Genomic DNA, 57,468 nt, shown 5'->3' with positions numbered 1-57,468 from the left:
TCGCCCATGTGGTGAAGGCAGCGGAAGAGGCGGGTGCCGGCAGCCAGGCGCTGGTGATCGGCCATGGCGCCGACGAGATGCGCAAGGCCGCGGCAAAGTTCGCGCCCAAGGCCGAGACTTTCGTGCAGGAAAAGCGCCTTGGCACCGCGCACGCCGTGCTTGCCGCGCGCGATGCAATATCAAAGGGTTATGACGATATCCTGGTCATGTTCGGGGACACGCCGCTGATCGACGCCGATGCGCTGACCGTGGCGCGGCTGAAACTGGCTGAAGGCGCTGCCGTCGTCGTGATCGGCTTCCGTCCGCCCAGTCCGACTGGTTATGGCCGGTTGATCGAAAAGGACGGCAAGCTGATTGCCATCCGCGAGGAGAAGGACTGCTCCGAGGAGGAGAGGAAAATAACCTTCTGCAATGCCGGCATGATGGCGGTGGCCGGCGCCCATGCGCTGGCGCTGCTCGATCAGGTCGGCAACAAGAATGCCAAGGGCGAGTATTATCTCACCGACATTGTCGAGATCGCCAGTGCGCGAGGCCTCGATGTCGTGGCCACCGAAGCCAGTTTCGAAAGCGCGCTCGGCATCAACAACCGCGCCGAACTGGCGCAAGCCGAAGCCATCTGGCAGGCGCGCCGGCGGCATGAGGCGATGCTGTCGGGCGTGACGCTGATCGCGCCGGAGACCGTGTATTTCTCGCATGACACCGAGATTGGCACTGATACCATCGTCGAGCCCAATGTCTGGTTCGGTCCGGGTGTGAAGATTGCCACGGGCGCCAAGATCCATGCGTTCAGCCATATCGAGGGCGCCACCATTGCGTCCAATTGCGATGTCGGGCCGTACGCGCGGCTGCGGCCGGGTGCCGATCTCAGGAACAAGGCCAAGGTCGGCAATTTCTGCGAGGTCAAGCAGGCGGTTATCGAAGAGGGCGCCAAGGTCAACCATTTGACCTATATCGGCGACGCCCGTGTTGGTGCTGGGGCCAATATCGGCGCCGGCACCATTACCTGCAATTATGACGGCTATTCGAAATTCTTCACCGACATCGGCGAGGGCGCTTTTGTCGGCTCCAATTCGTCGCTGGTGGCGCCTGTCACCATCGGCAAGGGCGGCTACATCGCCTCAGGCAGCGTGATCACCGAAAGCGTGCCCGACGACGCGCTGGCCTTCGGCCGCGCCCGCCAGAAGACCATTCCAGGCAAGGGCAAGGAGTTGCGCGAGCGCTTTGCTTCGGCGGCGGCGGCGAAGAAAAAGTAAGACCAGCCCGCAACCGAACGATTGCAGTAACCGGATTGCAAGAGCGGCCTGTCATGGTGCATCGACAGAATGAGCGTTCCGTTATACGGGACGAAATGCAATGTGACTTTCCACGGCAGGCCGGCCATCCCTAAATAGCGCTGGTTTTCCGGGGAATCGGGGGCTTTCTGCATGTGCGGTATCGTTGGAATCGTCGGCCACTCGCAGGTTGCGCCGCTCATCGTCGATGCGCTGAAGCGGTTGGAGTACCGTGGCTATGATTCGGCCGGCGTCGCGACCATCGAGCGTGGCGAACTCGCCCGCCGCCGCGCCGAAGGCAAGCTGATCAACCTGGAGCGCCGGCTCAAGGACGAGCCGCTCGATGGCACGATCGGCATCGGCCACACGCGCTGGGCGACGCATGGCGTGCCCAACGAGACCAATGCGCATCCGCATTTTTCCGACGGCGTCGCCATCGTCCACAACGGCATCATCGAGAATTTCGCCGAACTGCGCGACGAACTGGTCCGCGACGGCTATTCTTTTTCGTCGCAGACCGACACCGAGGTCGTGGCGCATCTGGTGGCCCGCGAACTCGCCAAGGGGCTGAAGCCGGTCGAAGCCGCGCACCAGGCGCTGAAGCGGCTGGAAGGCGCCTTTGCGCTGGCGATCATGTTCAAAGGCGACGAGGATTTGATCGTCGGCGCCCGCAACGGTCCGCCTTTGGCCGTCGGCCATGGCGATGGCGAGATGTTCCTGGGCTCCGACGCCATCGCGCTCGCCCCGTTCACCAATTCGATCACCTATCTGGAAGATGGCGACTGGGCGGTGGTGCGCCGCAATAGTGTTGAGATCTTCGATATCGGCGGCACAAAGGTAGAGCGCAAACGCCAGCAGTCGCTGTCGACCAGCTTCATGGTCGACAAGGGCAACCGACGCCATTTCATGGAAAAGGAAATCCATGAGCAGCCCGAGGTGATCTCGCACACCTTGGCGCATTACGTGGATTTCGTCTCCGGAGTGTCGAAGCCGCTCGACCTGCCGTTCGACTTCGCCAAAATTGGTCGGCTGGCGATCTCGGCCTGCGGCACGGCGTATCTGGCCGGCCTGATCGGCAAGTACTGGTTCGAACGCTACGCGCGCCTGCCCGTCGACATCGATGTCGCCTCCGAATTCCGTTACCGCGAAATGCCGCTGTCGAAGAACGATGCGGCGTTTTTCATCTCGCAATCGGGCGAGACCGCCGACACGCTGGCCTCGCTGCGTTATTGCCGCAAAGCCGGCATGAAGATCGGCGCGATCGTCAATGTGCGCGAATCGACCATGGCGCGCGAATCCGACGTCGTGCTGCCGACGCTTGCCGGACCCGAGATCGGCGTCGCCTCGACCAAGGCCTTCACCTGCCAGCTTTCCGTGCTGGCCGCGCTTGCGGTGCGCGCCGGCGTGGCGCGCGGTATGATTTCGAAGGAACAGGAGAAAACCCTGGTGCGCGCGCTTTCGGAAGCGCCGCGCTACGCCAACCAGGTGCTCAAGCTTGAAGAGCAGATCGAGCGGATCGCGCGCGAACTCTCGCGCTACAAGGACGTGCTCTATCTCGGCCGCGACACCAATTTCCCGCTGGCCATGGAAGGCGCGTTGAAACTCAAGGAAATCTCCTACATCCACGCCGAAGGCTATGCAGCCGGCGAACTGAAGCATGGGCCGATCGCGCTGATCGACGAGAACATGCCGGTCATCGTCATCGCGCCGCATGACCGGATCTTCGAGAAAACCGTTTCCAACATGCAGGAGGTGGCGGCGCGCGGCGGCAAGATCATCCTGATCACCGACAGCAAGGGCGCGGCGCAGGTGAGCGTGAAGACGATGGAAACAATCGTGCTGCCGGACGTGCCGGAAATCATCTCGCCGATCATCTACGCGCTGCCGATCCAGATGCTGGCCTATTTCACCGCCGTGTTTATGGGCACCGACGTCGACCAGCCACGCAATCTGGCGAAATCGGTGACGGTGGAATAGGTTTTGCCTTCCAGACCGGACGTTGGGCCGAATGGCATCGAAGTTCGCACGTCCAGTTCATCCTGGAGAATTCCTGCGTGAAGAATATCTCGTCCCGCTCGGCATGAGTGCAGGCGCGCTGGCGAAAAAGCTCAACCTTCCGCGCACCTGTATCGAACGCATTGCCAAGGAAGAGATCGGCCTGACTCCCGATACCGCTCTTCGCCTCGCCAGATTTTTCAACACCACGCCCGAATTCTGGATGAATTTTCAACAGGCCTATGAGCTTGAAACCGAAGCCAGAAAGCTGGCGCCGGAGCTCGAGAAGATTGAGCCGTTGGAAGTAGCGGCATAATCGGCTCTTTAAAAACTTCGCAGTTCCAAAGCTTCGTCCGGTTCACTAATGTTGCGCTGCAACCCGCGATCCGGTGAACCATGTCCGATGCTCCCAAGACCTCCGGCATGACCCGGCTGAGGAACTATTTCCTCACGGGCTTCATCGTCTGCGCGCCCTTGGCGATCACCGCCTACATTGCCTGGTCGTTCATCGGCTGGGTCGATTCCTGGGTGAAGCCTTATATTCCGGCCCGCTACAGCCCTGACACCTACCTGTCGTTTCCGGTGCCGGGGTTCGGACTGATCGTGGCGCTTATCCTGATCACGCTGATCGGTTTCCTGACGGCAAACATCGTCGGCCGCGCCATCGTCAATTTCGGCGAGCGCCTGCTTGGCCGCATGCCGCTGGTGCGCGGCATCTACGGCTCGCTGAAACAGATTTTCGAGACCGTGCTGTCGAACAAGGGTGACATGTTCCGCCAGGTCGGGCTGGTCGAATATCCGCGCAAGGGCGTGTGGTCGCTGGTGTTCGTCGCCAGTGAAAAGGAAACCGAGATCAACCAGAAGCTCGACCAGGAAGGCGATCCGCTGATTGCCGTATTCATGCCGTGCACGCCAAACCCGACCACGGGCTTCCTGATGTATGTGCCGAAGTCGGACATCGTGCTGCTCGACATGACGATCGAGGATGGCGCCAAGCTGATCGTCTCCGCCGGTCTGGTGGCGCCCGAAGTAAAGCAAATGGTTGTCGTGAATGGCGAGCCGATCGAAGGGATGCTCGCCAACCCTTCGGTTGCCGCCCTGGCTCAGCCGGCGCGCAGAAGCCGCACGGCTTCGTCGCGACCGAACAAGTAAAGCAGCAGGCGCAACGCCTCACCACGCTGCGATTGCAGCTCCGGATCGCGTGACAGGATCAGCCTGGCATCGTCGCGGGCGGCCTCCAGAAGGTCGGCATGCGCCTCGATGCGAGCCACCTGGAAGCCCGGCGTGCCCGACTGGCGGGTGCCAAGCAATTCGCCTTCGCCGCGCAGCTTCAGGTCCTCCTCGGCGATCAGGAACCCATCCTCGGTCTCGCGCATCACCGACAGCCGGCGTTTTGCGGTCTCGCCGAGCGGGTCCTTGTAGAGCAGCACGCATGAGGAAGGCTTGTCACCGCGTCCGACCCGGCCGCGAAGCTGGTGCAACTGGGCAAGGCCGAAGCGCTCTGCATGCTCGATGACCATGACGGTGGCGTCCGGCACGTCGACGCCGACCTCGATGACGGTGGTGGCGATCAGGATGCGTGTCTCGCCCTGCTTGAAGGCGCGCATCGCCTCGTCCTTCTCTGCACCCTTCATACGGCCGTGAACGAGACCGATGCGATCGCCGAACAATGGTTTCAGCGAGGCGAAGCGGTCTTCGGCCGACATCAGTTTGATCTCTTCGGATTCCTCGACCAGCGGACAGATCCAGTAGATCTTCTGGCCGCCGGCGACGGCGTCCACCATGCGGGCGACCAGTTCGTCGAGCCGCTCGAGCGGCAGCGTAACGGTACGGATCGGCTGGCGGCCGGCCGGTTTTTCCGTCAGTTTCGACACGTCCATGTCACCGAAAGCGGTCAGCACCAGGGTGCGCGGGATAGGAGTGGCCGTCATCACCAGCATGTCTGGCGCGTCGCCCTTGGCGGTGATGGCAAGCCGCTGATGGACGCCGAAACGATGCTGCTCGTCGATGACGGCGAAGACGAGGTCTTTGAAGGTGACGGTCTCCTGGAACAGCGCGTGGGTGCCGACGACGATGTCGATCTCGCCGGTTGCCAGGCCGGCCAGCGTATCCGCGCGTTCGCGGCCCTTCTCGCGACCGGTGAGGATGGCGATGCGAAGCCCTACCTTGGCGGCAAGCGGCGTGATGGTCGCAAGATGCTGGCGCGCCAGGATTTCGGTCGGTGCCATCAAGGCTGCCTGGCCGCCGGCCTCGACGGCACGGGCCATGGCCAGCAGCGCGACGACGGTCTTGCCGGAACCGACATCGCCCTGCAGAAGCCGCAGCATGCGCTCTGGGTCGGCGAGGTCGGCATTGATTTCGGCCAGCGCAAACTCCTGGCTTGATGTCAGCGAATAGGGCAGTGCGGCCCGCAGTTTTTCGACGATGCGGCCGTCTCCGACCAGGGGTCGCCCGGACAGCCTGCGGACTTTCGCTCGCACCAGCGCCAGCGAGACCTGGCCCGCCAGCAACTCGTCATAGGCGAGCCGCCGCCAGGCGGCACCATCGATGGAGACGTCAATCGGGTCAGCCGGATTGTGGATGCGGGCAAGCGCATCGCCAAAGGCCGCAAAGGTGTGCCGCCGCATGAAGGCGCCGTCCTGCCATTCGGGAAATTCAGGCACGCGCGTCAGCGCCTGGCCGATCGCCCGGCGCAGCACCTTGCCCGAGAGCCCGGCTGTCAGGGGATAGACCGGTTCGACCAGCGGCAGGTTTTCCGCCTCGCTGGCCAGCGCAATATGGTCGGGGTGGACCATGCTCGGGCGGCCGTTGAACCATTCCATGCGGCCCGAGACCACGACATGCTCGCCCTCGGGCATCGCCTTTTCGAGATAGGAGGCGTGAGCATGGAAGAAGGTCAGCGCGATCTCTCCGGTATCGTCATGGGCGAAGACCCGGTAGGGCACCGACCTGTTGCCACGCGGTGGCGGCTGGTGGCGATCGATGCGCACATCGAGCGTGACGATCTGGCCTTCCGCGGATCCCGCGATACCAGGCCGACTGCGCCGGTCGATGACGGTGTGCGGCAGCACGAACAGAAGATCGCCGGCACGCGCCGCGCGGTCGCCGAGATCGGCCGGAACAACCTTCTCGATCAGCGCGCCGACTTTCGGTCCGACGCCCGCAAGCGACGTGATCGGGACAAACAAGGGATCGAGGATGGTCGGGCGCATGATGTCAGCTTATGTTGCGACGGCGGCAGCGCAAGGCTGACAGCCCCTTCTATCCACGCTATATGCGCCGCAGCAAGCAAGGATGCGGTACGATGACCGGAACGACGAGATCAAGCGAGGGGCTGGACGTGCGCCGCCGCAAGCTTTTGTTTCGCTCCTGGCATCGCGGCATGCGCGAGATGGACCTGATCCTCGGCACTTTCGCCGACGCTGAGATCGGCGTCTTGACCAACGAGGAAATCGACCAATATGAGAGGCTCCTCGACATTCCCGATACCGAATTCCTGCCCATGGTCACCGGCGAACGCCCGGTTCCGGCCGATATCGATTGTGCCGTCCTGCGAAAGATCCTGGCTTTCCGCCGCTCTCTGACATTCTGAACACAAGCAATTCCAGGAAAAGTAACGAAGCGGTTTTCCGTTCGGAATTGCGATGAAACAAGACCGTGATTTCATGAGCCTCATTCCCACCATCGGTCTGCCGAAAGGCCGCGCCGGTCAGTTCATCGTCGATGGCGTCGCCGACGGCTACGAAGCCTTTGCGCTGGTGCAGGCGGCGCTCGAGATCGCGCCCGACAAGCCGGTTCTGTTCGTCGCGCGCGACGGTCAGCGCCTGCCGGCGATCATCGAGGCATTGTCCTTCGCGGCCCCCGGCCTGCCGGTGCTGGAACTGCCGGCCTGGGATTGCTTGCCCTACGACCGCGTCTCGCCCGGCTCCGATGCGGCCGCCAAGCGCCTCGATGCGCTGACCGCCATGATCGCTCTGGCGAAGAAGCCGCACCGCGCCGTCATCCTCACCACCGCCAATGCGCTGCTGCAGCGCATTCCGCCGTCCGAGTTGGTCGAGGCGCAGACTTTTCATGCCAGGCCCGGCAACCAGATCGACATGAACGCACTGGTCTCGCGGCTGGAAACGTCCGGTTTCGAGCGTGTGCCGACAGTGCGCGGCATCGGCGAGTTCGCGGTGCGCGGCGGCATTCTCGACCTGTTCGCCCCCGGCTGGACCGAGGCGCTCAGGCTCGATTTCTTCGGCGACACGCTGGAATCGATCCGTGTGTTCGACGCCGCCACGCAGCGCACCACCGGTCAACGCAAGTCGATGGCGCTGCAAGCGATGAGCGAAGTGGCGCTGACGCCGGAAACCATCAGCCGCTTCCGCCGCTCCTATATCGAAGGCTTCGGCGCACCGCAGCGCGACGACGGGCTCTATGCGGCGGTCAGCGAAGGGCGTCGCTTCGCTGGCATGGAGCACTGGCTGCCGTTCTTTTACGAACGGCTGGAGACGGTGTTCGACTATCTGCCTGACACGCCCGTCATCTTCGACCATCTGGCGCATGAGGCGCTGGCCGAGCGCCACACGCTGATCCTCGATCACTACGAGGCGCGCAGGAAGCAGGCCGACGGCGCGCTGAAGGATGCGGTGCCCTATAAGCCAGTCGCGCCGGACCTGCTCTATCTCTCCCCGGAAAACCTGATCACCTCGCTCGGGCCGCGCGAAGCGATCGACTTTACGCCATTCGACGCGCCCGACATTGGCGCCAAGAAGGTCTATCACGCCGGTTCGCGCCACGGCCGCAGCTTCGTCGAGGAGCGCGCCGATCCGAACGCCAACGTGTTCGATGTCGTCGTCAAACACATCGCCAATGAGCGCGCGGCGCGCCGCCGCGTCGTCATCGCCGGCTGGACCGAAGGCTCGCTCGACCGGCTTGGACAGATCCTCGCCGAACACCATCTCGGCAACCTCAAGCAGGTCGTGACGCTGGCGGAAGCCGAAAAGCTCGAGCCGGGGCAGGCGGCCCTGGCCGTGCTGCCGCTCGAATCCGGCTTCGAGACCGAAAAACTGGTCGTCGTCGCCGAACAGGACATTTTGGGCGACCGGCTGATCCGGCGCTCGAAACGCAAGAAGCGTCCCTCGGATTTCATTGCCGAGGCCTCGGCGCTGTCGGCCGGCGACATTGTCGTCCATGCCGACCACGGCATTGGCCGTTTCATTGGCCTGCGCACCATCGAAGCGGTCGGCGCACCGCATGACTGCCTGGAAATCCACTATGCCGGCGACGACCGGCTGTTCCTGCCGGTGGAAAACATCGAACTCCTGTCGCGCTACGGTTCTGACACGGCCGAGGCGACGCTGGACAAGCTTGGCGGCGGCGCCTGGCAGTCGCGCAAAGCGCGGCTGAGGAAGCGCCTGCTCGACATGGCCGGTCAATTGATCCGCATCGCCGCCGAGCGGCAGATGCGCTCGGCGCCGCCACTGGTGCCGGCAGAAGGCCTCTATGGCGAGTTCGCCGCCCGCTTTCCCTATGAAGAGACCGACGACCAACAGACGGCCATCGATTCGGTGCGCGACGATCTTGCTGCCGGCAAGCCGATGGACCGGCTGATTTGCGGCGATGTCGGTTTCGGCAAGACCGAAGTGGCGCTGCGTGCCGCCTTCATCGCGGCAATGGAAGGTTTTCAGGTGGCGGTGGTGGTGCCGACGACATTGCTGTCACGCCAGCATTTCAAGACGTTTTCGCAGCGGTTTTCCGGCCTGCCGATCCGCGTCGCCCAGGCGTCGCGGCTGGTCGGCGCCAAGGAACTGGCCGAGACCAAGAAAGGCATCGCCGAAGGCCAGGTCGACATCGTCATCGGCACGCACGCGCTGCTCGGTTCCGCGATCTCGTTCAAGAACCTTGGTCTGCTGATCATCGACGAAGAGCAGCATTTTGGCGTCAAGCACAAGGAACGGCTGAAGGACCTGAAGACCGACGTGCACGTGCTGACGCTGTCGGCGACGCCGATCCCGCGAACGCTGCAACTGGCGTTGACCGGGGTGCGCGAGCTGTCGCTGATCGCCACGCCGCCGGTCGATCGCATGGCGGTGCGCACCTTCATATCGCCCTTCGATCCGCTGGTGATCCGCGAGACGCTGCTGCGCGAACGCTATCGCGGTGGCCATTCCTTCTATGTGGTGCCGCGCATCAGCGATCTCTCGGAAATACATGATTTCCTGAAGGAATCCGTGCCGGAGTTGAAGGTGGCGGTGGCTCATGGCCAGATGCCGCCGGGCGAACTCGACGACATCATGAATGCCTTTTATGACGGCCAGTACGACGTGCTGTTGTCGACCACCATCGTCGAATCCGGCCTCGACATCCCGACTGCCAACACGCTGATTATCCATCGCGCCGACATGTTCGGCCTGTCGCAGCTCTACCAATTGCGCGGCCGCGTCGGCCGTTCGAAGGTGCGGGCCTACGCGCTGTTCACGCTGCCGGCCAACCGCAAGCTGACCGACACCGCCGAGCGGAGGCTCAAGGTGCTGCAATCGCTCGACACTCTGGGCGCCGGCTTCCAACTGGCCAGCCACGACCTCGATATCAGAGGCGCCGGCAATCTTCTCGGCGAGGAGCAGTCCGGACACATCAAAGAGGTCGGCTTCGAACTCTACCAGCAGATGCTGGAAGAAGCCGTCGCCGAGGTGAAGGATTCGGGCGAGGTGCAGGATGGCGGCTGGTCGCCGCAGATTGCCGTCGGCACGGCGGTGATGATCCCGGAAAGCTATGTTCCGGACCTGCAGCTCCGGCTGGCGCTTTATCGCCGTCTCGGCGATCTCGAAAACACCGAGGAAATCGACGCTTTCGGCGCCGAGCTGATCGACCGCTTCGGCCCGCTGCCGGAGGAGGTGAAGCATCTGTTGAAGATCGTCTTCATCAAGGCGCTCTGCCGCAAGGCCAATGTCGAAAAACTCGACGCCGGGCCGAAGGGCGTCGTCATCCATTTCCGCAAGCGCGAATTCTCCAACCCGGTCGGGCTGGTCAAGTTCATTGGCGAACAGGGATCGTTGGCCAAGATCCGGCCGGACCACAGTGTCGTCTTCGTGCGCGACTGGCCGACAGCCGAGAAGAGGCTGGCGGGCTCGGCGGTCGTCATGACGCAGTTGGCACGGCTGGTGGAGAAGGCGGCGTAGCTAGCCTCGGACCATTCGCCAGCGCTGAAATTCCGGTCTAGAATAGGAAATCGGCTTCGTGTATGGAGCCGCGATCCCCAATTGGGGCGGGAATGGCGGAGTATAGGCCGCTGGAAAGAGCGTTGGGTGCAGCGATGACGAAATGGTCGCCGAATTCGTGGAGAGCAAAGCCGATCAAGCAGGTTCCTGCTTATCCGGACCTCGCCGCGCTGAAGAACACGGAAGCCCAGCTCGCAACCTTTCCGCCGCTGGTTTTTGCCGGTGAGGCGCGCAAGCTCAAGAAGCAGCTCGCTTCGGTCGCTGCTGGTGACGCATTCCTCCTTCAGGGTGGCGATTGCGCCGAGAGCTTCGCCGAGCATGGCGCGGACAACATCCGCGACTTTTTCCGCGTCTTCCTGCAGATGTCGGTGGTGCTGACCTTCGCCGGCGCGCAGCCGGTGGTCAAGGTCGGCCGCGTTGCCGGCCAGTTCGCCAAGCCGCGCTCGTCCGACAATGAGACCAAGGGCGAGGTGACGCTGCCCAGCTATCGCGGCGACATCATCAACGGCATCGAATTCGACCCGAAGTCGCGCATTCCGGATCCCGCTCGCCAGGAGATGGCGTACCGCCAGTCGGCGGCGACGCTCAACCTTCTGCGCGCCTTCGCGCAAGGCGGCTATGCCAGCCTGGAGAATGTGCACCGCTGGATGCTCGGCTTCGTGTCCGACAGCCCGCAGGGCGAGAAATACGAGTCGCTCGCCAACCGCATCACCGAGACGATGGACTTCATGAAGGCCGTCGGCATCACTTCGGAAACCAACTACGCGCTGCGCGAGACCGATTTCTATACCAGCCATGAGGCGCTGCTGCTCGGCTACGAGGAGGCGCTAACGCGTGTCGATTCGACCTCCGGCGACTGGTACGCTACCTCGGGCCATATGATCTGGATCGGCGACCGCACCCGCCAGCCCGACCATGCGCATGTCGAATATTGCCGCGGCATCAAGAACCCGCTCGGCCTGAAATGCGGTCCGTCGCTGACGCCGGACGGCTTGCTGGAGCTGATCGACTTGCTCAACCCCGAAAATGAACCCGGCCGGCTGACGCTGATTGCACGTTTCGGCTCCGACAAGGTCGCCGACCATCTGCCGAAGCTGGTTCGCGCGGTGCAGAAGGAAGGCCGCTCCGTGGTGTGGTCGTCGGACCCGATGCACGGCAACACGATCGAGGCCGCCGGCTACAAGACGCGGCCGTTCGACCGCATCCTGAAGGAGGTTCAGACCTTCTTCGAAGTGCACCGCGCCGAAGGCACGCATCCGGGCGGCATCCATGTCGAGATGACCGGCAAGAACGTCACCGAATGCACCGGTGGCGCGCGCGCCATCACCGCCGAGGAGTTGCAGGACCGCTACCACACCCATTGCGACCCGCGCCTCAACGCCGACCAGGCGATCGAACTGGCGTTCCTGGTGTCAGACCTGCTCAAGAAGAGCCACCCGGTGCAGCACAAGCAGGTTGCGAACGGTTAAGCTCGATTTCGGCCTGAACGGCTGACGGAAAAAGCGCTGGAGAAATCCGGCGCTTTTCTTTTGGTTGGTTCAGTGCCCGCGTTCCCAGCGCAGGCCGGCGAGTCTGGGGTCAGCAAACGCCGTCCTTGAAAACTCGATGCGCTTTTCCGGAAACTCGCAGATCGCCTGCACGCCGAACGCCCCAAGCCGGATGCGCCAGGTCCGCGGCTCCAGCGGCTTTGCCTTGGCAAAGCCGCGGCAGGTCAGCAGCGCAATGTTGGCGCCCTTGGGATCGCGCGCCGAGCGGTAGCGGATCGCCTCCAGCCCGGCCTCGCGGGCAGTATCGGCAATGGCTTGGCAAGCGGCATAGTCGGTCGGATGCGTCCATGCCGTTGCGTCACGATCGAGCGGCGGCCGGGTGAGATCGATCACCTTGGCGCATTTGATCGCGGCCGCAAAGGCCGTGTATTCGGCGGCGTCGCTTGGCCAGGGTGTTTTGGGCGACTCGGCAAAGAACAGCAGCCGGTAGAAGGCCATTTCGGCCACCGCGGTCATCATGGTCTCGGCCGCATAGTAGACGCCCTTGGTCCTGCCGGCACGGCGGAAGCGCGAACCGTGCGGATAGACCGAGCCGTAGCGGAAGGGCGTCGCCAGGAGATAGTGGAGATGGCGGCATTCAATTGGGATCTGCGGCTTGGTTTCCTCGATCAGGTCTTCCAGCATCGCCTGTTCGTCGAGCGTGTCGACGATTTTCAGCGTCGAGACATGGTGCTGCGCTTCGACCATGCGCCAGTACTTGCTGTCGATGCCGACGGTCTCAGACGAGAGCGCGTCGGGAGTCCAGATAGGCAATGACATCGACGAGCCCGGTGATGGTGAGGATCTTTTCAAGCGGAGCAGCGTCGAACGCCGTGTTGGCGTTCTTCAGCCATGCCCGGGCGACGACCGCGTCGCCGCCGACAATGGCGTCGAGCGAGCGGAACAGCCTGACGAACAACACGGCAAGCTCGAATGGCTTGGTGCCGCGCTCGAGCACGAATTCGTTCCTGCGCATGCGCGAAACCGTGGCCTCCGAAACTCCGATCACCGAGGCCAGCATTCTGGCGGTGATGTCCAGCAGATCGGCCGCGCGCACCGTTGCCTTGGTCAGGACTGCATTCTCGGCTGTCTTGGCAGCGGTTTGAGATTGCATTGCGACGCCTTCCTGTTTCTGTGGAAAATATAGGCCACGAAAATTCATATGGAAAGGGGCCGGACGCAAAACGATCTGCAAACGGGAGACTCAGTCCTTCTTGTAGAGCAGCCAGCTCTTGCCGGCTCGGCCAGCCATCGTCGAGTGCCTGGTGACGCGGTTGCGGCCGCTGACCTTCGAGCGATAGAGCGCCCGGTCGGCCTTGGTGTAGAGATCTTCGGGTCCTTCGGCTTCGGACGCCATGCAGATACCCATCGAGACGGTGACGGTGCCGTAATTCGTGCCCGTCTGGCTGCTGGTGAACGGCGTCTGCTCGATCAGGGCACGAATACGCTCTGCAACGTCATAGGTGGCGTCCTTGCTGGCGCCCTCGACGATCAGCGCGAACTCCTCGCCGCCGGTGCGAGCAACGAACATGTCGCCGCGAATGCTGGTCTGGAAGATATCGGCGATGCTCTGGATGATCTTGTCGCCGACCGGGTGGCCGAAGCGGTCGTTGATGTCCTTGAAGCGGTCGATGTCGGCAAGGACCAGGGCGTTGAACAGGATACCCCTGTTGCTGTTGTAGATCCTGGTGATTTCCTTGTCGAAGGCGCGGCGATTCCAGATGTGGGTCAAGGGATCGGTGTCGGCCAACCGTTTGTATTCCTCGAGCTTCGATTTGACGGTCTCGAGTTCGGCCGTCTTGTCGCTGAGCGTCGAGGCCACCTGCCGGCCGTGATCGATCGTCGAATTGGTGGCAACCGCCATGGCGTTGGCGATCTTGTGCAAAAGATCCTGGGAAAGAAGGCTGCGGCCGTTGAGGCCGCTCGATGTCTCATCGAGGATCCTGCCGTATTTCTCGATATGGCTGCGCTCGCTCCGCAGCAGTGAAGCAACCGCCTCGAGCTCCCTGGCAATGACGTCTCGGGCATGCTCGACGATGCCAGGACCATGGTTGTGGGCAAAGAAAGTGCGCCCGATCTGATCCAGTTCATCCTGTGTCGGCCGGCTGCTCAGCGAAACGACGGCCAGGCTGAGTTCGCGATTGGTGCCGCTCAGGGCCTCATAGAAGATCTCGTAATTGCGCGGCAGGCCGAGCACGCCCAACTGGCGCATTGTCGCGACAACAGTGGCTGCGATGTCGGTGCGTTCGGTCGGGACAGCTGCCGGCTGCATTCTGGTTCTTCCCCCGGATGATCCGCGGAATTCGCGGATCCCCTTTTGTCGCCGAACCCTGGGGAATGCGACCGACGCTTCGGAACAACTTGCGAAGGGATGCGTCCCCACCCACGGCCTTCACTTGCAGGGTGACCATAAATGCGCTGTCGCTAAAGTTCTCTTAACTGGCGAAGGTTCCGCGGGTTTTCTCTGTCTGCGGGCTGTAAAAGCTCTGGTTCGCGCGTCCAACAGTTGGAAACAACGCCGGTGCAGCGGCCTGAATTCGCGATTCGCGCATCGCACGCTTCAAAATGAAACCGAATTTTCGGATTCTCCACGCCAGTACATGTCGCATTTGCTTGCGTGCGTGCGCCGCAAAGCTGGAATCCTGAAGGCGATGCCAGGCACTTTTCTTTCAAGGAGGATCGACGTGAGTGGTGGTCACCAGGGATCGTGTCTGTGTGGAGCCGTCCGCTTCAGAACGAACGGAGCGTTGCGTGGCGTCGTCTATTGCCATTGCTCGCAATGCCGCAAGCAGAGCGGACATTTCTATGCCGCGACCAATGTTGCCAACGCCGACATCGTGATCGAGGGCACGGAAAGTATCACCTGGTACGAAGCCTCTACCTTCGCCAGGCGTGGGTTCTGCAAGGCATGCGGATCGGTGCTGTTCTGGAAGCCACGAGACCAGGACTACGTTTCGGTCATGGCGGGATCGTTCGACAAGCCGACAGGTCTTGAGGGCGAATGCCATATCTTCGTCGGTGACAAGGGCGACTATTATTCGATCGACGACGGGCTGCCACAGTTTGAAAAGTCGACACCGTCCATACCGGTTGCTGAATGAATCTTGGACAAGTCACCTTATTCCATTGATCTGGCCAGCCATTGCATTATCCCGTGCCGGTGATTCGCAAAGGGGTTTGGCATGCAGCGGCTGATCGATGCTTATTTCAATTCGGTGCGGGCGTTTCGCAAGCTGGCCACCAGCGAGAAGGCTTTCCAGCAGGAGCTGATGCTGCTGGCGCTTGCCTTGCCGCTCGGCTGGTTCGTTTCGATCTCGTGGCGCGGTTATGCCTTGCTGATCGGCGCGGTGTTGCTCCTGATCATGGTCGAAGTGCTTAACACCGGCATCGAGGCGGCATGCGACGCTTTCAGCCGCGAGTTCAATGTCGACATCCAGTTGGCCAAGGATTGCGGTTCGCTGGCGGTGCTGATTTCGGTGCTCATCGTCGCCGGCGTCTGGGGCATTGCCATTATCGAGCGGATCACCGGGCTACCGATCTAGCCTTTCGATGCCTATATGCCAGTCACCAAAGGAGACTGTCATGGCCGGGGCCGCCAATTTTCTGCTTCTCGAACGCGTGGGCCTGCCGGATGATCTGCGCTGGCTGGCCGAGAAATATCCGCGTGAAAACTGGCAGGACCATGCCAACATCCACGGCATCGCCAATATGTGGCTGCAGCGGCACGACATGTTCCGCGAACTTGGCGGCATGCTGGCCAACGGCATCGGCGACTACCGTGAGGGACGGCTGACGGCGCCTGATTTCGCGCGCTGGTTCGCGCCCCGCCTCAATCATTTTCTAGGCAACCTCGACGGTCACCACAACGTCGAGGATTATCAATATTTCCCGGTCTTCGCCAAGGCCGAGCCCCGTTTGAAGCACGGCTTCGAGATACTCGATGCCGACCATCACACCATCCATGAAGGGCTGGAGCGTAATGCCGAGGCGGCCAATGCGTTCATCAAGACGCTTCAGGAGAGCGAAGACAGACAGCGCTTCGCCGCCGACGCCTATGCCGACGAAAACAGCCGGCTGATCGCCATGCTGACAAGGCACCTTGCCGACGAGGAAGACCTGATCATCCCGCTTATCCTCGATCGGGGGGACCGGGCGCTCGGCGTGGATTGACGATCAGCCCTCCCTGGCGCGTTCCTTCCTGGCGATGTGACGTGCGACGAGCCATGCCAGAACGGCCACGGTCAGGCCGATACCAAGCCCGATCAGCAACCGTTCGTGATGCATCAACGCCTGGCCGATGACGTGCTCGGCTCCCAGTCCAAAGACATAACCGATCGTGCCGAACAGTACCGCCCAGACCGCCGATGAAAGCGCGTTGAGGATGACGAAGCGCGGCGCGGCGATGTTGGAAAGCCCGGCTGCAATGCCGCCGACGAGGCGCATGCCGTAGATATAGCGGTTGGACAGCACGAAAATGTCGGGATGGGTGTTGAGCAGCCGAAAGGCGCGGCGGAAGCCGGGCCGTTTGCGCAATCTGACGACATAGGGATGGTCGGCGAAGCTTCGTCCGAGGATGAAGAAGAAAGTATCGCCGACGAAGGCGCCGAGCGCGGCCGCAAGAACCGCGTGCCACAGGACGAAGACCTGCTGGTGGGCGAAGAAACCGCCAAGAATGGCGGCACTTTCGCCCTCCGCGACGCAACCGATAAAGACCGCGAGCAGCCCGTATTGTTCGATGAAATGATGGATCGCGTCGGTCATGAAGCCGACTGCTGCGAAGACAGCCTTTCGTCGATCCGCTTGATCATTTCGGTCAGTTGCACGATCTCGTCGCGCATACCGAGAATCTGGCCGTGGCGCAGTTCATCCAGCTTTTCATGCAGCGCCATGATCTCGATCTCGGCTTTCAGGTTGACCTCGTAATCGTGGGCGGCGTCGATGCGGTCGCGTTCGGTCTGGCGGTTCTGCGCCATCATGATCACCGGCGCCTGCAAGGCGGCGACCATCGACAAAACGAGATTGAGGAAGATGAACGGGTAGGGATCGAAGGCGTCACGCGAAAGCAGCCAGACATTGGCTGATGTCCACAGGATCAGAAAGGCGATGAAGGTCACGATGAAGGACCATGACCCACCGATGCGGGCGATCGTGTCGGCGAGCTGGTCGCCGAAGGTCTGGTGGAAGGCGACGGCCTTGTTGGTGTCGCGCGAGATGGTGGTGCGTTCGAGCGTCGATTGCAGCACCCGGCTTTCGAGCTGGCTGAGGCCGTCCGGCCGCCGCTTGAGCCAGCGGTTCGCCAGGTCGTCGATCGTCTTGTTCATGGCCATCTCCAGGGTCTTTGGCTTGCCGTAAGAGGTAGAGGCTGCCGGCTCACACGGGAAGTGTTAGATTGATTCCAGTTGCCGAGGGACCAATGGCCGATTTCAAGAAAATTCGCGCACGGGCCGCAAAACGCAAGGGCGGCGAAGAGGAACTGACGTCGCTGCTGGGTCCGGCGCCTGACAATGCCGCCGTGGCTGACATCGCCGATGACCGCATTCTCTCTGTTATGGCCGAACGCGTCTTCGCCGCCGGTTTCGTCTGGCGCGTCATCGAGCAGAAATGGCCGGGCTTCGAGGAGGCGTTTCTGCGCTTCGAGCCGAAGCGGCTGTTGTTCCAGCCCGATGATTTCTGGCACGATCTGACGGCCGACCAGCGCATCGTGCGCAACCCGCAGAAGATCAGATCCGTGCGCGACAACGCCGCCTTCGTCGAGCGCGTGTCGAAGGAATATGGCGGCTTCGGCCAATTCCTTGCAAACTGGCCGGCGGACGACCAGGTCGGGCTGATGGCTTGGCTCGGCAAGCATGGCAGCCGGTTGGGCGGCAATACGGGCCAGTATTTCCTGCGCTGGCTGGGTTGGGATGCGTTCGTCATCTCGGGCGATATGGCCGCGGCGTTGCGCGACGCCGGCCTCGACATCGCCGAAAGCCCGACCTCGAAGAAGGACCTGGACAAGATCCAGAGGCAAATCAATCAATGGGCAGCAGAGACGCATTTGCCGCGCCGCCATATTTCACGCATCCTGGCGATGTCGATCGGCGAGAACCATTCGCCGCAAGCGCTGCGCGAATATATGGGCGACGACTGATACGTGGTCGCTTGCCACGATCGGCATTCGTCGATCGGTCAACACGATCGAATCGATGGGTCCGGACACGAATGACATTCGTCATTTGCTCCGAATTGGTCCAAACGAACGCCATTGCCCGAGCAATTTTGCCGCGCTAAGTCAGCAGGCATGACCAAGAAGCTCGACATCCTGCGCATCGCCGTCGCCCAGCTCAATCCGACTGTCGGCGACATATCAGGCAATCTCGCCAAAGCCCGCGAGGCGAGGGCGGATGCCGCACGTCAGGGCGCCGATCTCGTGCTCTATACCGAGCTTTTCCTCGCCGGCTACCCGCCGGAGGATCTGGTGCTGAAGCCGGCCTTTTTGAAAGCCTGCGAAAAGGCGGCACAGGACTTTGCCGCCGACACCGCGGATGGCGGTCCCGGCGTCATCATCGGCACGCCGTTGAAGCGCAAGAGCGGCACGCACAATTCGATCATCTTCGCCGACGGCGGCAAGATCATCGCCGAACGCTACAAGCTCGATCTGCCGAACTACGGCGAGTTCGACGAGAAGCGCGTCTTCCAGGCCGGACCCGAGATCCAGGGGCCGGTCAATTTCCGCGGCGTGCGCATCGGAATTCCGATCTGCGAGGACATCTGGGGCGATGTCGATATCTGCGAGACGCTGGCCGAAAGCGGGGCGGAAATCCTGCTGGTGCCGAACGGCTCACCCTATTATCGCGCCAAGATCGATGTCCGCCACCAGGTCGTCATCCGCCAGGTCATCGAATGTGGGCTGCCGATGATCTATGCCAACCAGCTCGGCGGCCAGGACGAGCTGATCTTCGACGGCGCTTCGTTTGCCATTGGCGCCGACAAGACACTTGCCTTCCAGATGAGCCAGTTCGAGGAAGCGGTCGACGTCACCACTTGGAAGAGACAAGGCGATCACTGGGTCTGCTCGGAAGGGCCGATGTCGAAAATCCCGGACCGGGAGGAGGCTGACTATCGCGCCTGCATGCTGGGCCTGCGCGACTACGTCAACAAGAACGGCTTCAAGAACGTCGTGCTTGGTCTGTCCGGCGGCATCGATTCGGCGATCTGCGCGGCGCTGGCCGTCGATGCGCTCGGCGAGGAACGGCTGCGCGCGGTGATGATGCCCTACCGCTATACCTCGAAGGATTCGCTCAAAGATGCCGAGGATTGCGCCCGCGCTCTCGGCTGCCGCTATGACATCGTGCCCATCTTCGAGCCGGTCGAGGGCTTCCTGCACGCACTGACGCAGATGTTCGAAGGCACCAAGGAAGGTATCACCGAGGAGAATTTGCAGAGCCGCGCACGCGGCACCATCCTGATGGCGATCTCCAACAAGTTCGGCTCGATGGTCGTCACCACCGGCAACAAGAGCGAGATGTCGGTCGGTTATGCCACGCTCTATGGCGACATGAATGGCGGCTTCAATCCGATCAAGGACCTCTACAAGATGCAGGTCTACGCGCTGTCGCGCTGGCGCAACAGCCACGTGCCGCCGGGTGCGCTGGGCCCCTCGGGCGAGGTGATCCCGAAAAACATCATCGACAAGGCACCGTCGGCGGAATTGCGCGAGAACCAGACCGACCAGGATTCGCTGCCGCCCTATCCGGTGCTGGACGATATCCTCGAATGCCTGGTCGAGAATGAGATGGGTGTCGACGACATCGTCGCGCGCGGCCATGACCGGGCGACGGTGACGCGCATCGAGCACCTGCTCTACATCGCAGAATACAAGCGACGGCAGGCGGCGCCGGGCGTGAAGATCACGAAAAAGAATTTTGGCCGCGACCGCCGCTACCCCATCACCAATCGTTTCAGGGATCGCAGCTAGGTACCGAAAGCGCACGCGGCGCGGCCGGAGACAACCATGCCCGATTGTGAGATCAGCTTCGACATGTCACGGATCGATTTCCGTGCGACATCGGACCTGTTGATGGCAAGCTATTGGGGCGCCGGACGCACTGACGAAGTCCATCGCCGCGCCTTTGCCAATTCGCTTTGCGTCGGCGCCTATGTCGATGGCAGGCAAGTCGGCTTCGGCCGGGCGATCACCGACCGCACCGTATTCGCCTATCTCGCCGATCTCATCATCTGGCCGGAGAATCGCGGGCAAGGCATAGGAAGCCGGCTCGTCCAGGCCTTGATCGACCATCCGGAGGTCAGGACCGTCTTCCATTGGAGCCTGTCGACCAGCGATGCCCATGGCATGTATGAAAAGCTCGGGTTCAAGCCATCGACCGATGGCCGCTACATGCGCTTGGATCGCGTTCCTGAATGAGGCGCGGCTTGCCCGCCATTGTTGCAAAATAATCGCAGTGGTTGGACCAGATACGCTTTTGGCGTCAGCCCGTCTTGGCGGTGCATCGGAGCGTCTCTATAAGAACCGCTCCGCAATTGTCTTGCGGGAGGTCCGAATGGCAGTATTTCACATGGTAATGCGAGGCCGCGAAGCCTAGGTCTCATCCGGCGCTCCGCGAAGGTTTGCCCTTCGTGCCGATGCCGAATCGAGCACAGGCTTTTGCCGATGCCGGTCGCCGCCCGATTATGGGCGAGACGCCAAATATGCCACTCCGCTTTCCGGGCACTCATTGGCCCCTTGCGCGGCTTCTTCAATTTTCGACCTACTGGGATCGGGCTCGTTTGTGCCCGAATGACATCATGGCTCGTTTTAAGATCGATTTGCGCGCGAGCGCCTTTCGCAGCGTTCTCGGCTTCACGCTCACCCATTGGCGGCGCCAGCCGTGGCGGCTTTCGCTCATCATGGCCAGCTTCCTGCTGTCGACGCTGGCCGATGTGCTGACGCCGCTCTATTCCGGCCGGCTGGTCGACGCCGTCGCCAGCAGCGCCGGCGCCGACGCGATTGCCTGGAATGCCGCGCTGACGGCGTTCTCGATGTTGATGGCGCTGGCGCTGGCCGGCGTCGTGTTGCGCAACCTGGCGTTCATGGGCATCGTCGAGCTGACCTTGAAGATGATGGCCGACATCGCCGCCGATGCTTTCCATCGCGTTCAGCGCTTTTCCACCGACTGGCATGCCAACAGCTTTGCCGGCTCGACCGTCCGCAAGGTGACGCGCGGCATGTGGGCGCTCGACCTGCTCAACGACACCATCCTCATCGCGTTGCTGCCGTCGATCGTCATGCTGGTCGGGTCGACGTTGCTGCTCGGCTGGTTCTGGCCGTTGATGGGTGCGGTCGTTGCTGCCGGTTCGGTGCTGTTCATCACGGTGACGGCGCTGCTGTCACTTGGCTATGTCGCGCCGGCGGCAAGGCTCGCCAATACCTGGGATACCCGCCTCGGCGGCTCGCTGGCCGACGCGGTCAGCTGCAACGCCGTGGTCAAGGGCTTTGGCGCCGAGGAGCGCGAAGAACGCCGCCTGGCCGAGGTCGTCGCCAAATGGCGTGCGCGTACACGGCGCACCTGGGTGCGCGGCACCATCAACGGCACCACGCAAGGAGTGCTGCTGCTGGTCATGCGCGCTGCGGTGATCGGCCTGGCGCTGATGCTGTGGTCCTGGGGGCAGGCGAGCGCCGGCGACGTTGCGTTCGTGCTGACCTCGCTCTTTGTGCTGCAGGGCTATCTCAGGGACATCGGCACGCATATCCGCAACCTGCAGCGCTCCATCAACGATATGGAAGAGCTGGTCGATTTCCAGTCCGAACCGCTAGGCATCGAGGACCGGCCAGGTGCCAAGCCGATCCGGATCACCGAAGGACGGATCAGCTTCGACAACGTCACCTTTCACTATGGCCATCACCGATCCGCGCTTTACCGCGACTTTTCGGTCGATATCGCGCCGGGTGAGCGCGTCGGGCTGGTCGGCCATTCGGGGTCGGGCAAGACGACCTTCGTCAAGCTTATCCAGCGGCTCTATGACGTGAACGCGGGGAAAATCCTGGTCGACGGTCAGGACATCTCGCAGGTGGCGCAAGCCTCGCTGCGCGGGCAGATCGCCATCGTTCAGCAGGAACCGATCCTGTTCCACCGGTCGCTGGCCGAAAACATCTCCTATGCCAGGCCGAGTGCGTCGCAGGAGGAGATCGAGCATGCCGCGAAGCTGGCGAGTGCGCATGACTTCATCACCAACCTGCCAAAGGGCTACGGTACACTGGTCGGCGAACGCGGCGTGAAACTGTCGGGTGGCGAGCGTCAGCGCGTGGCGATCGCGCGCGCCTTCCTTGCCGATGCGCGCATCCTGATCCTCGACGAGGCGACATCGAGTCTCGATTCGGAATCGGAGGTGCTGATCCAGCAGGCGATGGAGCGGCTGATGGTCGGCCGCACCACGCTGGTCATCGCGCACCGGCTTTCGACAGTGCGGGCGCTCGACAGGCTACTGGTCTTCGATCGCGGCAACATCGTCGAGGAAGGCTCGCATGACGAACTGATCCGGCTGAAAGGCGGCATCTACCGTCGCCTGTTCGAACGCCAGGCGCTCGAACTGACCAAGGGACTTGTCAGCTGACCTGAGGCGGCCTCCAGCTTCGGCCGGAGGCCGCCTCTGTCAGGCACGGTCAGCCCAGCGGGCTGGAGCAGGAGATGCGATCGCAGGGAGGCAGTCGACCCGTCGATCAGCGCCGTGATGCTGGCCGACTTGATTTGCCTGTGAAGTCCTGTCCGGATAGTAAGTCTTGGGACCTCTGTTCATCATATTGACCGAGATACGTTGTTTCTACCATTGGTTGATATATATCCGATGGAGGCAACCCACGGACGTTCTTCACGATGCATCTTTCTGCGAATGCCGAGGAAAAGTTGGCTGCGCCGTCAATGCTGGAATCTCAGCATGGCTCGGTTCGTCCGCTTGCTGCCGAAGATCTCGAGCGCGTCGCCGCACTCTTCCTGACGAAGTTTCGCCGGCGGCGCCGTCACCTCCTCGATCGCGCGATCGCCGAAACGGCCGCGTATATGAGAGAGATTTATCTCGACCCTGCCGGCCACTCCGGTGAAAGCAACGCTCTTGTCCAGATCAACCGGCAGGGTCGCCTGGGTGGGTTCCTCGGCGTTTTGAAAGCCCGCTACGAGCTCAATGGTGCGCCATTGAATGCGGCGATCATCGGGCCGCTCATGGCCGACCCCGGCACCGATGACGGCTCGGCCGGACCGCAATTGCTGCGGGCATTGCATCAAGGCGAATTCGATCTGCAGCTGACCGATTCGGCCAACCGGACATCCTTGGCCTTCGCGCGCCCGATGAAGTATCAACTCCTGCCGGTGCATTGTCTGGGATGGACATATGTCTTCCGGCCGGCGGGAATGGCCGCGGCCGCACTGCACCGTAAATGGCCCGGCCTGCCTCACCTTGTACTCGACCCCTTTGCGCGAGCATTCGATGCTCTTGCGAAAAGAAGGTTCGAGCCCCCCGTCCAGCATTCATCGTCGCATCGCATCCACCGTGAGCCGATCAATGCCGTGCAATTTGCCGAGGAACTGCCGACCCTCCTGTCTGGTTACGCTCTTCGGCCGAGTTGGAAGGATGGGGAGTTGCCACGGCTGCTTGCGCTGGCGGCCGAGAAGCGGGCCGACGGCCCCCTTCATTTCGGTGGGATCTACGACGAAACGGGCAAAATGCTCGGTTGTTACGCCTTCTATGGTCAAGCCGGCGACATGGCGAACCTGTTGCAAATCCAGGCATTCGGATCGCATTGGGGCGCGACGCTGGATGCGCTTGTCGCCGCCGCATGGGAGATGGGCTGCGTGGGCATCACCGGGCAGACGCAGACCAGATTCATATCCCAACTCTTTGGCTACAAGAATGTCTTCTTCCGCTATGCCGGGGGAACGATGGTCCGCTCGCGGATCGCCGAGGTCACGGAAGCGGTCCGCTCCGGCGACATCTTTATCGGTGGATTGGTGGGCGACCGCTGGACCCGCCTCAGTTCCGATGATTTCGGCCGCTGATCGCCTTCAACCGGTGGTCGGCCCCAGCGGCTGGCAGCGCTCGGTTACAAAGGCCGCCTGCGGACTGGGTGCCTCCTGAGGCGTCCAACGCCCGGTCTTTTCATTCCAGCCGCCATGTTCTATGTCTGCCGGGCAGCGCGGGGGCGCGTCTTGTCAATCGTAAAAGCATCCGGTACGCCCCGCTCATGACAGTTACCGTTCGTTTCGCCCCTTCGCCGACCGGCCGCATCCATATCGGCAATGCGCGCACGGCTCTGTTCAACTGGCTGTTCGCCGTGAACAACAAGGGTCGCTTCATCCAGCGCTTCGACGACACCGACATTGCGCGCTCGAAGCAGGAGTTTTCCGACGCCATCCTATACGACCTGCATTGGTTGGGCATTTTTCCCGACGCCACCGAGTACCAGTCGCGGCGCTTCGAAGTCTATGACGCGGCGGTCGAGAGGCTGAAGGCGGCAGGCGTTCTCTATGCCTGCTACGAAACGCCGGAGGAGCTGGATCTCAGGCGCAAGGTGCGCCGCACGCGCGGTCTGCCGCCCGTCTATGGCCGCGAGGCGTTGACCCTTACGCACGAACAGATCGCCGAATACCAGACCGATGGCCGCCGGCCGCACTGGCGTTTTCTCCTGCCCAATTTCTCAGACGATCCACAACAGCCGGAACGCACTGAAATCCACTGGAACGACTTGGTGCGCGGTGAGGAAACCGTCGATCTGGCCTCGCTTTCCGACCCGGTCCTGGTGCGCGAGGACGGCACCTATCTCTATACGCTGCCTTCCGTGGTCGACGACATCGAGATGGGCGTCAGCCATGTCATCCGCGGCGACGACCATGTCACCAACACCGGCGTGCAGATCGCCCTGTTCCAGGCACTGGCTGCCACGCCGCCAGTGTTCGGCCACCACAATCTCCTGACCACCGCATCGGGCGAGGGCTTGTCGAAGCGCACCGGCGCGCTCTCCATCGAAAGCCTGCGCGAGGACGGCATCGAGCCGATGGCCGTCGCATCATTGGCCGTCCTGGTAGGCACTTCGGAGAATGTCGCAGCGATGCCGACGATGGGCGAACTCGCCGAACGCTTCCATCCGGCGACGACATCGAAATCCGCGGCCAAGTTCGATCCGGACGAGCTGTTCGTGCTCAACCGGTCGCTGCTGCACCACATGCCGTTCGCCGAGGCACAAGACCGTCTCATCGTGCTCGGCGTCTCCGGCGAGCAGGCCGAACCGTTCTGGCTGGCGGTGCGCGGCAATCTCGACAGGCTGGCCGATGCGGTCAACTGGTGGCGCATCCTGCGCGAAGGACCGCAGGAGAAGCCGCAATTTTCCGATGACGACCGCGACTTTCTTCGACAGGCGTTCGACCTGCTGCCGGAGGAACCCTGGACCGCGACGATCTGGAAGGACTGGACGGGCAAGATCAGGGAAGCGACCGGCCGCAAGGGCAAGGCGTTGTTCATGCCGCTCAGGACAGCCCTTACCGGACTGCCTTCGGGGCCGGAGCTTGCAGATCTATTGCCGCTGATGGGTCGGGAAGGAACGTTGGCCCGACGACCCTGACCTTGCGCTGTTCCGGCGGCAGCGCGGACACGGGCGACGTCACCGGCCTGGCGGAAAGCCGCTTGATCGCCTCGCGGTCGAGCCCACCTTCCAGATTGGCCAGCGTTTCGGGATCGGCGCCCGGATCAGGTTTTGCAACCGGGACTGGAATGAATGATGACGCGTCTGTCTCTGGCTGCGATTGCACCGGATTCGGCGGATTGCCGGCAATGATCTGGAAACCCTGCGCAGCGGCGTTGCAGCCGCAAGCCGGCGGCCGCGACACGCCGGGCCGCTTGTAGAGATAGGCGGTCGGCAATTCGCTGTAAGGCCGGCCGGTGACAGATGACGTCATCGACGCCGAATCGTCGTCCATGCCGCGCGAATAGAAAACCTGCATCTCGGTGCCGGGGCAGCTCGATTCGCAATTCTTCTGGTCGCGTTCGAAATCGCCTGCCGAGGCCGAGTTCGACATAGGGAAAAAGTAGCCGTCGCAGGTGCGCACACAGGACGTGTGGAATTCGCCACCGACGCTCGGAAAATCCGGTACGCCGGGCTGGTTGAGCACACGGCGGACATTGCGCTCCTCGCTGGGATCGTCGGGCTGGTTGGGTTCATCAAGCATAGTGAGCTGCTTGCTGTTGCCGCCGAAGAGCTGATCGAACAGGTTTGCGCTGCCGCCGTCGCGGTTCGCTTCCTGCAAAGGCGCACGCCGAGGCGCAACGGTGTCGTCGCGGCAGCCATTGGCGTCGAGCGCCGCCAGGATGCGTCCGCGATCGCGGCGAGAGCCACCGCCAGCCAGCCGCTCGCGCTTGTTTTGCAAGGCGTCGAGATTGGCATTCATGCGGTCGATGGTGGCGTTGAGCCCGGCGCATTGATTGAGGTTGCGGCCAAACAGCGAAAAACCGCACCCGGCCTGGCTCGCCTGGCTGCGAGCCTTCGAAATCTGCTCATGCTGCCTGGCAATCGCGGAATCGTATTTCCGGACTAGCGCCGGACCGCCACCGCCGCCGCGCGAGGACGCGGCAAGATCGGCTTCCAACTGGCGGCAGACCCGCGAAGCAGCCTGTGGCTCGGCTACTCCCCAGGTTGCGGACAACAGCAGGCCAAGCAGCACGGCAGCATGCGCCTGCTTGCACCCTCCGGTTGCCATCCGCCCAAACTCCGCCTTCCAAATCCGACTGTTAGCCCCGCAAGGCTACCGTGTTCGCGGTTAACTGCAGTTTACCGCGAAATCCGTGTTCAGCCCAGATTGACGACCGCTTGTGCCTTGTGGGCGGCTTCGACCACGGCAAGCGCCGTCATGTTGACGACGCCGCGCGAGGTGACAGACGGCGTCAATATATGCGCCGGCATGTCGGTGCCGAGCAGGATCGGCCCGACATGTAGCGCATCCGTCATGGTTCTGAGCGCCGTCAGCGTGATGTTTGCCGAATCGAGGTTGGGGAACACCAGCAAATTGGCTTCGCCCTTCAGTCTCGAATGGGGATAGACGCGCTGGCGCAGGTGCTCCGACAGAGCAGTGTCCGCATGCATCTCGCCATCGCATTCAAGGTCAGGCGCGATGCGCGCCAGGATCGCCGCTGCTTGCCGCATCTTCAGGGCGCTGGGCGAATCGCGCGAGCCGAAATCGGAATGCGACAAGAGTGCTGCCTTCGGCTCGATGCCGAAGCGCTGGATTTCTTCCGCCGCCAGCACCGTCATCTCGGCGATTTCTTCCGCCGTCGGGTCGACGGAGACGTGGGTGTCGGTCAGAAAGATGATGCCGCGCTGCGAGATCAGCATGGAAAGCGTCGACAGGTCGTGGTCCTTGATGCCGGCGCGGGGGCCGATGATCAAGGTGACGTTGCGCAGATGCCGCTCGAATCGACCTTCGAGGCCGCAGACCATGGCGTCGGCATCGCCGCGTTTCAGCGCAAGTGCTGCGATCACCGTGTTGTCGGTGCGCACCATGGTGCGCGCGGCTTCCGTCGTCACGCCACGCCGGCCGGCGAGTTCGATCAAAAGGTCGACATAGTGGCGGTAGCGCGGATCGTCTTCCGGGTTGATGAGGCCGAAATCGACCCCGGGCTTGATGCGCAGGCCGTAGCGCTTCAGGCGCACTTCGATGACGTGCGGGCGGCCGATCAGGATCGGCTCGGCGATGCCTTCCTCGAGCACCACCTGGGCAGCCCGCAGCACGCGCTCATCCTCGCCGTCGGCATAGATGACGCGCTTGGCGCTCGATGCCTTGGCGGACGAGAACACCGGCTTCATCACCAGGCCGGAGCGGAAGACGAAGCGGTTCAGCTTGTCGATATAGGCGGCAAAGTCGGTGATCGGCCGCGTCGCGACGCCGGTGTCGCAGGCTGCCTTGGCGACCGCGGGCGCTATGCGCAGGATCAGCCGCGGATCGAAGGGCGAAGGGATCAGGAATTCAGGGCCGAAGATCGGCGTCTCGCCGGAATAGGCGCGGGCCGCGACGTCCGAAGGTTCCTCGCGTGCGAGCGCTGCGATTGCCCGCACCGCCGCCATCTTCATCTCCTCATTGATGGCGCTGGCGCCGCAGTCGAGCGCACCGCGAAAAATGTAAGGAAAACACAGTACGTTATTGACCTGATTGGGAAAATCGGACCGGCCGGTGCAGATCATCGCATCCGGACGCGCTGCACGCGCTATTTCCGGCATGATCTCCGGATTGGGGTTGGCCAGCGCCAGGATCAGCGGCTTCGGCGCCATGTGCTGGAGCAGATCCGGCTTCAGTACGCCTGCCGCCGACAGGCCGAGGAAGACGTCGGCGCCCGAAATGACGTCGGCCAGCGTGCGCGCCTCGGTGTCCTTCACATAGGGGTCTTTCCAGCGATCCATCTCATCGGTGCGGCCCTTGTAGGCGACGCCGAAACGGTCGGTGACCCAGATGTTTTCGACCTTGGCGCCGAGCGAGACCAGCAAGTTGAGGCAGGCAAGGGCGGCAGCCCCGGCGCCGGAGGTGACGATCTTGATGTCCGATATGGTCTTGCCGGCGAACTCCAGCCCGTTGAGCACGGCGGCAGCGACGATGATGGCTGTGCCGTGCTGGTCGTCGTGGAACACCGGTATGCCCATGCGGGCCTTCAGCTGTTCCTCGACCTCGAAGCATTCCGGCGCCTTGATGTCCTCGAGATTGATGCCGCCGAAAGTCGGCTCGAGCGCCGAGATCGTCTCGACCATGCGCTCGATAGCGGGCGCGTCGATCTCTATGTCGAAGACATCGATGCCGGCGAACTTCTTGAACAGGACGGCCTTGCCTTCCATGACCGGTTTGGAGGCCAGCGGGCCGATATTGCCGAGGCCGAGCACGGCCGATCCGTTTGTGACGACACCGACCAGATTGGCGCGTGCGGTGTAGTCGGCGGCGGTCGCCGGATCGTCGCGGATTTCCAGGCAGGGGGCGGCGACGCCGGGGGAATAGGCGAGCGCGAGGTCGCGCTGATTGCCGAGCGGCTTGGTCGCCTGTATCTCGAGCTTTCCCGGCCTTGGGTGCTTGTGGAAGTAGAGGGCGGCTTCGTCGAGGTCCGAACGTGCCGTCTTTTTGCTCTCGCCTTCCATGCGGCCACTCCCTCGAAATCTGCCTGGAGATTCCCTTTTAGCATGCAGCCGTGGCTTTTCGCGACGCTAATTGACGCGCCGGCGGCAATACCCGGCGGCGCGTAGAAGACCTCGAATAATCAAATACTTATGACGATTTTCTGACGGACGGCTCCGACCGTTTCACGGATAAGTTGATCAAAAGGCGCTGACGTAAAGACCACCATCGACCGGTATGTTCTGCCCGGTCAGATAGCCGGCATGGACCGAGCACAGGAAGGCGCAGATCTGGCCGAACTCCTCCGGCGTGCCGAGCCGCTTGGCCGGAACATCGGCGCTGATGCGGGTCTTGCGCGCGGCTGCGGCCTCAGGGCTTTCGACTGTGCCGGCCTCATGCGGGCCGCGCAGCCGGTCGGTGTCGAGCTTGCCCGGCAGAAGGCTGTTGATGGTGACGTTGCGGTCGACAACCGTTCTGGCCACGCCGGCAAGGAACGACGTCAGGCCGGCACGCGCGCCGGACGACAGGTCGAGGCCGGGAATGGGCACATAGACCGACAGCGAGGTGATGTTGACGATGCGACCGAAGCCGCGCGCCGCCATGCCGTCCAGCACGGCCTGCACGAGCTCGATCGGAGTCACCATGTTCTGGGTAACGCCTTCGAGGATCTTTTCGCGATCGAGCGTGCGGAAGTCGCGAAGCGGCGGTCCGCCATTGTTGTTGACCAGGATGTCCGGCTCGGGGCAAGCCACGAGCAGCGCCTTCTGCACCTCCGGCTTCGAGACGTCGCCGACGACTTCCGTCACCGTGACGCCATAGCGCTCGCGCAACTCAGCGGCGGTTTTCGCCACCAGCTCCGCATTGCGTCCGTTGACGACAATGTCGCAGCCGGCTTCCGCCAGCGCCATGGCGCAACCGCGCCCAAGTCCCTTGCTCGAAGCGCAGACGATGGCCTTCTTTCCGCGGATACCGAGATCCATGACGATTTCTCCTGTGATTTGGCCGGCAAGCTAGTCCTTCGGCTGGACCAATCGCAACCGTCATACGGTTGTTGCATGAATCGGGGCATAGGCTCGCGAAAGCAACGGTGAAATCGCGATGTCCGGCCAAGAGCCCCGCACTTTCCGCAGCATGTTCATTTCCGACGTCCATCTGGGCTCGAAGGCGGCCAAGGCCGAGTTCCTGATCGATTTCCTTCGATATCACGATGCCGATATCATCTATCTGGTGGGTGACATCGTTGATGGCTGGCGGCTGCGGCGGAGCTGGCATTGGCCGCAAAGCCACAACGACGTCGTGCAGAAACTGCTGCGCAAGGCGCGCAAGGGCGCCACCACCACCTACATCGCCGGCAACCATGACGAGTTCGCCCGCCAGTTCCAGGGCGTGCATTTCGGCGGCATCGTCGTTGCCGATCGCGCCATCCACGAGACCGCCGACGGCAAGCGGCTGCTCGTCATCCATGGCGACCAGTTCGACACCGTGGTCCACAATGCGCGCTGGCTCGCCTATCTCGGTGACCACGCCTATGACGCGGCCATGCTGGTCAACCGCGTGGTGACGCGGCTGCGCCAACTGCTCGGCCTGCCTTATTGGTCGTTTTCGTCCTGGGCCAAGCACAACGTCAAGAAGGCGGTGAACTTCATCGGCTCGTTCCAGACCATGCTTGCCGACGAGGCGCGCCGTTCGCATGTCGATGGCGTCATCTGCGGCCACATCCATCATGCCGTCATCGAAAATTTTGGCGATGTCCAGTACATCAACACCGGCGACTGGGTGGAAAGTTGTACGGCTGTGGTCGAGCATTTTGACGGCCGCATGGAAATCCTGACCTGGGCGCAGGTGCTGCCCGAGGCGCCGGACGAGCCCTTTATCCCGCTGCTCATCGAGGACCGGGTAGGGCAGGCGGCCTAGTCCGAAGTCCTTTCGGGCTTCGGAATCAATCAATTAGTCCAACCGGTTTCGTCCGGTTTTCGTCCATGTTAAGGGATCGATACGCGTTGCCCTCCGGCCGAATACAGCGCGATTGGATCGATTCATGTCCCTGCCGCAGCTCTCGCCCGAACAACTCGTCAAGCCGCGCCATTTCGAACTGCGCATGAGCCTGATCTTCGCGACGCTTTTCGTGCCGCTCGGAACGCACTTGCCGTATTTTCCGCTGTGGCTGCAGGCCAAGGGTTTTCATGCCGAGCAGATCGCGATCATTCTGGCGGCGCCGATGTTCCTGCGCGTGGTGACGACGCCGCTGCTGACCGCGCTGGCCGACCGTGCCAGGGACCGCGCCGACGTCTATGTCGCGCTGATGGCTGCGTCGCTGCTTTTGTCGGCAGGTTATTTCCTGACACCCACCTATGCGATGGTGCTGGCGGTCTCGCTGGCGCTGACCATCGTCTGGACGCCGCATTCGCCGATCGCCGATTCGCTGGCTCTTTCGGGTGTCCGCCGCTTCGGTTCGAACTACACAAGCATGCGCAAATGGGGCTCGATCTCCTATTTGTTCGCCAATATCGCCGGCGGCTTCATTCTGTCGGTAACCGGTTCACAAGCCGTTCCGGTTATCATTCTGGTGGCGTTTGCCGCCGCCCTTGCCGCTGGCCTGCTGGCGCCGCGCCTTGGCCGTCCGCGGCGCGCCTCGCCGCTGTCGGCCACCGACATCCAGCATTCAGCGCCGAAGCTTCTCAACCCGTATTTCCTGTATTTTTCCACGGGCGTCGGCGTCATCACCGCCAGCCACGCATTCCTCTACGGTTTCCTCTCCATCTACTGGAAGTCGATCGGCCTCGGCGATTCGGTAGTCGGTCTCTTATGGGCTTGGGGCGTGGTGTCGGAAGTCTGCATGTTCATGATGTTCACCCGCTTTTTCGACCGGTTCTCCGTCGTGTCGGTCATGGTGATGGCCGGAATCGGCTCCATCGTGCGCTGGATCGCCTTTCCGCTGGTCTGGCCGCTCGGCCTCGGCATTCCCGGCTTCTTCGCTGTCCAGTCGCTGCACTCGGTCTCGGTGGCGCTGGGGCTGATCGGGCTGCAGAAGATGATCGGCGAAACGATCTCCGAGGAGCGGACAGGTGCCGCGCAAGGCATTGCCTATTTCTCCAACGGCTTCTTCATGGCGGTGGTGACGCTGGCGTCCGGCCCGCTCTACGACCGTCTCGGTGTCGACGGCTTCTTTGCCATGATCCCGATTGCGTTGATCGGACTGGCGCTGATCGGCCTTGCGGCGCGCTCAGCCCCAGAGCGCCGTATCGGGCGGTGACACCAGCGATCCCTGGTAGACAAGGCCCGGTACCCGGTCGCGGGCAAGCAGCAGCGGACCGTCGAGGTCGACGAAATCGGCATGCTGGGCAAGCAGCACCGCTGGCGCCATCGCCAATGAGGTGCCGACCATGCAGCCGACCATCACGCCGAAACCGAGTTCGCGGGCGCGATCGCGCAGCACCAGTGCCGCCGTCAGGCCGCCCGACTTGTCGAGCTTGATGTTGACGGCATCGTAAAGACCGACAAGCGCTTCGAGATTCTTAGCCTCGTGCACGCTTTCATCGGCGCAGATCGGCACCGGATGGGCGATATGGCGCAGGATCTCGTCATGACCGGCCGGCAGCGGCTGTTCGATCAGCGCGATGCTTTGTTCGGCGGCAAAGGCGAGGTTCGCAACGATGTTGTCGTCGCTCCAGCCCTCATTGGCGTCGAGGATGATGCGGCTGTCTGGCGCTGCCTGCCTGACCGCCCGGATGCGGGCAATGTCGTTGTCGCCGCCGATCTTGACCTTGAGCAGCGGCCGCGCCGCATTGGCGCGGGCCTGCGCCGCCATCGCCTCCGGCTCGCCCAGCGACAGCGTGTAGGCGGTTTCGAGCGCCTGCAAGGGAACAGCGCCTATCGCAACCGCCACCGATGTTCCGCTGAGCTTCGCCTCCAGATCCCATAGGGCGCAGTCTATGGCGTTGCGGGCGGCTCCGGCCGGCATGGCATCGAGCAAGGCGCTGCGGCTGATGCCATCGGCGATCCGGCCGCGCATGGCGTCGATCGCCTCGCGCACGCCCTCAATCGTCTCGCCATAGCGCTTGTAGGGGACGCATTCGCCGCGGCCGAAATGGCCGCCGTCGCTGATCGTGCAGGAGATCACTTCGGCTTCGGTCTTGGAACCGCGCGAAATGGTGAAGGTTCCGGCGATGGGAAAACGCTCGGCCTCGACCGAAATGACACGCGCCATATTTTTCTGCTCCTGCTGTGCGACAAGCGTTGTCGGCAAATCGACAGGTCAGACCCGTCAGGCTAAACAGGACGCCATGTTGACCATCGGCAAGCGCGACGCAAGCGGCACGACCGCAGGGGAGGCTGACCACGAACCGCGCGTGGCGATCGGCGAGGAGGACGGCGTTCTTGGCTGCGCTTTCTCCGGAATCTGGACGACACGGACCGTTGCACTCGTCGACGCCGACATGCGCAAGATCGAAAAGCGAAGCGGCTTCAAAATCTTGGCGCTCGATGTTTCCAAGATCGAGAAGATGGACACTGCCGGCGCCTGGCTGATCGACCGGCTGGTCAGCGCCTTCGAGAAGAAGGGTGTCGAGATCCAGATGCAAGGCCAGAGCGAGATCGCTTCGATCCTGCTCGAAGCTGTCGGCGAGGCCGTGCGGCGCGAACCCGAATCCGGCCCGGTGCGATCGCCCAACATCGTCATTCGCGCGCTGGAGGCGGTTGGCCGCCGGGTCTACGAGATGCGCGACGATTTTCTCGCGTCGATGAACATCCTCGGCGCCACCATCCGTGGCGCGCAGATGAAGCTCGGCCGTGGCCATGCCGTCAACCCGGCGGCGATTTTCAACCAGATCGACCGTATGGGCGTCGGCGCCATTCCGGTGGTGGTGCTGATGTCGGCGATCGTCGGCGCCATCGTTGCCCAGCAGGGCGCCTATCAGCTCAGCTATTTCGGCGCCGATATCTTCGTCGTCGACCTCGTCGGCGTGCTGATCCTGCGCGAACTGGGCGTGCTGATGACGGCGATCATGATCGCCGGCCGCTCCGGCAGCGCGATCACCGCCGAGATCGGCTCGATGAAGATGCGCGAGGAGGTCGACGCGCTGAAGGTCATCGGACTTAACCCGATCGGCGTCCTGGTCTTTCCGCGCCTTGTGGCGCTGGTCATCGCCTTGCCGTGCCTGACCATCATCGCCAATTTCGCCGCACTCGGCGGCGGCATCCTGGCTGCCTGGCTCTATTCCGACATTCCACCCGCCGCCTTCATCGACCGGCTGCGTGTCGCCATCGATCTCAGCACCATCTTTGCGGGCCTGATCAAGGCGCCGTTCATGGCCATGATCATCGGCACGATTGCCTCGGTCGAAGGCATGAAGGTCGGCGGCAGCGCCGAATCGCTCGGCCAGCACGTCACCGCCTCTGTGGTGAAGTCGATCTTCGTCGTCATCATCCTCGACGGGCTTTTTGCCATGTTCTACGCAGCGATCGAGTTCTGAGATGAAGCTGCGAAACAGGAAAAGGGCGGGTGCATTGGCGGATGACGCGGGCGAGGGCGATATCGTGCTTTCCGCGCACGACATCAGCGTTTCCTTTGCCGACAAGCTTATCCTCGACAGACTGTCGCTCGACATAAGGCGCGGCGAAATCCTTGGATTTGTCGGCGCCTCGGGTGCTGGCAAATCCGTTCTGCTGCGCACCATTCTCGGCCTGACACGCAAGCAGTCGGGCACCATCAAGCTGTTCGGCGTCGATATCGAGAAAGCTGATGATGCCGAGCGTCTGCGCATCGACATGCGGCTTGGCGTGCTGTTCCAGCACGGCGCCCTGTTCTCGGCGCTGACGGTGCTGGAAAACGTCCAGGTGCCGATGCGCGAATATCTCGACCTGCCGCGAAAGCTGATGGACGAACTGGCGATGCTCAAGATCGAGCTGGTCGGGCTGCCGCCCGACGCGGCGCAAAAATTCCCATCCGAACTGTCCGGCGGCATGATCAAGCGCGCCGCACTGGCGCGGGCGCTGGCGCTCGATCCCGACATCGTCTTCCTCGACGAGCCGACATCGGGTCTCGATCCGATCAGCGCGGCGGAGTTCGACGAGCTGGTGGTCAAGCTGCGCGATACGATGGATCTGACCGTCTACATGGTGACGCATGACCTCGACACGCTGTTCACCGCTTGCGACCGGGTGGCCGTGCTCGGCAAGAAGAAAGTGCTGGTCGAAGGCACCATCGACGACATGCTGAAGAGCGAGGAACCGTGGGTAAAGTCCTATTTCCGCGGAAAACGCGCCCGGCAACTTGATCTTGCGGCGCGCGCATAGCCATAAGTGGGACAATGGAAACCAGAGCCAACTACGTCATTGTCGGCATCTTCACGCTGGCCGCGATCCTGGCGGCGTTTGCCTTCGTCTACTGGACGGCGGCGATCGGCGACAAGGGCGAGACGACGTTGCTGCGCGTGCGCATTCCGGGCTCGGCCTCCGGGCTTGGCCGCGGAAGTTTCGTGCTGTTCAACGGCGTCAAGGTCGGCGACGTCAAGCGCGTCTATATCGATGTCGACAATCCGACGGTTGCCATCGCCGATACCGAGATCGACCGCATGACGCCGATCACCAAATCGACGCAAGCCGATATCGGGCTTGCCGGCCTGACCGGGCAGGCCAACATCGAGCTCAAGGGCGCCGATCCCAAGGAGGTAAAGCTCCTCGACCAAGCGGAAAAGGAAGGCAAGGTCGCCGAGATCGTCGCCAACCCGTCGGCGGTGACCAACCTCTTGCAGACGGCGCAGAATATCTTCACCCGCGCCGACAAGGTGCTGACCGAGCTCGAAGGCTTCACCAAGGACGTTCGCGGGCCGCTGACGCAGACCGTCCAGAACGTCCAGACCTTCTCCGATGCGCTGGCCAAGAATTCGGACGGCATCGACAAGTTCCTGTCCGCGGCCAGCACGCTGGCCGATGAGCTGAAAGGCGTTTCCGGCAAACTCGACGGCACGCTGAAGGCGGCCGAAGGCCTTCTCAACGCGGTCGACAAGGACAAGATCAAGAGCATCGTCGCCAATGTCGACGCAGTAACCGGTAACCTCAAGGAGACGTCGAAGCAGCTCGACGGCGTGATCAAGAACGTCGATACAGCCGTGGGGTCGGTCAACGACTTCGCCAAACGGACGCAAGGCACGCTGGCCAAGGTCGACAACGTGCTCGACGGTATCGATCCCGCACAAGTGCGCTCGGCGCTCGCCAACATCCAAAAGGCCAGCGAGAGCGCCGACAAGGCCGCCGCCGACATCGCGGAGGTGACCCACAAGTTCGCCAACCGGGCCGACGACATCGACCAGACGATCAAGGACGCAAAGCAGCTCGCGCAACGGCTCAACGATGCCTCGGTGCGGGTCGATGGCATTCTAGCCAAGGTCGATACCTTGCTCGGGTCGGGGCAGGCCGACGGCGTGATGGCGGATGCGAGGGCGACGCTGAAGTCGTTCAAGCAGGTTGCCGACACGCTGAATGCCCGCCTTGGCGTCATCACCGACAATCTGGCGCGATTCTCGGGCCAGGGGCTTTCGAACGTCGAAGCGCTGGTGCAGGACAGCCGCCGTTCGATCAGCCGCATCGAGGAGGCGGTAACCGATCTCAGCCGCAATCCGCAGCGCATCCTGTCGGGTGGCGACGGCGAGGTTCGGCAATTCGATGGCAGGGCGCGGCGTTGACTTCGGCGTCGGCGCGCCCCAGAAACATGAGCCGCGAAAGCGGGTCGATCTTACGATCCGGGGACAACGGGGATCGCGCGTGAAGTCTGTGTGGGTGAAAACGGGCGGGTTGACATCGGCTGCGGCACTGCTTGCTTTGACGCTGGCCGGCTGTGCGGCGTTGGGCGGCAAGCCCGCGCCGCTCGATACGTTCGAGCTGTCGGCGCCGTCGGTCGACGCGCATGGCCACAGCCGCCGCCAGATCCTGATCGCGCAGCCGTCGGCGCTCAAGGCGCTGGACAGCCAGAACATCGTCATCAAACCGTCGGATCGTTCGATCCAGTATCTCAAGGGCGCGCAATGGGCCGACCGTCTGCCGCTGATCGTGCAGGCGCGGCTGGCCGAGACCTTCCAGCGCTCGGGCAGCTTTGCCGGCGTCGGCAAGCCGGGCGAGGGCCTGGCGATCGATTATCAGGTGATCGTCGAGATCCGCTCATTCGAGGTTCGGGTCGACGGCGGCGAACATGCCGAGGTCGATCTGTTCGTGCGGATCCTGAACGATCGAAACGGCGAGGTCCGTGCTTCCAAGAGCTTCACCGCAGCCGCACCCGTCTCGGGCAGCGGCAATCCTGCTTATGTCAGCGCACTCGACAAGGCGTTCGGCGACGCCGCCGGGCAGATCGTGCGCTGGACGGATTCGGTGATCTGAGCGCGACGCGCGCCGGAATCCCACCAGGCTTCATTCCACCAGACTTCTCTACCTACAAGTGGTCGAAGATCTCCGGCCGGAGCTTTCCGGTCTTCATCAGGTGCTGCAGGGTGTAGGTCACGGACAGCGCGTCATCGAGCGCATCGTGCCCCTGCAATGGCGGGTGCTTGACGCCGTAGTAATCCGCAAGCTTGTTGCTCGGCGTTCTCGCCAGATCCTCGATCGGCATTCCGGCTGCGATCAGCAGCTTGACGGCGTTGTCAAACCGGGTGGCCGGGATCGAAGGCTGAATGCCCGCGACATAGCAGCTGATGGCGATCATGTTCAATTCGTCCTTGCCCCAGGACCTGAATCGCGCCCCTTCGGAAAAACGATCGATGTCGGCGAGGGCATCCCCTAGTGCCACCCCTTTTGTCTCCAAATCTTCCTCGGTGATGCCGGTCAGTTTGGTGAAGAATGGGTCCAGGGCGTATCTCTGACCAAACCGGTCGACCGGTCTGATATAGGCCTTGTGTGTTCCGAGCAGGGGGAAGTCGCCTTCAAGTCCAAGCCTGACGGCGCCGATCTGTGCGATCACCGGGTCGGGATCGTGGGCCGCGCACCAGAATCTGCGTTGCGAGCCCTCCAGGCAAAGAAACTCGCAGTCGAAAATGATTGCCGTCTTCACGATCACACCCTGCGAGCGTTAGGGCAGCGGTACTGTGGATGAATTATAGCGCCGTCGGGAGATCGACTTAGGGCGGATTCCGAAGGCATCGATAGTCTTGCAAGACCTGTTGCGGGCAGGTTCAACGCGTGCCGGACGTTAGAGCAGGCACAGGCGGGACCATGGCCCGCCTGTTCAATTCCTGTCTTAGTGCAGGCGGCCGCTCGCATGCGCCAGCATGGTGTAGACCTTGCCGGTGTCCGACGTCAGGTAGGTCTGCGCCATGATGTTGTCGCGGTCGTTGCGCGAGACATCCTTGAGCAGCTTCTCGAAATCGTCGCAGTAGCGGTCGACGGCGGCGCGGAACTCGGCCTCGGCCTGATACTTGCGACGGATCTCGTCGAACGTCTGCTGACCCTTCAGCGTGTAGAGCCGCCTTGTGAACACGTCACGCTCGCCGCGCCGGTAACGGTTCCACAGCTCGATCGAAGCATCGTGGTCGATGGCCCGCGCGATATCGACGGAGAGCGAGTTCAGCGATTCGACGACATGCAGGGGCGAGCGCTGGGCAGGCGTAGCGCGGGGCGCTTCCGCAGTCGCTGGGGGAGCTGCCGACCTGAGGTCCTCATCGTTCGATGCCGCGGTCAGCAGATCGCGCACCCAGCCACCCTGCGGCGTGCGGGCGTTGGCATCGCCGCGCGGACGCGGTGCCGCCTCGGTCGGACGGTCAAGGTCGAGCGTGCCGCGCAATGCAGGGCCGCCCAAGGGCGCCTGAGGCGTGCGCAGGTCCGGCTGCGGTGCCGGTGCTCGGCGCGGCGGCTCGGCAGCGCGTGCGGCCGGCGCTTGCGGCGCCGGACGCAGGTTGCGTGGTTCGGACCCTTCCCCGCCGCGGCCGGACTTGGCCACGATGTCCGAAAGCTCCTTCAGGGCGTTGATCTGCTCGGAAACGGCGCGGCGGATGGCCGAAGTCGATTCCTTGGCCTCTTCCGGCATTTCGATGACGCCCTTCTTGAGCTCGGCGCGGGTCAGGTCGAGCTCGCTCTTGATCGAGCCCGCGGTGCGCCGCATCTCCTCGGTCGCATCGGCAAAGCGCTTGGTTGCCGAGTCGACGACGTCGGTGATGGCGTTGCGGATCTTGTCGGCCGACTCCATCGTCTTGCCTTCGGCGTTCTGCAGCGTCTGGCCGACGAGATTTTCGAACGAGCGCATGACCCTTTCGAGATCTTCCGACTTCTTGACCAGGCCGACGGCGAGGTCTTCGAGCGACGACTGCCGTTCGAGCGTGTGTTCGAGGTTGCTCTGGGCCGAGCTCAACAAGTCCGAAGCACTGGACAGCAGGCGGCTGTGCTCGTCGAACTTGGTGGCAATCGACGCGACCTCGCGCAAGGTGGACGACGACAGTTCCGTCAGCCTAGTCGTGTTCGAATCGACCAGACGTGCCGAGCTGGCAAAGGTCTGCGCGGCCTTCTCGGTGGTCGCGGCGAAGCTTTGCGTGCTGCCGCTCAGGCGTTCATCGACCTGGCCGAGATTGACCGCGGCCTGCTCGATCAGCTGGCCGAGCTGCGAACTGGACTTGGTCATCCGGCCGATGAGGTCGGCGACGCTGTCGGACAGCGACGAGCGGGCACCCTCGACCGCCGACAAGGTTTCGGCGGTGCGGTTGGCGAGCGCGTCGACAAGTGCGGCATTCTCGCTGCGCAGCTTCTCGGTGGCGCGTTCTGTGACCTCTTCCATGCTCTTTTGCAGTTCCGAGCCGCCCTGGGCGAAGCGCTCGACCAAAGGCCGTGCGGTTTCGTCGAGGATCTTCGACATTTCGGCCGAACGCGCCGCGAGCATGGTGTTGAGTTCGCGGGTGTTGGCGCCGATCGTCTTGGCGGCATCGTTGGTGCTCTGGCCGATATGCTGGCCAACCGCGGTGAAGGTCTCGGCGATCACATTGGCGCGCGAGACGAGTTGCGCCTCGGCGTTCGACACCTGCTCGTTGAGCTTCTGGCCCATCGTCTCGGCCGTAAAGGCGAGGCGGTTCTCGACGCCCGAGATCTGCTCTTCGACACGGGCTGCCGCGGCCGCCGCGCTCGAGGCGAGACGCTCGTCGGCGCCGGCAAGCGCCTGCTCGATTTCGCGGGCATGCACGGCCATTTCCTGGCCGGTCCGCCTTGCGCGTTCGGCAACCCGTTGCTCCGTATCGGCAAAGGCACCGACGATCGTCTCGGCATGCTCGCCGATCGTGGTGGTGCTGCTGGCGATGCGCGACACCAGCCGCTGATCCGCGTCGTCGAAGATACGGCCGATTTCCGAGGCGCGGCTCGACAGCGCTTCCGAACCCTCGGCGATGCGCGAGACGAGCTGCTGGTCGGCGGCATCGAAGATGCGGCCAAGGTCCGATGCGCGTGCGGCAAGCGCTTCGGCCGATTCGCCAATCCGCATGCCGAGCCGCTGGTCGGCGCCTTCGAAGTTGCGCAGGATGTCGCCGGCGCGCGCGGCCAGCGACTGGGCCGTTTCGATGGCGCGGGCGACCAGCTTCTGGTCGGCGGCATCGAACGTGCCTGCAATTTCGCTTGCACGAGCTGCCAGATGGTCGGCGGTGTCCTGAGCCCGGGCGGTCAGCTGATCTGCGGTTTCCTGGGCGCGGGCGGCGAGCTTCTGGTCTGCCGCTTCGAAGGTGCCGGCGATCTGATTTGCGCGAGCGGCCAGCTGATCGGCGGTTTCATGGGCACGGGCCAGCAGCGAGCTGGACGTGTCGTCCGCGCGGGCAAGCAAGGCGTTCGACGTATCTTCTGCACGGGCGTGCAGGCGACGGTCGGCCTCCTCGAAGGTGCGGGCGATGTCTTCGGCCCGCGCCAGCAGGGCGGCGGAGGTCTGCTCGGCGCGCTCGGCGATCTTCCGGTCGGCGTCGCTGAACGCGGCACCGGCCTGCTCGTGCAGGGTGCTGGTGACTTCCAGCACCTTTTCGCGCAGGGCGCCGGCGACAAACACGGCGCTCTTCTCGAGCACGGCGCGGACGTTGTCGACGCCTGTCGAGAGCGCACGTTCCATGGTGCCGGCGCGCTCCTCGATGATGCCGGTCTGGCGACTGAACGCCTGCTCGATCTTCTCGACATCGGCAGCGATCGCGTCGGAAATGCCGGTGCTTCTGGCAGCGATCTGGTCGATATGGCCCGACAGCGAGCGGTCAACGTCCTTGCGGGTCTCGGCGAGCTTGCCGAGATCGTCTTCCAGCGCGCGGGTCAGCATATTGCGGCCTTCGGACAGCTTGCCGACATGTCCAGCGATGACGTCGTCGATGTCGCTGCGGCTTTCGGTCAGCTTCTGCAGGTCGGCTTCGAGGGCGCGTTTGAGAATGTCGCGGCCCTCGGCCAGCTTCTCGACCTGGCCGGCAACCAGACCGTCGATGCTGGAGCGGCTTTCGGCCAGCTTGGCGAGATCGGCTTCCAGCGCGCGCTTGAGAACATCGCGACCTTCGGCGAGTTTCTCGACCTGGCCGGCGACCAGACCGTCGATGCTTGAGCGGCTCTCGGCCAGTTTGGCAAGATCGTCCTCGAGCGCCTTGGACAGGGTCGAGCGCTCCTGGACAAGCCTTTCCGCGTGGCTGTTGACGAGGCCACCGACGTTTTCGAGGTCGGCTTCAAGCGCTTTCGACAGCGTCGAACGATCCTGGACGAGCCTTTCGGAATGGCTGTTGACCAAGCCATTGACGCTTTCGAGGTCAGCCTCGAGTGCCCGGGCGAACTGTGCCCGGTCATCGACCAGTTTCTGCGACTGGTCGGCAATGGTCCCCTTGATCGCATTGAGGTCGGATTCCAGAGCGCGCCGCAGAATATCTCGGCCCTCGGACAACTTCTCGACCTGACCCGCAACCAGCCCGTCGATGCTGGAACGGCTGTCGGCCAGCTTGGCGAGGTCGTCCTCAAGGGCCCTGGACAGGGCGGAGCGGTCTTGGACAAGCTTGTTCATGTGATCGGCGATGACGCTGTTCACATTCTGCAGGTCGGCTTCCAGGACCCGGGAAAGCTGACCGCGATCCTCGGCCAGCTTTTCCGACTGGCTTGAGATAACGCCCTTGATCGTGTTCAGGTCGGATTCCAGCGCGCGCTTGAGAATGTCGCGGCCTTCCGCCAGCTTCTCGACCTGACCGGCGACCAGACCGTCGATGCTCGAACGGCTTTCGGCCAGCTTGGCAAGGTCGGCTTCAAGGGTCTGCGACAGCAGGCTGCGGTCCTCGGCCAACCGTCCCGAATGGCTTTCGATCAGGCCGCGTATGCCGGACAGATCATTGTCGAGCGAATGGGAAAGCTGCGTGCGGTCTTCCGCCAGTTTGGCGGAATGGGTTTCGATGAGGCTCTTGATGCCGACGATGTCGTTTTCCAACGCCTTGGCGAGCACGGCGCGGCCTTCGGCGATTTTTTCCACCTGACCGGCGACCAGACCGTCGATGTCGGCGCGGCTGTCGGACAGTTTTCCGAGATCGGCTTCCAAAGCGCGCGACAGAATGTTGCGGCCCTCGGCGAGTTTTCCGACATGTCCGGCGACCATTTCATCAATGATCGTACGAGCTTGCACCAGCTTCCCGGAGTCTTCATTCAAGGCAATAGAGAGCCTGTTGCGACCTTCTTCCAGCCTTTCGAGATGGCTGCCGAGCGATGCATCGATGGCCGCCCGCGATTCATTGACCTTGCGCAGATCCTCTTCGAGAGCGCGCGAGATCAGGCTGCGGCCTTCGGCCAGCTTCTGCACCTGGTTGGTTACTGCCGCATCGATGCCGGCGCGGCCCTCGGCGAACTTCGCCAGGTCGGCCTCCATGGCCGCGGCCATGCGCTCGCGGCTTTCGGACAGTTTCCTGCTGTGGTTCTCGACAGCTTCCTCGATGCCGACGCGGGCGTCGGCGAGCCGCTGGATGTCACTGTCGAACGAACGCGACACGACGTGACGGGCGGCTTCCATGCGTCCGGCGAAGTCGCTGGCGCGGGCTTCGAGCATAGAGGAGGTCGAAGTGACGATGTCGGCCATGTCGGCGCCGATCTGGGTCTTGCCCTGATCGATCATCGCCGACAGCGTGTCCTTGCTCTCGGCGAAGGTGTGCGCGATTTCGCGGGCGCGCTCGACCAGCGTTTCATTGATCTGGCGGGCGCGGGCCTCGAGTGCCGCATTGAGCTTCTGCGTTCCGGTGTCGAGCGCCTCGGCGCGGGTCTGGAACTCGCTGATCAGCGCCTGGCCGCGTTCGGCGAGCGTGCGCTCGATGCCGTTGAGGCTGGCCTCGAATTCGGAATTGAGGGTGCGCGCGGCGCCGCCAAGCAGCGACACCATGCCGGTGGTGCGATCGTCGAGCAGATCGGTCAACGACCGCGTCAGTCCGTCCGTGGTGTCCGTCAGCTTGGCAATGCGGGTGTCGAGAAGGCTGGCGAAGGCCTCGCCCGAGGTCGACAGGCGGTCGGTGATCGAATCGAGCCGGCCTTCGACGGAATCGAAGATCGACATCGAGCTTTCGTTGATGCGGTCGATCAGCGTGTCGCCGGAATTGGTGATTGTCATCGACAATTTGGTCGATGCATTGAGGATCGAGTCGCGAATGATGTCGGAAGCCGCGCCGATCTCGTCCTTCAGCGTCTCATGCGCGCCGGTAATCGAGGCGCGGACGCGCTCGGCATGGGTGACGACGGCTTCGCGCTCGCTGCCGAGGCCGTCGACCAGCGAACGGATGCGGGATTCATTCTCGGAATAGGAGCGTTCGATCTGGTTGACTTCGCTGTGGACAAGCGTTTCCAGTTCGACGGCGCGGGCAAGCGTGCGTTCGATGCCTTCGCCCATCGCCGCGACCTCGCGACGAACGGCCTGGCCGATCATCATGACGCGATCCTGGGCAAGGTTTTCCGGCTCGGTCAGGCGGAAGGCCACTTCGGTCATCGACTGTGCGGCGATGCGCATTTCCTGGGCGCGGCGAATCATGGCGGCGAAGGCCCAGAACAGGATGACGGGCACGATGGCCGCGACGGCGAGGCCGATCAGTTCCGGACGGGCAAGGAACTGGTCGAGCGTACGGATTCTCCAGATGCTCGGTCCGAAAAGCAGATTGGCCAAACCACCGGCACCGGCGAACCAGGCGAGCGAAACGAAGGCGACGACCCAGTAAATGGTGTTCGAGGCACGCCTGTTGAGGCTGTGCAGGAGCGTCTTGTAATCCTTCTGGCGATCGTCATTGGCCGGCGCGAAACCTGCGGGCTGGGCGCCATTGCGCGGTTCCACGGGGCGCAATTCGGCAGGTTTGGCCTTGGGCGCGGGTTTCGCTGCCTGGTTTTGGTTGACCACCGGCTCCGGGTTCTGTTCCGGCTTATGATTGCGTCCCTCGCGCGCCAGCTCGTCGGCCGCCTGGGATATCTGCGCTTCAAGATCCTCCATCGAAGCCGCGATATCGAGGTCGCCGCTGCCGATCTCATTGCTGAGGTCGAGATCGAGCGCCTTTTCCAGTTCCCTGGCCACTTCGCTGTCGAGAGTTCTCGTCGTCGGTTTCTTTGCCATGCCTTCGCTACCCTGTACTAGCTGCCGCGGGCTTATAATTCTGTTTGTCTTGCCCCGCGCAGGAGGCTGAAAATGGACCCCTCGTATCGTAATGACACAGGGGGGTAAAGAAAACATGCATTCCGCGGGATACGTAAAACTTTAAATATAAGGTTAACGGAACTGTGATTTGGACGCCGCTTTGGCAACATTTTTCCGGGCCATTCATTAACCCGTTGTCCATTGGATTCGCCTAGGTTTTTGGGCGAGTCGAAGAAACGGAGTTCGAGTTCATGCGTGGCGAAAGCGGCATCGCCTTCTCAATGCCCGGGGGAGATGTATCCGGACCAAGACGGTCACGGCCGGTCGATTTGGCACACCTTGCCCGCCAGACGATGGGTGACCGCAGCCTTGAGCAAGAGGTTCTGGCGCTATTTGTACAGCAGGCGCTGTCCGTGCGCGACAGAATAGTCGACGCCGATATCAAGGACCGGCTTCTGCTCGCCCATGGATTAAAGGGTTCGGCACGGGGCGTGGGCGCCTTTGCCATCGCCGATTGCGCCACCGAGATCGAGCACCGGCCGGAAGACGGCCAGACGCTCAAGCGGCTTGGTACGCTGATCGACGAAGTGCGCGATTTCATCGCCGCCATCAACCGCTGAATCCGCGCCGAATCCGATTTGCGGAAAAACGTCATCGGGCGGCGCTTTCATGCGGCAGTTGACTTGTCAGCCGGAGTGATTATCTCGGCTGCAACTCCCTTCAGGTGACAAATGACCAAGCTGACTTTCATTGCCCATGACGGCACGCATTTCGACATGGACGCCGAGAACGGCTCTACGGTCATGGAGAACGCGATCCGTAACGCCGTGCCCGGGATCGAAGCCGAATGCGGCGGTGCCTGCGCCTGTGCCACCTGTCACGTCTATGTCGACGAAGCCTGGACGGCTGAAGTCGGCGAGCCGGAAGCGATGGAAGAGGACATGCTGGACTTCGCCTACGACGTCCAGCCCAACTCGCGCCTGTCATGCCAGATCAAGGTCCGCGATGCGCTTGACGGCTTGGTCGTGCGGGTGCCTGCCCGCCAGGGATAAGCGCAACCTTTTTGCCAACTGATTTTTCCCGCTGTGGCTTGGCAGCGGGGCGATGGTCATGCAGTGTCCTGCTGTTTCACCACAGCGCCGCGCGTCCTCTTGGACGCGCAAAGGACGCTGTAGCACTTTTATTTGCGCGTGATCCTTTCCGAAAATCGTTCCGATTTTCGGGGTCATGCGCAGCGAGGCACAGGCATGACCGACATCACCAGGACAGACGTGCTTATTGTCGGGGCAGGGCCGGTTGGCCTGTTTGCCGTGTTCGAGCTCGGCCTGTTCGACATGAAGTGCCACCTGATCGACATTCTCGATCGGCCGGGCGGCCAATGCGCGGAGCTCTATCCGGAAAAGCCGATCTACGACATTCCAGGCTGGCCTTCGATCTCGGCGCAGGGGCTGGTCGACAAATTGCTCGAGCAGATCGCGCCGTTCAAGCCCGATTTCAGCTACAACCGAATGGTTTCCAGCCTGGAAAAACTGGAGGACGGCAGTTTTCGCGTCACCACCGACGAAAACGAGGTGTTCGAGGCCAAGGTGGTGGTGATTGCCGCCGGCGGCGGCTCCTTCCAGCCCAAGCGTCCGCCGATCCCCGGCATCGAGCCCTATGAAGGCAAGAGCGTCTTCTATTCGGTGCGCCGGATGGAGGATTTTCGCGGCCACGACCTCGTCATTGTCGGCGGCGGCGACTCGGCGCTCGACTGGACGCTGAACCTGCAGCCGGTGGCAAAGAGCGTGACGCTGGTGCACCGGCGGCCTGAGTTCCGCGCCGCTCCCGACAGCGTCAACAAGATGTATGCCATGCAGGAGATGAAGCAGCTCGAATTCCAGGTCGGCCAGGTGACCGGATTGACCGGTGCCGACGGCCAGTTGTCATCGGCCACCATCAAGGGACCGGATGGCGACGTCGAGGTGCCTTGCACGCGCATGCTGCCGTTCTTCGGCCTGACCATGAAGCTCGGACCGATCGCGGAGTGGGGTCTCAACCTTCACGAGAACCTCATTCCGGTCGATACCGAAAAATTCCAGACATCGGTGCCCGGCATCTTCGCGGTCGGCGACATCAACTGGTATCCGGGCAAGCTGAAGCTGATCCTGTCGGGTTTCCACGAAGTGGCGCTGATGGCGCAGGCCGCCAAGCGCATCATCAGCCCCGGCGAGCGCATCGTTTTCCAGTACACGACCTCATCGACCAGCCTGCAGAAGAAGCTCGGCGTCTCCGGCTGAACTTTACTCGGCCAGCATCGGCGCCGCATTGTCGGCGTAGCCGCGAAGCTCCTTTTCGGGCATCAGCGTCAGCGTGATCAGCCCCAGCAGCAATGTGGCGGCGGCGACGGCAAAGATCATCACGAACGGCTCGACCGTCGCGCTATGGCCAGCGATCCGCACGCCTTCACCGGCAAGCGGCAAGCCGTAGCCCAGAGCGACCGCGCCGAGCATGGCGACCCCAAGCGCACTGCCAAGCGAACGCAGGAATGTCAGCACGCCCGTCGCGACGCCGAGATGCACGCGATCGACGGCGTTCTGGACCGACACGGTGGTGACCGGAAACGTCGTTCCGGTTCCAAACCCGATGCAAATCGTCAAGACCTCGACCTCCAGCAGCGTTGCATATCCTGCGACGACGGCCAGCAGGCAGAGGCACAGCATGCTGAAGACGACGCCCACCATCGCAATGCGCTTGTAGTGGGTGAAATGCGGGATCATACGCCCGCTGAATGCCGCGCCGCCGACGGTCCCCAGCAGAAGCCCAAGCATCGCGATGCCCGACTCCGCTGCCGACAAGCCGAGCACCGCCTGAAGATAGACGGGCAGGTACACAGCCATGCCGACGCTTGCGGCCTGAAGCAGGAACATCGAAAGCGTGCCCGCCAGAACGATTGGATTGCCAAGCACTTCGAGTGAGATGAGCGGCTCGGCGGCGCGCATGAGCCGCAAGGCAAAAGCGCTCCAGAAAATCGCCGAACCGCAGAGAACGCCGATGACTTCAAGCGAAGTCCAGGGATAGGCGCTGCCGCCCCAGTTCAAGGCGAGCAGCAGCAGCGCCGTGGCAATTATCAGAAGCAGCGCGCCCAGGCCGTCGATGCGATGGCGCTTTGCGGCAATGGGCAGTTTCTTGAGCGGCTTGTTGATGATCGCCATCGCAAGAAAACCAAGCGGAATGTTGATCCAGAAGATCAGTGACCAGTGCAGGTGCTCTGCGAAAGTGCCGCCGAGCAACGGACCGGCAATGCTGGCGACAGCCCATGTGCCGGAGAACCAGGCGGCATAGCGTGCCCGCTCGCGCGGCGGCACGAGATCGCCGACGACGGTCTGCGTCAAAGCGAACAAGCCGCCGCCACCGGCGCCCTGGATCGCCCGCCCGACAACCAGCACAAACATGTTGGGGGCCATCGCGCTGACCAGCGATCCCGCCAAAAAGATCAGGATCGCGGCATAGACGGTCGGCCGGCGGCCGTAGACGTCGGAAATCTTGCCGTAGAGCGGAGCCACGGCTGTAGCGGTCAGGAGATAACCGGTGACGATCCATGGCAGATAGTGTGCGTTTCCGAGCGCATGCCCGATGGTCGGCATGGCCGGCGCGACAATGGTCTGATCGAGTGCCGCCAACAGCATCGACAACAGCACGCCGCCGATGATGGCGTTCTTTTCGCGCTCTGTTATCGGCGTGCCGGTTTCCGCCATCGTTTTCTCATCGACAGCCTGGTCCATGATCGTTCATCCATAAGCTTGCGATTTGACCGGCGCTGTTCAGCCGCTCCGGCTTCATGACCGTTTGGATCGCATTGGTGTTTTAAGCTCGTCTGGCGAGCCTGATATATGTCGTCCCATATAGGCCGGTTTCGACGGCGGCTCGAAAGTTTTTCGAATCTGGCACTACGTTTCGGTGAATTGGCTTTCAGTTCGGGTGCGTTCAGGCCGGCGGCAGTCGTCCGTTGCCGATGCGCTCCATGCGGTAGCGCAGCAGCCGCAAGATGCGGCTTTCGAAATTGACGCTTTCGACGCGGTCGAACTGAAGCTGGGCGCGGTCGTGCCTGGCCAGAACAGCCGCGGTGATCGCGGCCGCCTTGGCCTTGGCGGCGTTGCAGTTCTTTTGCGGGTAGGTGGCCTTCAAGGCCTCTTCGAGTTCGCCGCCATGGTTCTTGGCGATTTCGACATGGCGCTCCTCATGGCGCTTGATGTCGGCCGACAGCGTATCCCAGAACAGCCTGACATCGGCATCGGCCTTGCGCGGCCGGCGCCACTCGGGAAGGATCACCTTCACCTTGACGGTCACCACCGCGTCGGCAATCCGGCAGGAACTCGGTGTCTGCGCATAGCTGATACGGGTGGTGAAGGCCATTTGCGTGGCGCCCGGGTGCCGCGTGCCGGTGCTTTTCACCTCCGGGCCGCGTTTGGAGAGTTGTGCCTCGATGTCGTCGAGGGTGCTGCCGCCAATGGCGAAATAGCTGTACGTCTTGACGAGATTGGCCGCCGCCGCCGGGTGCGGCGTTATGGCGAGCAGCAGCGCGCAAGCCAAGGATTGTTTCACGCCCAAGGACTGTTTTTTCATGCCAAGCATGGATCGTTTCATCATGTTGCCTCTTCGACCACCTTGCTTTACGGCCGTTGCCGGCGCAATGAAATTGATCCGCCAGGGATCACACATGATTGATGAACTCCATGGTCGATGAGCAATGACGGCCAGGCGATGGCAATTGGCGCATGGACGCCATCTCGACCTTGGCGGCAAGGCCGTGGTCGTCGGCATCCTCAATGTCACGCCCGACAGCTTTTCCGACGGCGGCCAGTTCGACGCTCCTGAAAAGGCGCTGGCCCAGGCGCGCCGCATGATCGGGGAAGGGGCACTGGTTGTCGATGTCGGGGGAGAATCGACGCGCCCAGGTGCTGCCGCGGTATCGGCCAGCCAGGAACAGGCCCGCATCCTGCCGGTGATCGAAGCGCTGGCGGGCGTGAACGAGGTGCTGATTTCGGTCGATACCTATCGCGCCGACACGGCGCGGCTGGCGGTCGCCGCCGGCGCGCATATCGTCAACGATGTCTGGGGTTTGCAGCGCGAGCCCGATATTGCTCGTGTCGCCGCCGATACCGGCGCCGGGCTTGTCATCATGCATACCGGGCGGGATCGCCAGAAGCTGCCGGACGCGATTGCCGATCAGTTGGCATTCCTGCGAAGGTCGCTGGAAATCGCCCGCCAGAACGGCATCGCCGATGATCACATCGTGCTCGATCCCGGTTTCGGATTCGCCAAGGAGACGGCGGAGGAAAATCTCGACCTGATGGCACGCTTTTCGGAATTGCATGCACTCGGCCTGCCGCTGATGGCCGGCACGTCGCGAAAACGCTTCATCGGCACGGTCACCGGCCGTGATGCCGCCGACAGAGGGGTCGGAACAGCGGCGACCAGCGTCATTTTGAGGCTCCAGGGCGCCGATCTGTTTCGCGTCCACGATGTCGCATTCAACGTGGACGCATTGGCGCTCGCCGATGCTATGCTGGCGCGTCAAACCGACCGGGCGAGAAACTGATCGATGTATGTCATCCGCATGAAGAACTGCGCTTTCTTTGCCCGGCACGGCGTGCTGGACGAGGAGGAACGGCTCGGCCAGCGCTTCTATGTCGATGCCGTTCTGACCGTTGATCCAGGCCGGGCGCTTGCCGAAGATTCGATCGAGGATACAGTCCACTACGGCGTTGCATTCAGCGTCATTGAAAAGATCATCACCGGGCAGCGCCGTTTTCTGATCGAGTCGCTGGCGCTCGAAGTGGCCCGTGCGCTGACGGCGCGTTTTCCGCAGATCAAGAAAGCCGAGATCACGGTGCGCAAGCCGAACGCACCAGTGCCCGGCGTGCTCGATTATGTCGAGGTGACCGTTGTCTGGCCCGAATAGTACCGTTTATCTCAGCCTTGGCGGCAATCTTGGCGATCCGGCGAAATCCATGAGCGCGGCGCTGCGCATGCTGGATGCCGACGCGGATACGCGTGTCACCGGCGTCTCCTCGCTTTATCGCACACCGCCCTGGGGCAAGCTCGATCAGCCGGATTTTCTCAATGCGGCCGCCGAAATTTCCACCGTGCTTGCACCGCGTGCCTTGCTCGACCTCTGCCTCGATGCGGAGCGCAAGCTGAAGCGGGTGCGCGAGGAGCGGTGGGGGCCGCGGCTGATCGACATCGACATTCTGGTGTTCGGCGACCGCGTCATCCACGAGACCGGGCTGGAGGTGCCGCATCCGCGCATGCTGGAGCGCGCCTTCGTGCTGGCGCCGCTGGCCGAGATCGCGCCCGGCCTGGTTGTCAGCGGTCGCAGCATCACCGATCGCCTGGTCGCCGTCGATACCTCAGGCATCGAGCGATTGTCGTCCGGCCGGGATTGGTGGCTGGCCTAGGTGCGTTGATATTCAGGTGATACCGGCCTGCAAACGGCGCAGCGAGGCCTCTAACCCGAGAAGCCGCCACCATCCAGGAACGTCTGCTCCTGCGAGGTGGTTTCGCGGCCAAGCATCTTGTTTCGATGCGGAAAACGGCCGAATTGCTCAATGATATCACGATGTTCGACAGCATACTTCAGATAGGGCTCGGCTCTGGCCTCCGTCAGCTCGACCGAAATATCCTGGTCGGCCAGTAGCTCCGAATGCTCATAAGGCAGGTAGAGGAAAACGCGGAGTTCTTCCTCGAGTGCCAGGTCATGACCAGCCGCGATCGCCTTCTCTGCGAAATATCTGGCGAGCGGATCGGTCGCGTACATATGGCCGGTGCCGCGAAAGCAGTTCCGCGGAAACTGGTCGAGCAGGATCATCAGCGCCAGCGCGCCTTCGGCATGTTCCAGCCAGTCGTCGCATTCACGCCGCGCGGCGGCGTAGTGCAGGTCGAGAAAGCGGTCGCGGAATTCGGCATCGAATGCTTCGTTCTTCTCGAACCAGGCATCCTCGCCGGCATCGCGCCAGAATTTGGTGACCGACAGGGCTCTGCTGTCCAATTCCATACCTAATTCCTTGCTCAATCGGCGGGTTCGGACTTGTGCAGCACACCCGCGGTCTCTTCGTTGAGTGCCTGACCAGGCCGGCGCGGCGTCGAGAGCGGTGTCGGAATCGGCGTGCCGATATTGCCTCTCAGGAAGCGCTGTCCGGCGCGAATGCCTTCGGCGAGCTGGGTTTCGAAGCGGTCGGTGTCGCGGCGCCTGACATCTTCGATCGTTTCAGCCACGTCTTCGGGATCGACGCCCAGAGATTCCAGGGCCGAGCCGCCGAAAACAAGTGCGGATTCGAAGGTTTCGCGAAGTTGGTAGTCGACGCCGGCACGTATGAGCTGCAGCGCCGTTCCACGGTCGAATGCGCGGGCCAGCACGGTGAGCAGTGGGAATTCGGCTTTGATCAGCTGGGCGATGCGAACAGCCACATCGGCCTTGTCGACGCAGATCAGCACGGCGCGCGCCCGGCCGGCACCGGCGGCATGCAGGATGTCCAGCCGCGTGCCGTCGCCATAGTAGACCTTGAAGCCGAAATCGGCCGCCGCCTGGATCATTTCGACGTCATTGTCGATGATCGAGACGTCGATGCCGCGCAGCAGCAGCGGCTGGCTGGCGATCTGGCCGAAGCGGCCGAAGCCGATGATCAGCACGCTGCCGGTCAGGCCATCGGCGACGTCGACGCCGTCGAGCGACTGCTCGTCGCGCGGCGTCAGATAGCGCAAGGCGATGATGGCCAGCGGCGTCAGCACCATGGAGATGATGACGATCGCCGTCAGCGTCGCATTGGCGTTGCCGTCGATGATGCCGACCGCCGCGGCCGCCGAATAAAGGACAAAGGCGAACTCACCGCCTTGCGCCATGAAGACCGCGCGCTCAAGCGCCTCGCGGTGGCTGGTTTTCAGGATGCGGGCGACGATGTAGATGCCGAATGCCTTCATCACCATGTAGGCGACGACATAGATGGCAATCAGCCGCCAGTTCGCCGCGACCACATGCAGGTCGAGCGACATGCCCACCGCGAGAAAGAACAGACCGAGCAGGATGCCGCGAAACGGTTCGATATCGGCTTCGAGCTGATGGCGGAAGGTCGATTCGGACAAAAGCACACCGGCCAGGAAGGCGCCCATCGCCATCGACAGGCCGCTGAGCTGCATGGCGAGCGCGGATCCGAGAACGACCAGAAGTGCCGCCGCCGTCATCACCTCGCGGGCACGGGCATCCGCCAGGATGCGGAAGAACGGATTGAGCAGATAACGGCCGGCCACAACCAGGCCGACGATCGCGGCGAGGCCGATGCCGACCTCGGTCAGCCGCTCCGATAGGCTGGTGTCGGCACCGCCGGGCGCCAGAAACGCGATCAGGGCCAGCAGCGGCACGATGGCAAGATCCTCGAGCAGCAGGACCGATACGATGCGCTGGCCTTTCGGCGCGGCGATTTCGCCGCGTTCCTCGAGAAGCTGCATGACGATCGCTGTCGAGGTCAGCACGAAGCCGGCGCCGGCGACGAAGGATTGCGCGATTGGAAACCCTCCAGCCATGCCGACCCCGGTCAGAAGAAGCGCGCAGACGCCGACCTGCAACGCACCGAGGCCAAAGATCTCGCGGCGCAGGCCCCAGAGCCGCGATGGCTGCATTTCCAGCCCGATGATGAACAGGAACATCACCACGCCGAGTTCGGCGACATGAAGAATGGCTTCCGATTCGGAAAAGACGCCGAGGCCGAACGGGCCGATCACCACGCCGGCAGCCAGATAGCCGAGGATCGAGCCGAGGCCCATGCGCTTGAAGATGGGAACGGCGACGACACCGGCAGCAAGCAGCGCCACCACCTGAACCAGATCACTGCCCGATGCTTCCGCCGCCATGCCTCTTGTCCCTGTGTCTTGCAGCACTCCTTGCATGCAGTTGGAGCGGGAGGCAAGGCGAGAAATCTGCCGGGAAGGGTAGGGCGCCGTTGCAGTGATTGACCTGGTGGAACAACGGTCCCCGCTTGCTTGCCGGACGTTCGGCATCTATATTGCGTATATGTTTGACCATTCGTCCCGGCCGTCCTCGCCGCCACATATCCCGATGGATGCGCTCAGCGAAGTTCTGCAAGACTTTCGCTTGAGTGGTGTCAACTATGGCCGTTGCGAACTCCGGCACCCATGGAGCATAGACTTTCCGCAACAACAGCTGCTTCGTTTTCACTTTGTCGGCCAGGGCCCATGCTGGATTCATACTGAATCGCAAGGTTGGCAGGAGCTGCGCGATGGCGATCTGGTGCTGCTGCCGCAAGGCATCGCCCATCGGCTGGCGAGCGCGCCGGACGTTGCAGGGGGCTCGCTCGAAGGTTGCCAGGTAATCAAGTTGGGGGGCAACGTCTGCGAAGTGGTACGGCAAGGAACGGGCGCGACGAGCACCCTTTTCTGCGGCTCCATGGCCTTGGACTCCTATGCGCTCAACCCATTGATCACGTTGATGCCGCCTGTCATCAAGGGTTGCGACGTGGCCGGCAATGACCCGGTCGTCGGTCCTTTGCTGGCGGCCATGACGGTGGAGGCCTCGCAGCCGCAGATGGGCAGCGCCACGATTCTGTCGCGTATGGCCGACTTGCTGACGGCCCGGCTCATACGCTGCTGGGTCAATTGCAACGGAGCCTCGACCACCGGTTGGCTCGCAGCCATCCGCGACCCCCATATAGGCCGCGCTTTGGCGGCCATGCACCGCGACCCCGGCCACAACTGGACGCTGGGAAGCCTGGCCGGCGTGGCAGGCCAATCGCGCTCGATTTTCGCCGAGCGTTTCAGTGCGGTATTGGGGGAGGGTGCCGCACACTATCTCGCCCGCCTGCGCATGCAGCTTGCCCGCGAATTGCTAGGCCAAAACGGCTTGTCGGTTGCCGAAGTCGCTACCCGTTTGGGCTATGATTCGGAGGCATCCTTCGCGCGCGCGTTCAAGCGCATCACCAATGTCTCGCCGGGCGTTGTGCGTCGCACAATTCCCGGACGAATGGATATGAATTTCGGATTCTAAGATACATATCATCCGAGCGGACTCGCCTATTTAAGACCTCCAAACTTTGGAGATCTTTCCGTGACTGACACAACATTACAGCTTGAAGACGCCGCGACTGGCCTTGATGCCGATGCACCAGCCGCGTGGAGCGCAGCCACCTGGTTCGCGGTCATTTCATTGGCGGCCACCAGCTTTGCCTTGGTGTCGGCCGAATTCCTGCCCGCAGGTCTGCTGACGCCAATGGCACGCGATCTCGGCATCAGCGAGGGGACGGCCGGACAGGTCGTCACCGCCACCGCTTCCGTCGGCGCCGTGACGGCCATGTTGAGCAATGTTCTCATCGGCCGCCTGAACCGCAAGGCGGTGCTGGTTGGTCTCAGTGCTCTTGCGGTCGGTTCCAATGTCCTGGCGGCGCTGGCGACCGACTTCTGGCTGTTGCTGTTGGGCCGCGCCGGGCTGGGCATCGCTCTCAGCGCTTTCTGGGCACTTTCGGTCGCCGTTGTGGCGAGGCTGGTTGGCGCCAGCGCGACAGGTCGGGGCATGGCGATCGTCACCCTGGGCGTCTCGCTCGCAACCATTGCCGCACCGTCGATGGGCGCGTTGATCAGTGACTGGATAGGGTGGCGCAGTGCCATGGCCATGACGGCGGGGCTGGCCGCGCTTGCCATGCTGCTGCAGTTTCTCAGCCTGCCGACCTTGCCCGCAACGGCAAGCAACAGCCTTGCAGATGTATTTCGGCTGACCCGGCGGCGCGGCATCCAACTCGGCATGCTGGCTATCCTTTTGCTGATGACGGGGCATTTTGCCGGCTCGGTCTATGTGCGTCCCTTCCTCGAACAGGTGACACTCCTTACAACCGGACCGATTGCCTTGGCTCTGCTCGGGTTTGGCGTCGCTGCCGTGATCGGTAATGTTGCCGGCGGCCGCATGGCCGACACCAACATCCACATGGCCCTCGCAGTCACCGCGGCGTTGATGGCGGTTGCGGCACTTACTTTGGTGCTTTGGGGCTCGCATATCGGCGTTGCCTTCGGCTTCGTTACGCTGTGGGGTTTCGCCTTTGGCATGGCGCCGGTGGTGCTGCCGACCAATATGTCGCGCGCGGCGCCTGATGCGCTGGAGGCAGCGGGCAGCCTGATGGTCACCTCTTTCCAAATTGCCATCACCATCGGCGCGGTTGTCGGCGGCTATGTCGTGGACACCTATGGCGCGACTGGGCCTTTGACTCTGACTGCTATCCTTGCCGCATCGACCGCCGTCTTGGCGCTGCTGCAGCCTCGCAGCTGAACTTTGCAGCCGCCGACACAGTAGCCTCAAATCCTGCCGCCAGCGATGTTGCAGGCGCGATACACAAGTTGAGGCCGGGAACACGTTGCATCTTGCCGCAATCGAAGGCTAAGGACGCTCGGCTTCGGCCATTGGAGGGTGATCGACGATCAAGTCGCGCCCTTTTTGAGGAGATGACTGACATGAAGAAGTTTTTGTTTGTTGCCGTCGGCCTGGCGGTGCTTGCCGGTTCGGCTTGCTCGAAGGCGCCTGAGTGCACGGCGGAGATCGCAACCAAGAAGGCGCAGGACATGGCTGCAGCACTTCAGGAGGCGATCACCAAGGACCCGGCCAAGGCGGCTGATCTGACCGCCAAGGTCCAGGCGGTGACAACCAAGTATCAGGGCACCACGACATTGGCCGACGCCTGCAAGGCCTATGACGAAGTGACGGCCGCGATCAAGGGCTGACACCCTGATTTGAGATCAAGGCCTAAGCGCCTGATTCGATGGGCTCAAGTGAGAGGGCGGTGACCGTTGGGTCGCCGCCTTTTTCTTCGGATTTTTCAGTTCGGCGCGATTTCAGTTCGGCGCGATGGAACCGACTTCGACCGCGTCGACCCGCTTCAGGCTCATGCCGATCACCGGCACCAATTGGTCGTTGACGCGCACGGCGATAGTCACCGTCATCGAATTGTCGTCAGGGATGCGAGCCTGCATGACGCCGCGCAGCTGGTTGCGGTTGATGGTGAAGACCACCTTGCGGGGATCGACGACGTTGCCGCCGATGATGTCGAGGCCGGAACCGGTCGCGCCACCCATGAAGCTGCCCTTGTAGCCCTCGCGGCCCTTGCGCTCGATCTTGGCCGACATTGGCTGGGTGAACATACCGACCCGGCAGCCGCCGTCGAGCGACATGCCGACCTTGCCGTCGGGCGTCGAGCCGGTGAAGCTGCAGTTGAACTTGGTGCCCTTGTACTTGCCGGCGACGATTTCGCCGGGACCGATCCACTTGCCTTCGGCAGACTGGAAGAACTGCTTGTCCGGCTCCGCCGCAGAGGCCACTCCGGCAATGCCGACGACTGTCGTAATCACCGTTGCCAGGGACAGGACGCTGGATAGAATTACGCTTTTCATCGACGACACCCGGCAACAAAGATGCTGTTTGGAACCGGTCTGACCATGAACAAGATTGGTTAATGCTTCGTCACCGCGGGGCCGCCGCAGAGCAGTCCGGTAACGATTCCGAATGCCCGGACACTCCAGCCCGGCTCACTTGCCGGAGGGGGTCGTTGCACCGTCTTTCCTGGTTACGAACGATGTCAGCGCCGAAAGGAAGTCGCCCAATCCGGGACGTTTGGCGGCGCTGAAGGGCAGGGGTCGAGCCGTCTCCATCGCGGCGATGCCGATGCGCGCCGTCATCATGCCGTTGACGACCCCCTCGCCAAGCTTGGCCGAAAGGCGCGCGGCCAGGCCGTGGCCAACGATCTGCTGGACGAAACTGTCGCCGACCGCGATCGAACCGGTGACCGCCAG

General features: G+C 62.7%; 49 protein-coding genes (2 of these 49 cut by a window edge). 31 read left to right on the top strand and 18 right to left on the bottom strand.

The window, feature by feature from the left end; translation table 11 throughout:
* The 4 genes from glmU to LB519_RS07725 all read left to right on the top strand — a co-directional run.
* Window positions 1-1,253, top strand: the 3' portion of a protein-coding gene (gene glmU, locus LB519_RS07740; RefSeq protein WP_224619350.1) for a bifunctional UDP-N-acetylglucosamine diphosphorylase/glucosamine-1-phosphate N-acetyltransferase GlmU. Its footprint begins 106 nt before the window's first position; only the last 1,253 of its 1,359 coding nucleotides appear in the window; the start codon falls outside the window, past its left edge; the stop codon is at window positions 1,251-1,253.
* A 171-nt stretch (window positions 1,254-1,424) separates the two neighbouring features.
* Window positions 1,425-3,248: a glutamine--fructose-6-phosphate transaminase (isomerizing) gene (gene glmS, locus LB519_RS07735; protein WP_224619348.1), complete on the top strand. Its 1,824-nt coding sequence runs from the start codon at window positions 1,425-1,427 to the stop codon at window positions 3,246-3,248.
* 31 nt (window positions 3,249-3,279) lie between these two features.
* Window positions 3,280-3,582: a HigA family addiction module antitoxin gene (locus LB519_RS07730; RefSeq protein ID WP_224619346.1), complete on the top strand. Its 303-nt coding sequence runs from the start codon at window positions 3,280-3,282 to the stop codon at window positions 3,580-3,582.
* An 80-nt stretch (window positions 3,583-3,662) separates the two neighbouring features.
* Window positions 3,663-4,418 carry a DUF502 domain-containing protein gene (locus LB519_RS07725; protein ID WP_013531909.1) on the top strand — a complete coding sequence of 252 codons (756 nt, stop codon included), beginning with the start codon at window positions 3,663-3,665 and terminating at the stop codon, window positions 4,416-4,418.
* On the opposite strand, the gene recG is transcribed toward LB519_RS07725, so the two are convergent.
* Entirely contained in the window at window positions 4,370-6,478 is a 2,109-nt protein-coding gene (gene recG / locus LB519_RS07720; RefSeq protein WP_224619345.1) for an ATP-dependent DNA helicase RecG, read from the bottom strand. The two genes, LB519_RS07725 and recG, sit on opposite strands and share 49 nt — an antisense overlap.
* Before the next feature lie 92 nt (window positions 6,479-6,570).
* On the opposite strand from recG, the gene LB519_RS07715 reads away from it, so the two are divergent.
* The 3 genes from LB519_RS07715 (at window position 6,571) to LB519_RS07705 (ending at window position 11,937) form a co-directional block, all read left to right on the top strand.
* Complete coding sequence (locus LB519_RS07715; protein WP_013531907.1) at window positions 6,571-6,858, top strand: succinate dehydrogenase assembly factor 2; 288 nt, start codon at window positions 6,571-6,573, stop codon at window positions 6,856-6,858.
* Between the two features lie 73 nt (window positions 6,859-6,931).
* On the top strand, window positions 6,932-10,429 hold the full coding sequence (gene mfd / locus LB519_RS07710) for a transcription-repair coupling factor (protein WP_224619656.1): 3,498 nt from the start codon (window positions 6,932-6,934) through the stop codon (window positions 10,427-10,429).
* A gap of 134 nt (window positions 10,430-10,563) precedes the next feature.
* Window positions 10,564-11,937, top strand: coding sequence for a class II 3-deoxy-7-phosphoheptulonate synthase (locus tag LB519_RS07705; RefSeq protein WP_013531905.1), 1,374 nt, complete (start codon window positions 10,564-10,566; stop codon window positions 11,935-11,937).
* Window positions 11,938-12,006: 69 nt separating this feature from the next.
* Here LB519_RS07705 and LB519_RS07700 read toward each other — a convergent pair whose 3' ends face one another.
* The 3 genes from LB519_RS07700 to LB519_RS07690 all read right to left on the bottom strand — a co-directional run bounded on the left by LB519_RS07700 (window position 12,007) and on the right by LB519_RS07690 (window position 14,266).
* Window positions 12,007-12,774: an RES family NAD+ phosphorylase gene (locus LB519_RS07700; RefSeq protein WP_013531904.1), complete on the bottom strand. Its 768-nt coding sequence runs from the start codon at window positions 12,772-12,774 to the stop codon at window positions 12,007-12,009.
* Window positions 12,734-13,108 (bottom strand): MbcA/ParS/Xre antitoxin family protein, encoded by a 375-nt coding sequence (locus tag LB519_RS07695; protein ID WP_013531903.1) that lies wholly within the window; start codon window positions 13,106-13,108, stop codon window positions 12,734-12,736. The genes LB519_RS07700 and LB519_RS07695 overlap by 41 nt, the downstream gene beginning before the upstream one ends.
* Window positions 13,109-13,198: 90 nt before the next feature.
* Window positions 13,199-14,266, bottom strand: coding sequence for a GGDEF domain-containing protein (locus LB519_RS07690; protein WP_224619342.1), 1,068 nt, complete (start codon window positions 14,264-14,266; stop codon window positions 13,199-13,201).
* Window positions 14,267-14,678: 412 nt separating this feature from the next.
* Here LB519_RS07690 and LB519_RS07685 point away from each other — a divergent pair, with 412 nt between their 5' ends.
* The 3 genes from LB519_RS07685 (at window position 14,679) to LB519_RS07675 (ending at window position 16,164) form a co-directional block, all read left to right on the top strand.
* Entirely contained in the window at window positions 14,679-15,095 is a 417-nt protein-coding gene (locus tag LB519_RS07685; protein ID WP_224619340.1) for a GFA family protein, read from the top strand.
* Window positions 15,096-15,176: 81 nt separating this feature from the next.
* Entirely contained in the window at window positions 15,177-15,536 is a 360-nt protein-coding gene (locus LB519_RS07680; protein ID WP_023810560.1) for a diacylglycerol kinase, read from the top strand.
* 40 nt (window positions 15,537-15,576) lie between these two features.
* Window positions 15,577-16,164: a hemerythrin domain-containing protein gene (locus LB519_RS07675; RefSeq protein ID WP_127327280.1), complete on the top strand. Its 588-nt coding sequence runs from the start codon at window positions 15,577-15,579 to the stop codon at window positions 16,162-16,164.
* A gap of 3 nt (window positions 16,165-16,167) precedes the next feature.
* On the opposite strand, the gene LB519_RS07670 is transcribed toward LB519_RS07675, so the two are convergent.
* Window positions 16,168-16,755, bottom strand: coding sequence for a DedA family protein (locus tag LB519_RS07670; RefSeq protein WP_023810563.1), 588 nt, complete (start codon window positions 16,753-16,755; stop codon window positions 16,168-16,170).
* Complete coding sequence (locus LB519_RS07665; protein ID WP_224619338.1) at window positions 16,752-17,315, bottom strand: DUF1003 domain-containing protein; 564 nt, start codon at window positions 17,313-17,315, stop codon at window positions 16,752-16,754. Before LB519_RS07665 ends, LB519_RS07670 begins: the two co-directional genes overlap by 4 nt.
* Before the next feature lie 92 nt (window positions 17,316-17,407).
* Here LB519_RS07665 and LB519_RS07660 point away from each other — a divergent pair, with 92 nt between their 5' ends.
* From LB519_RS07660 to gltX, 6 genes are all read left to right on the top strand, one after another.
* The gene (locus tag LB519_RS07660) at window positions 17,408-18,124 is read left to right on the top strand and encodes a DNA-3-methyladenine glycosylase I (RefSeq protein ID WP_023810565.1); all 717 of its coding nucleotides are present in this window, start codon (window positions 17,408-17,410) and stop codon (window positions 18,122-18,124) included.
* 150 nt (window positions 18,125-18,274) lie between these two features.
* Entirely contained in the window at window positions 18,275-19,951 is a 1,677-nt protein-coding gene (locus LB519_RS07655) for an NAD+ synthase (protein WP_013531895.1), read from the top strand.
* A gap of 36 nt (window positions 19,952-19,987) precedes the next feature.
* A complete protein-coding gene (locus LB519_RS07650; protein WP_027161485.1) occupies window positions 19,988-20,398 on the top strand; it encodes a GNAT family N-acetyltransferase in 411 nt (136 codons plus the stop codon).
* 380 nt (window positions 20,399-20,778) lie between these two features.
* Window positions 20,779-22,584: an ABC transporter ATP-binding protein gene (locus tag LB519_RS07645; RefSeq protein ID WP_224619335.1), complete on the top strand. Its 1,806-nt coding sequence runs from the start codon at window positions 20,779-20,781 to the stop codon at window positions 22,582-22,584.
* Window positions 22,585-22,844: 260 nt separating this feature from the next.
* Window positions 22,845-24,020, top strand: a complete 1,176-nt coding sequence (locus LB519_RS07640) for a hypothetical protein (RefSeq protein WP_224619326.1) — start codon at window positions 22,845-22,847, stop codon at window positions 24,018-24,020.
* 185 nt (window positions 24,021-24,205) lie between these two features.
* A complete protein-coding gene (gene gltX / locus LB519_RS07635; protein WP_224619316.1) occupies window positions 24,206-25,579 on the top strand; it encodes a glutamate--tRNA ligase in 1,374 nt (457 codons plus the stop codon).
* Here the strand turns inward: gltX and LB519_RS07630 are convergent.
* From LB519_RS07630 to LB519_RS07620, 3 genes are all read right to left on the bottom strand, one after another.
* Window positions 25,497-26,711 carry a DUF2865 domain-containing protein gene (locus tag LB519_RS07630; RefSeq protein ID WP_224619314.1) on the bottom strand — a complete coding sequence of 405 codons (1,215 nt, stop codon included), beginning with the start codon at window positions 26,709-26,711 and terminating at the stop codon, window positions 25,497-25,499. The two genes, gltX and LB519_RS07630, sit on opposite strands and share 83 nt — an antisense overlap.
* 89 nt (window positions 26,712-26,800) lie before the next feature.
* Window positions 26,801-29,125 carry an NADP-dependent malic enzyme gene (locus LB519_RS07625; RefSeq protein ID WP_224619312.1) on the bottom strand — a complete coding sequence of 775 codons (2,325 nt, stop codon included), beginning with the start codon at window positions 29,123-29,125 and terminating at the stop codon, window positions 26,801-26,803.
* A gap of 177 nt (window positions 29,126-29,302) precedes the next feature.
* On the bottom strand, window positions 29,303-30,082 hold the full coding sequence (locus LB519_RS07620; RefSeq protein WP_027161489.1) for an SDR family oxidoreductase: 780 nt from the start codon (window positions 30,080-30,082) through the stop codon (window positions 29,303-29,305).
* Window positions 30,083-30,200: 118 nt separating this feature from the next.
* Here LB519_RS07620 and LB519_RS07615 point away from each other — a divergent pair, with 118 nt between their 5' ends.
* Complete coding sequence (locus tag LB519_RS07615) at window positions 30,201-31,016, top strand: UDP-2,3-diacylglucosamine diphosphatase (protein ID WP_224619310.1); 816 nt, start codon at window positions 30,201-30,203, stop codon at window positions 31,014-31,016.
* A gap of 124 nt (window positions 31,017-31,140) precedes the next feature.
* Entirely contained in the window at window positions 31,141-32,355 is a 1,215-nt protein-coding gene (locus tag LB519_RS07610; protein ID WP_224619308.1) for an MFS transporter, read from the top strand.
* Here the strand turns inward: LB519_RS07610 and dgcA are convergent.
* Window positions 32,326-33,309, bottom strand: a complete 984-nt coding sequence (gene dgcA / locus LB519_RS07605; protein WP_027161492.1) for an N-acetyl-D-Glu racemase DgcA — start codon at window positions 33,307-33,309, stop codon at window positions 32,326-32,328. The two genes, LB519_RS07610 and dgcA, sit on opposite strands and share 30 nt — an antisense overlap.
* A gap of 76 nt (window positions 33,310-33,385) precedes the next feature.
* On the opposite strand from dgcA, the gene LB519_RS07600 reads away from it, so the two are divergent.
* From LB519_RS07600 to LB519_RS07585, 4 genes are all read left to right on the top strand, one after another.
* Window positions 33,386-34,573, top strand: coding sequence for an MlaE family ABC transporter permease (locus LB519_RS07600; protein WP_224619306.1), 1,188 nt, complete (start codon window positions 33,386-33,388; stop codon window positions 34,571-34,573).
* 1 nt (window position 34,574) lies between these two features.
* Complete coding sequence (locus tag LB519_RS07595) at window positions 34,575-35,396, top strand: ABC transporter ATP-binding protein (RefSeq protein ID WP_013531884.1); 822 nt, start codon at window positions 34,575-34,577, stop codon at window positions 35,394-35,396.
* Window positions 35,397-35,410: 14 nt separating this feature from the next.
* Window positions 35,411-36,784 (top strand): MCE family protein, encoded by a 1,374-nt coding sequence (locus tag LB519_RS07590; protein WP_013531883.1) that lies wholly within the window; start codon window positions 35,411-35,413, stop codon window positions 36,782-36,784.
* Window positions 36,785-36,863: 79 nt separating this feature from the next.
* A complete protein-coding gene (locus LB519_RS07585) occupies window positions 36,864-37,472 on the top strand; it encodes an ABC-type transport auxiliary lipoprotein family protein (RefSeq protein ID WP_407067818.1) in 609 nt (202 codons plus the stop codon).
* Window positions 37,473-37,524: 52 nt separating this feature from the next.
* On the opposite strand, the gene LB519_RS07580 is transcribed toward LB519_RS07585, so the two are convergent.
* Both LB519_RS07580 and LB519_RS07575 read right to left on the bottom strand, forming a co-directional pair.
* Window positions 37,525-38,139 (bottom strand): 3'-5' exonuclease, encoded by a 615-nt coding sequence (locus LB519_RS07580; RefSeq protein ID WP_224619304.1) that lies wholly within the window; start codon window positions 38,137-38,139, stop codon window positions 37,525-37,527.
* Window positions 38,140-38,325: 186 nt separating this feature from the next.
* Window positions 38,326-44,631, bottom strand: coding sequence for a kinesin (locus LB519_RS07575; protein WP_224619302.1), 6,306 nt, complete (start codon window positions 44,629-44,631; stop codon window positions 38,326-38,328).
* A gap of 272 nt (window positions 44,632-44,903) precedes the next feature.
* Here LB519_RS07575 and LB519_RS07570 point away from each other — a divergent pair, with 272 nt between their 5' ends.
* The 3 genes from LB519_RS07570 (at window position 44,904) to LB519_RS07560 (ending at window position 46,928) form a co-directional block, all read left to right on the top strand.
* Window positions 44,904-45,272, top strand: coding sequence for an Hpt domain-containing protein (locus LB519_RS07570; protein WP_023813039.1), 369 nt, complete (start codon window positions 44,904-44,906; stop codon window positions 45,270-45,272).
* 111 nt (window positions 45,273-45,383) lie between these two features.
* Window positions 45,384-45,704, top strand: coding sequence for a 2Fe-2S iron-sulfur cluster-binding protein (locus tag LB519_RS07565; protein ID WP_013531878.1), 321 nt, complete (start codon window positions 45,384-45,386; stop codon window positions 45,702-45,704).
* Between the two features lie 195 nt (window positions 45,705-45,899).
* The gene (locus LB519_RS07560) at window positions 45,900-46,928 is read left to right on the top strand and encodes an NAD(P)/FAD-dependent oxidoreductase (protein WP_013531877.1); all 1,029 of its coding nucleotides are present in this window, start codon (window positions 45,900-45,902) and stop codon (window positions 46,926-46,928) included.
* 3 nt (window positions 46,929-46,931) lie between these two features.
* Here LB519_RS07560 and LB519_RS07555 read toward each other — a convergent pair whose 3' ends face one another.
* On the bottom strand, window positions 46,932-48,413 hold the full coding sequence (locus LB519_RS07555; RefSeq protein ID WP_224619300.1) for an MDR family MFS transporter: 1,482 nt from the start codon (window positions 48,411-48,413) through the stop codon (window positions 46,932-46,934).
* Between the two features lie 202 nt (window positions 48,414-48,615).
* Window positions 48,616-49,275, bottom strand: a complete 660-nt coding sequence (locus LB519_RS07550; RefSeq protein WP_063170227.1) for a DUF922 domain-containing Zn-dependent protease — start codon at window positions 49,273-49,275, stop codon at window positions 48,616-48,618.
* A 103-nt stretch (window positions 49,276-49,378) separates the two neighbouring features.
* Here LB519_RS07550 and folP point away from each other — a divergent pair, with 103 nt between their 5' ends.
* Genes folP through folK form a run of 3 tightly spaced genes read left to right on the top strand, consistent with a single transcriptional unit; the run spans window position 49,379 to window position 51,089 of the window.
* Window positions 49,379-50,230, top strand: a complete 852-nt coding sequence (gene folP / locus LB519_RS07545; RefSeq protein ID WP_063167918.1) for a dihydropteroate synthase — start codon at window positions 49,379-49,381, stop codon at window positions 50,228-50,230.
* Between the two features lie 3 nt (window positions 50,231-50,233).
* Window positions 50,234-50,593, top strand: coding sequence for a dihydroneopterin aldolase (gene folB / locus LB519_RS07540; RefSeq protein ID WP_013531873.1), 360 nt, complete (start codon window positions 50,234-50,236; stop codon window positions 50,591-50,593).
* Entirely contained in the window at window positions 50,577-51,089 is a 513-nt protein-coding gene (folK, locus tag LB519_RS07535) for a 2-amino-4-hydroxy-6-hydroxymethyldihydropteridine diphosphokinase (RefSeq protein ID WP_013531872.1), read from the top strand. The genes folB and folK overlap by 17 nt, the downstream gene beginning before the upstream one ends.
* Window positions 51,090-51,139: 50 nt before the next feature.
* Here the strand turns inward: folK and LB519_RS07530 are convergent, their stop codons facing one another.
* Entirely contained in the window at window positions 51,140-51,685 is a 546-nt protein-coding gene (locus tag LB519_RS07530; protein ID WP_024503540.1) for a DUF924 family protein, read from the bottom strand.
* 14 nt (window positions 51,686-51,699) lie between these two features.
* A complete protein-coding gene (locus LB519_RS07525; RefSeq protein ID WP_013531870.1) occupies window positions 51,700-53,535 on the bottom strand; it encodes a monovalent cation:proton antiporter-2 (CPA2) family protein in 1,836 nt (611 codons plus the stop codon).
* A 160-nt stretch (window positions 53,536-53,695) separates the two neighbouring features.
* Between LB519_RS07525 and LB519_RS07520 the strand changes: the two genes are divergently transcribed.
* The 3 genes from LB519_RS07520 (at window position 53,696) to LB519_RS07510 (ending at window position 56,403) form a co-directional block, all read left to right on the top strand.
* Entirely contained in the window at window positions 53,696-54,685 is a 990-nt protein-coding gene (locus LB519_RS07520; RefSeq protein WP_063170228.1) for an AraC family transcriptional regulator, read from the top strand.
* A gap of 60 nt (window positions 54,686-54,745) precedes the next feature.
* The gene (locus LB519_RS07515) at window positions 54,746-55,954 is read left to right on the top strand and encodes an MFS transporter (RefSeq protein ID WP_063172065.1); all 1,209 of its coding nucleotides are present in this window, start codon (window positions 54,746-54,748) and stop codon (window positions 55,952-55,954) included.
* 182 nt (window positions 55,955-56,136) lie between these two features.
* Entirely contained in the window at window positions 56,137-56,403 is a 267-nt protein-coding gene (locus LB519_RS07510) for a hypothetical protein (protein WP_024503536.1), read from the top strand.
* A 111-nt stretch (window positions 56,404-56,514) separates the two neighbouring features.
* Here LB519_RS07510 and LB519_RS07505 read toward each other — a convergent pair whose 3' ends face one another.
* Window positions 56,515-57,069 (bottom strand): hypothetical protein, encoded by a 555-nt coding sequence (locus LB519_RS07505; RefSeq protein WP_024503535.1) that lies wholly within the window; start codon window positions 57,067-57,069, stop codon window positions 56,515-56,517.
* A gap of 135 nt (window positions 57,070-57,204) precedes the next feature.
* Window positions 57,205-57,468, bottom strand: partial view of a YcjF family protein gene (locus LB519_RS07500; RefSeq protein WP_224619299.1) — the 3' portion only. 828 nt of this gene lie beyond the right edge of the window; 264 of the gene's 1,092 nt are visible here — the last part of the coding sequence; its start codon lies off the right edge, out of view; the stop codon is at window positions 57,205-57,207.

Source organism: Mesorhizobium sp. AD1-1, assembly GCF_020164655.1.
GTDB classification, from domain to species: Bacteria; Pseudomonadota; Alphaproteobacteria; order Rhizobiales; family Rhizobiaceae; genus Mesorhizobium; species Mesorhizobium ciceri.
The sequence above is the reverse complement of the archived record's forward strand: the minus strand, read 5'-3'. Positions and strand labels throughout refer to the sequence as shown.

What these genes read in the sequence shown, in the direction of transcription:
- LB519_RS07655 (WP_013531895.1), top strand. Translation starts at nt 18,275, where the DNA reads ATGACCAAGAAGCTCGACATCCTGCGCATCGCCGTCGCCCAGCTCAAT.
- LB519_RS07630 (WP_224619314.1), bottom strand. Translation starts at nt 26,711, where the DNA reads ATGGCAACCGGAGGGTGCAAGCAGGCGCATGCTGCCGTGCTGCTTGGC.
- LB519_RS07725 (WP_013531909.1), top strand. Translation starts at nt 3,663, where the DNA reads ATGTCCGATGCTCCCAAGACCTCCGGCATGACCCGGCTGAGGAACTAT.
- LB519_RS07620 (WP_027161489.1), bottom strand. Translation starts at nt 30,082, where the DNA reads ATGGATCTCGGTATCCGCGGAAAGAAGGCCATCGTCTGCGCTTCGAGC.
- LB519_RS07665 (WP_224619338.1), bottom strand. Translation starts at nt 17,315, where the DNA reads ATGAACAAGACGATCGACGACCTGGCGAACCGCTGGCTCAAGCGGCGG.
- LB519_RS07650 (WP_027161485.1), top strand. Translation starts at nt 19,988, where the DNA reads ATGCCCGATTGTGAGATCAGCTTCGACATGTCACGGATCGATTTCCGT.
- LB519_RS07670 (WP_023810563.1), bottom strand. Translation starts at nt 16,755, where the DNA reads ATGACCGACGCGATCCATCATTTCATCGAACAATACGGGCTGCTCGCG.
- LB519_RS07625 (WP_224619312.1), bottom strand. Translation starts at nt 29,125, where the DNA reads ATGGAAGGCGAGAGCAAAAAGACGGCACGTTCGGACCTCGACGAAGCC.
- LB519_RS07510 (WP_024503536.1), top strand. Translation starts at nt 56,137, where the DNA reads ATGAAGAAGTTTTTGTTTGTTGCCGTCGGCCTGGCGGTGCTTGCCGGT.
- recG (WP_224619345.1), bottom strand. Translation starts at nt 6,478, where the DNA reads ATGCGCCCGACCATCCTCGATCCCTTGTTTGTCCCGATCACGTCGCTT.
- LB519_RS07730 (WP_224619346.1), top strand. Translation starts at nt 3,280, where the DNA reads ATGGCATCGAAGTTCGCACGTCCAGTTCATCCTGGAGAATTCCTGCGT.
- folB (WP_013531873.1), top strand. Translation starts at nt 50,234, where the DNA reads ATGTATGTCATCCGCATGAAGAACTGCGCTTTCTTTGCCCGGCACGGC.
- LB519_RS07715 (WP_013531907.1), top strand. Translation starts at nt 6,571, where the DNA reads ATGACCGGAACGACGAGATCAAGCGAGGGGCTGGACGTGCGCCGCCGC.
- LB519_RS07640 (WP_224619326.1), top strand. Translation starts at nt 22,845, where the DNA reads ATGCATCTTTCTGCGAATGCCGAGGAAAAGTTGGCTGCGCCGTCAATG.
- LB519_RS07505 (WP_024503535.1), bottom strand. Translation starts at nt 57,069, where the DNA reads ATGAAAAGCGTAATTCTATCCAGCGTCCTGTCCCTGGCAACGGTGATT.
- LB519_RS07550 (WP_063170227.1), bottom strand. Translation starts at nt 49,275, where the DNA reads ATGAAACGATCCATGCTTGGCATGAAAAAACAGTCCTTGGGCGTGAAA.
- LB519_RS07645 (WP_224619335.1), top strand. Translation starts at nt 20,779, where the DNA reads ATGGCTCGTTTTAAGATCGATTTGCGCGCGAGCGCCTTTCGCAGCGTT.
- LB519_RS07690 (WP_224619342.1), bottom strand. Translation starts at nt 14,266, where the DNA reads ATGCAGCCGGCAGCTGTCCCGACCGAACGCACCGACATCGCAGCCACT.
- LB519_RS07680 (WP_023810560.1), top strand. Translation starts at nt 15,177, where the DNA reads ATGCAGCGGCTGATCGATGCTTATTTCAATTCGGTGCGGGCGTTTCGC.
- glmS (WP_224619348.1), top strand. Translation starts at nt 1,425, where the DNA reads ATGTGCGGTATCGTTGGAATCGTCGGCCACTCGCAGGTTGCGCCGCTC.
- folP (WP_063167918.1), top strand. Translation starts at nt 49,379, where the DNA reads ATGACGGCCAGGCGATGGCAATTGGCGCATGGACGCCATCTCGACCTT.
- LB519_RS07525 (WP_013531870.1), bottom strand. Translation starts at nt 53,535, where the DNA reads ATGGCGGCGGAAGCATCGGGCAGTGATCTGGTTCAGGTGGTGGCGCTG.
- LB519_RS07675 (WP_127327280.1), top strand. Translation starts at nt 15,577, where the DNA reads ATGGCCGGGGCCGCCAATTTTCTGCTTCTCGAACGCGTGGGCCTGCCG.
- LB519_RS07565 (WP_013531878.1), top strand. Translation starts at nt 45,384, where the DNA reads ATGACCAAGCTGACTTTCATTGCCCATGACGGCACGCATTTCGACATG.
- LB519_RS07600 (WP_224619306.1), top strand. Translation starts at nt 33,386, where the DNA reads ATGTTGACCATCGGCAAGCGCGACGCAAGCGGCACGACCGCAGGGGAG.
- LB519_RS07520 (WP_063170228.1), top strand. Translation starts at nt 53,696, where the DNA reads ATGTTTGACCATTCGTCCCGGCCGTCCTCGCCGCCACATATCCCGATG.
- LB519_RS07560 (WP_013531877.1), top strand. Translation starts at nt 45,900, where the DNA reads ATGACCGACATCACCAGGACAGACGTGCTTATTGTCGGGGCAGGGCCG.
- LB519_RS07570 (WP_023813039.1), top strand. Translation starts at nt 44,904, where the DNA reads ATGCGTGGCGAAAGCGGCATCGCCTTCTCAATGCCCGGGGGAGATGTA.
- LB519_RS07705 (WP_013531905.1), top strand. Translation starts at nt 10,564, where the DNA reads ATGACGAAATGGTCGCCGAATTCGTGGAGAGCAAAGCCGATCAAGCAG.
- LB519_RS07610 (WP_224619308.1), top strand. Translation starts at nt 31,141, where the DNA reads ATGTCCCTGCCGCAGCTCTCGCCCGAACAACTCGTCAAGCCGCGCCAT.
- LB519_RS07530 (WP_024503540.1), bottom strand. Translation starts at nt 51,685, where the DNA reads ATGGAATTGGACAGCAGAGCCCTGTCGGTCACCAAATTCTGGCGCGAT.
- dgcA (WP_027161492.1), bottom strand. Translation starts at nt 33,309, where the DNA reads ATGGCGCGTGTCATTTCGGTCGAGGCCGAGCGTTTTCCCATCGCCGGA.
- LB519_RS07595 (WP_013531884.1), top strand. Translation starts at nt 34,575, where the DNA reads ATGAAGCTGCGAAACAGGAAAAGGGCGGGTGCATTGGCGGATGACGCG.
- LB519_RS07575 (WP_224619302.1), bottom strand. Translation starts at nt 44,631, where the DNA reads ATGGCAAAGAAACCGACGACGAGAACTCTCGACAGCGAAGTGGCCAGG.
- LB519_RS07700 (WP_013531904.1), bottom strand. Translation starts at nt 12,774, where the DNA reads ATGTCATTGCCTATCTGGACTCCCGACGCGCTCTCGTCTGAGACCGTC.
- gltX (WP_224619316.1), top strand. Translation starts at nt 24,206, where the DNA reads ATGACAGTTACCGTTCGTTTCGCCCCTTCGCCGACCGGCCGCATCCAT.
- LB519_RS07555 (WP_224619300.1), bottom strand. Translation starts at nt 48,413, where the DNA reads ATGGACCAGGCTGTCGATGAGAAAACGATGGCGGAAACCGGCACGCCG.
- LB519_RS07615 (WP_224619310.1), top strand. Translation starts at nt 30,201, where the DNA reads ATGTCCGGCCAAGAGCCCCGCACTTTCCGCAGCATGTTCATTTCCGAC.
- LB519_RS07590 (WP_013531883.1), top strand. Translation starts at nt 35,411, where the DNA reads ATGGAAACCAGAGCCAACTACGTCATTGTCGGCATCTTCACGCTGGCC.
- LB519_RS07660 (WP_023810565.1), top strand. Translation starts at nt 17,408, where the DNA reads ATGGCCGATTTCAAGAAAATTCGCGCACGGGCCGCAAAACGCAAGGGC.
- mfd (WP_224619656.1), top strand. Translation starts at nt 6,932, where the DNA reads ATGAGCCTCATTCCCACCATCGGTCTGCCGAAAGGCCGCGCCGGTCAG.
- LB519_RS07695 (WP_013531903.1), bottom strand. Translation starts at nt 13,108, where the DNA reads ATGCAATCTCAAACCGCTGCCAAGACAGCCGAGAATGCAGTCCTGACC.